The organism is Aggregatibacter aphrophilus ATCC 33389, assembly GCF_900636915.1.
Taxonomy (GTDB): domain Bacteria; phylum Pseudomonadota; class Gammaproteobacteria; order Enterobacterales; family Pasteurellaceae; genus Aggregatibacter; species Aggregatibacter aphrophilus.
The window spans coordinates 920482-978152 of sequence record NZ_LR134327.1 but is presented as its reverse complement, the minus strand read 5'-3'; the positions used below and the strand labels follow the sequence as shown (position 1 = coordinate 978152).

The following is a 57671-nucleotide window of genomic DNA, read 5'->3' as shown; positions in this document are numbered from 1 at the left end:
ACTGCGTGAGGTGATTCGTGAGGATCATACCAATATTGATGCATTAAGTTTGTTGGCTTTCAGCTATTTTGAAACAGAAGATTATAAAATGGCGGCAGTAACCTGGTCGATGATGTTAAAACTGTTACCGAAAGATGATCAACGTGTGCCAATCATTGAACGCAGTATTCGCTCAGCCCGCGATGCGTTAGAGGTGCAAGAGCAAGAAAAACATCAACAAATCACGCCGAATGAAGAAAAATAGCTATATGTCACATTTTTGAATGGTGTCATTTCGCTTTTTAAACTAAAGTGCGGTAGTTTTCTGCGTTAAAATTAATGTACCTTGTAAGCCAGTCTGTATCAGTGGATTGACAGGAAACAATTTACTTTCTTCAGCGATCCTGATAATTTACTGGTTGAGATTTATACAATTTTATTATTTTATTTTTTACTTGGGTCATTATGCTTTAAGAGGTCTTTGCTATGATTTTAAAAAAACTTACTTTAGGGCTGTCGTTTATCTTTTTTTCTCATGTTACTTTTGCGGAATCTTGGAGTATGCATATTTCGGAAGAGGGCATTACCAAAAAAGTTGCCGAGCAACCGAACCAATCAAGACAAGCGGGTACTTCAAAACAACATTTTTCTTTTTCTGATAGTAATGAAAAGGGAAAAACGACCTTTATTAATAAAACCGGTAATAAAAAATTTGATCCAAGTAATATGGCTGATGTGAATGAATTAGGCAAAAGTATCTCATTTGAAGTATTTGAAATTAAAGAAAATAAAGATTCACATTCGGTGTTCGAATCTGGTGCAGGAATTTGTTATGGCTTTAAATCTAATGATGGCGTGGTGTTTACTGATTCGACGACCTATTATGTGGATAAAAGCAAGCAGCAATATTATGCCAGCATTATCGGTGCAACAGTGTCTTCCAGTTTAGAACCGCAAAATGTGCAATATGCACCGGTATTTAATATTAAGGATCCGAATTTAGATCGTGAAGTTAAGTCAGAAGAACAGCGCAACGGTAAGGTCTTAGTAAATAAGAACTTGAAGAAAAATAAAGAAATTCTTTCCAATGTAGTATGTAAATAAGCAGAAGGTAATTATGCAAAAATTATTCTCTATTATAGGTGTCGCTTTAGTTTTGAGTGCATGCACTTCGCCTAAACAGGTAACAAATAATGCCCCTTTGGATATGCAGACGGTGAATGCTTATCAGGTAAAAGTTAACAGTGGAAATACGGTATCTGCGAAGTATAAGGTCGTGGACCCTAAGCCAACAGATAATGTTTTGGACGCCAGTGATTCTGTGCCAAAAATGAAAGTTTACTATGAACGCCGCCGCCCTAGCGTTATTGTGGAACCTAGTTTTGGTTATTACCGCGGTTGGCATTGATAATAAGAAACACTTTATTTTTTGACCGCACTTTTTGTGTGTTTTTCTAGTAGAAGACTAAATTTCAGTTGATGAAATTTAGTCTTTGTCATTTTTTCTTCCAGCCTTTTATGTTACATATTTGGGTGTTTATACCTAAAAATTGTTAATTGCAATTCACTCTTTTGGACTCAATCAAAATTACGCCAAACCTACTTATAAATGGGTATTTTGCAGTCTCTATTGTATTAACTCGCTTAACAAAAACATAACAAAATAATCAGTTAAATTTGAAAAATTGATCAAAAGCAAAAAAACGTTAAATACCTATAGAAAAAATATATTTATTTGGATATGTTACGACCGCTATTTAGACTTTTTGGTCTTATATCATATTGTTTTTAATGATAAAAGTTCTCATTATTAACCAAGTGGTGGCAGGCCTTTATAACCTTGTATTTTCAGAAAAATTTAACTTTACTGGAGTGATTATCGTGAACGCATTGAGAAAAAGCCTGATTGTGGCAGCTTCTTTCGCAGCTTTTGGCGTGTTTAATTCAGCCATGGCAGAATTGGTTTATAAACCGTTGGAACAGCCTGTAGAAGCCCCTAACCCTAATTTAAAAATCGAAGCAGTAAATGAAAAATTTGCTGCGAAATACCCTAAACAATTTGAGTCTTGGAAAGCCACTGAAAAAGGTGAAAAGATCGTTTATGCTGATGAGGAAAATCCGCGTCTTATCGTATTGTGGGGCGGTTATGCGTTTGCGAAAGAATATAATGCACCGCGCGGTCATATTTATGCCATCAAAGATGTGCGTGATATTTTACGTACAGGCGCACCGAAAACAGCTAACGACGGTCCTCAACCAATGGCTTGCTGGACTTGTAAAGGTCCGGATGTACCACGTTTAATCGCTGAGTGGGGTGAAGAAGGCTACTTCAGTGGTAAATGGGCGAAAGGTGGTGCCGAAGTAGTGAATGCTATTGGTTGTGCTGATTGTCACGATACTACCTCTAAAGACTTTGCCGTAGGCAAGCCAGCTCTACGCATTGCCCGTCCTCACGTGCTTCGTGCGTTAGATCACTTAAATAATGCACTTCAAGCGAAAGCTAAAGCAGAAGGTAAAACTCAACCTAATTTAAGTTTTGGCACAGCAGCGCGTACAGAACAACGTGCAGAAATTTGTGCGAACTGCCACGTTGAATACTATTTTGCAGGCGATTTGAAACAAGTGACTTTCCCGTGGGATAACGGTCAAACCGCTGATGATATCGAAAAATACTATGATGATATCGGTTTCACCGACTTTACTCACTCTTTATCTAAAGCGCCTATCTTAAAAGCGCAACACCCTGACTTTGAAATTTGGTCTTTAGGTATGCACGGTAAAAATGGCGTAACCTGTATCGACTGTCACATGCCTAAAGTACAAGGTGCAGACGGTAAAGTTTATACCGATCACCAAATTCAAAATCCATTCGATGCCTTTGATAGAACCTGTGCTAACTGTCACGATCAAAGCAAAGACAAGTTAAAAGACATTGTCGCTTCCCGTAAAAAAGAAGTGAAAGACATCATGGGTCGTTTAGAAGAACAAGTAGTTCGGGCTCACTTTGAAGCAAAAGCAGCTTGGGATGCTGGTGCTACTAAAGAAGAAATGGAACCTGCCTTAATGGATATCCGTCATGCGCAATGGCGTTGGGATTACTCTGCAGCCAGTCATGGTGGTCATATGCACGCACCAGACGTGATGCTTCGCGTGTTAGGTTCTGGTCTTGATAAAGCCGCTGATGCGCGTGCTAAACTTGCTGCAATCTTAACTAAACATGGCGTGAAAACTCCGGTTGAAGTACCTGATATTTCTACTGCAGAAAAAGCATGGAAAGTAATGGGTATCGATATCGAGAAAGAACGTAAAGCCAAAAAAGAATTCTTAGAAACTGTTGTACCTCAATGGGAAAAAGAAGCGAAAGCCTCTGGCAAATTAGCTGAAGATACCGTAACAAAACAATAGAAAAACGTACTGCACTTTTGTGCAATACATAAAAGTGCGGTCATTTTCAAAAGCAAATTTGAGGTAATCAGAATGAATTTAACTTACTTACTCCGCAAACCGGCAAAAGCTTTCACATTGCTTGCAATGTTGGCTGTTGTGCCGATGGTAGTACAAGCGGAAAGTCAGCCGACCACGATGGAACAGCTCACTTACGAACCGCAATTGGATAATCAACGCGATCCAAACCAGTACTGTGCAAAATGTCATAAATTTGACAAAGTCGATAAAAACCAAACCTTGGATCAATCCGGTGGTGAATTGCATTTTGGTAAATTTCATGGAGCGCACTTAAATCAGAAAAACCCGAATAACGGTAAACCGATTAATTGTGTGAACTGCCATGGCAATATTTCTGAAGATCACCGTCGTGGTGCAAAAGATGTTATGCGTTTTGACGGCGATATTTTTGGAGAGAAAAAACCAATGTATAGCGCACAAGAACAAAACCAAGTATGTTTCTCTTGCCACCAACCGGAAAAACTTCGTGAAAAACTTTGGGCGCATGATGTTCATGCGATGAAATTGCCTTGTGCAAGTTGTCACACATTACACCCGAAAGAAGAGCCGATGAAAGGTATTACACCGAAAAATCGCGTGAAACTTTGCGTGGATTGTCATGGTGAACAACAAAAACGCAAGGCACAAAAAGAACAAACTCAATCAACCGAACAAAAGGATAAACAATGACAGCCTGTTCACGCCGAAACTTTGTTTCCGGCATGGGGGCGTTAATCCTTATGACGGGAACATCAGTTTCCTCTTTAGCAAAAGAGGAAAAGGCGGATAAACCGAAACGCTATGCAATGGTACATGACGAAACGGCTTGTATCGGCTGTACCGCCTGTATGGATGCCTGTCGTGAAACCAACCAAGTACCTGAAGGTGTTTCACGGTTAGAAATCCTGCGTAGCGAACCTTATGGGGAATTCCCGAATCAAGAGTACGAGTTTTTCCGTCAATCTTGCCAACATTGTACTAATGCACCTTGTGTGGCCGTTTGTCCGACCGGTGCATCGTTCATTGATCCTGACACGGGAATCGTGGATGTACACAAAGATCTTTGCGTCGGTTGCCAATATTGTGTTGCAGTCTGTCCTTATCGCGTGCGTTTCATCCATCCTGTGCATCGAACCGCCGATAAATGTAACTTCTGTCGTGACACGAATTTGGCACAAGGTAAGCAACCGGCTTGTGTGGAAGCTTGTCCGACCAAAGCGTTAACCTTTGGTGACATGAACGATCCGACTAGCTCAGTAGCACGCAAAGTGAAACAAAGCCCAGTTTACCGCACGAAAGTGGAATTAGGTACGCAACCGAACCTTTACCATATTCCATTCCAACACGGAGAACCAAGAAGATGACATTAGATTATCCTGTTCCGTTTCACACACCAAATTTGGTGTGGGATTCAACAATTGCTATCTATCTGTTCTTGCTTGGTATTTCCTCCGGTGCAGTACAACTAGCAATCGCTTATAAACGTAGTCATAAACTTGAAAATCCAAGCAAAAACTGGATTATCCGTGCTGCTGCCGTATTGGGTAGCGTACCGACGCTAATCGGTTTAATCCTGTTAATTTTCCACTTGGCTCGTCCTTGGACGTTCTGGAAGTTGATGTTTAATTATCAATTTAATTCCGTAATGTCCATGGGGGTAATGTTATTCCAAGTGTATATGCTCTTCCTTGTGTTATGGTGCGCAGTGATTTTCAAAGAAGACATTGCTGCCTTTATCAACCGTTTCATGCCGAAGTTTGGTTTTTTAGTGAAATGGATTGGCGCTTTTGAACGCTTGGTAGGTGAATGTGAAGTTATCCTGTTCATTTTAGCCGCTGTATTAGGGGCTTATACAGGTTTCTTACTTTCCGCGTTAATTAGCTATCCGATGTTGAATAATCCAGTATTACCAGCGCTATTCTTAGCCTCTGGTACATCATCAGGTATCGCAGCTACCTTCTTATTTATCCTGATTGCAGGTAAATTAAGAGGTGATTCCCACGAATCTCACTTCATTCATAAATTTGAAGTGCCGATTATGGTGACCGAACTTGGTTTATTGGTATGTTTTTTTGTCGGGCTTTATTTTGGTGGCGGTCAAAAAGTTGTTGCGTTACAAAATGCTTTATCCGGCTTCTGGGGCGCAGTCTTCTGGATTGGGGTATTCTTTATTGGTATCGTCATCCCGCTCTTGGGGAACTTAGCCGCGAAAGATAGCTTAAAATACAACAAGAACTTTATCATTTTTGTGTCGATTTTCGACTTGATTGGGGTGTTGTGTTTGCGGTACTTTATTTTGTACGCAGGACAGCTTACAACCGCGTGATAAGGTTTTTATTTATATTGAAAGGCGTAGTAAAATACGCCTTTTTGTTTGTCGTTACTTTTCTTTGCTTTGCCAAAGAAAAGTAACCAAAAGAAAGGCAACCCTGCTTTGCCTTGTTTATTCGCAACTCAGCATAGCTGACTTGCTCACCCCTTCGGGGGCGTTGGCATAGCAAACACTCAAAATGCGTTGCATTTTGTCCTTTGTTCCATTGAATTTGCTTTACGGAAATTTTCGAACTCGCCACCTGAGTGGCTCAAACAAAGCGAAAATTTTCCTACAAATTCAACTCCACAAAGGCGGCAAAGAAGGGAACCTGATTTGTTCTTTCTACGAGTAAAGTGCGGTTAAAACTTTAAACGTTTTTATCTAACTTTCCCCTCTTTAGCAAAGAGGGGAAGGGGAGATTTGGCAGAAGTGATTTCAACCTTATAGGTTGTTCAATATCGTCAAAATCTCCTCCTAACCTCTTCTTTGTTAAAGAGGAGGTATAAAATGCAGGCGAAACCTGAAGTGATCATCCACCAAACCAACATGACAACCTAAAACACACGAGATTATTTTATGATCCCCGAACTTGGCTTTATCTCTCTTCTTCTTGCTATGATGAGCGCGCTTCTTCTCTCGGTCGTTCCACAACTCGGGCTTTGGTTACGTAAGCCCTCGCTTACCCAATTGGCTTGGGGATTAAGTTATTGCTTCGGCTTATTTACTTTAGCCGCCATTGCCATTTTGGCGTATTCCTTTGCGGCCGATGATTTTACGTTGGAATATGTCGCAGCCCATTCGAATTCTCAATTGCCGACTTTCTTTAAAATTGCGGCGACTTGGGGCGGGCATGAAGGTTCAATGTTGTTCTGGTTATTTTCACTTTCTGTTTGGGTTGTGCTGTTTGCATTATTTAATCGAAAAAATGACCGCACTTTTGTGGCGCAGAGTTTGGTGATTCTAGGTTTAATTTGTTTTAGCTTTGCTGTTTTTATCGTTTTTTTCTCTAATCCGTATGGACGCATATTTCCAGCACCATTGGAAGGCCGGGACTTGAATCCGATGTTACAGGATGTGGGGCTGATTTTTCATCCGCCATTGTTATATCTTGGCTATGTCGGCTTTGCCGTAAATTTTGCCTTGAGTATTACTGCATTGTTGCATCAACATCTAGAAAGCCAAATTGCCCGCGTGATGCGTGTTTGGGTATTGGTGTCTTGGTTGTTTTTAACCCTCGGTATCGTGCTTGGGGCGTGGTGGGCGTATTACGAACTTGGCTGGGGTGGTTGGTGGTTTTGGGACCCGGTAGAAAACGCTTCATTAATGCCTTGGTTATTAGGTTTGGCGCTGTTACATAGTTTAATTGTCAGTGAAAAACGAGGCATTTTTAATTATTGGACGACGCTTTTCTCGCTTTTAGCTTTCGCACTCAGTGTACTCGGCACTTTCATTGTGCGCTCAGGCGCATTGACTTCCGTACATGCTTTTGCGGTAGATAGTCAACGTGGTACGGCACTGTTTGTTATTTTCTTCTTGCTTACCGTCGGTGCGCTCGGTTTGTTTGCTTTCAAAGCGAATATGCAGCAACAAGCTGTTAAATTAAAGTTACTTTCCAAAGAAAGTGCGGTGCTTTTTTTGAATGTTTTATTAAGCATTGCCACCGTTAGCACGTTTCTCGGCACTTTCTATCCAATGTTATTCCAAGCTATGAATTGGGGTTCTATTTCTGTTGGTGCGCCTTACTTCAACAGTATTTTCCTTCCGCTGATTGCGTTGGTGTTAATTACCATGGTGATTTCGCTTGGATTGCATTGGGCGAAAGCGGATAAACGCATTTTATTAAAACGTGCTGGGTTATTGTTGCCGTCGTTGTTGCTTTCCTATTTGGCCATTCACCACTTTATGCAAAATGACAGCGCGTTACAGTTTAAATGGACAGCCTATTTTCTACTGACCTTAGCAATTTGGTTGTTATTGGCGACGTTGTGGCAAAACTGGTGTAAGCTAGGTCTTTCTCACTATGCGATGATTTTTGCACATAGCGGTGTTGCTATTGCAACGATGGGCGCCGTCATGAGCAGTTATTTCGGTAGTGAAATCGGTGTACGTTTATCGCTACAACAAAGCCAACAACTTGGTGCATTTAATTTTCACTATGAACGATTTTCCAATGAAATCGGCCCAAATTTTACGGCTGAAGTGGCGACGTTTAGCGTGACAGAAAATAGTAAGCCGTATGCCGAATTACAGCCGGAACGCCGTTATTATGATGTGCGTACCATGACCATGAGTGAAGTGGGACTGTCCGGCGGTTTTTGGGGCGATTTGTATATTGTTATGGGGGATCCGCTCGGTAAGGGAGAGTTTACGTTCCGCCTTCATTATAAACCGTTGATTCGTTGGTTGTGGTTCGGCGGTGTATTGATGGCATTTGGTGCATTGTGTTCTGTATTGACGATGAAGCGAAGAGGAAAACGTGATGAATAGAAAAATGATTTTCTTCCTGCCATTAGTATTGTTACTTGGTGTATGTGTTTTGTTGTTGGCGGGATTGAATCAAGACCCGAAAAAAATTGCCTCCGCTTTAATTGATAAGCCTGTACCTGAGTTTTATCAGGCGAGTTTATTGGATAATCGTCAAACACTCAGCCCGAAAGATTTTCCGAAACGCCCATTTTTGATCAATATTTGGGGAAGCTGGTGCGGTTATTGTCAGCAAGAACACCCATTATTGCTTGAGTTAGCAAAAGAGATTCCTATCGTGGGCGTGGACTATCGTGACAAACCGCAAAATGGCATTGCGATGCTGCAACATATGGGCAATCCCTACACCTTAGTCATTGATGACAGCCGTGGTGAATTGGCGTTAAAACTTGGCGTGGACGGCGCGCCGGAAACCTATTTAGTGGATGCCAACGGCATTATTCGTTATCGTCATTCCGGCTTATTAGATCGGGAAATTTGGCAAAAAACTTTCGTGCCTCAACTTAACCAGCTATTACAACCATGAAACGATTTTTCGCGTTAATTTTTTTATTGATCAGTCTCAATGCCATTGCTGAAATGGTGGATACCTTTGAATTTCATAACCAGGCGGATCGTACCCGCGCCGTGGAATTGGCGAAATCTTTACGTTGCCCACAATGTCAAAATCAGAATTTAGTCGAGTCTAATTCACCTATTGCCTACGATTTGCGCATCGAGGTGTATAACATGGTGAATGAAGGTAAAACCAATCAGCAAATTATTGATTCCATGACCGCGCGTTTCGGTAATTTCGTCAATTATAAGCCACCGTTTCAATGGAACACGGCATTGCTTTGGTTACTGCCGGCAGGATTGTTGTTGGTGGCATTTGGGTTGATTTGGTATTCCAGTCGCAGCTCATCACCGCTTGAACCAGAAAAACAGGTGGAAAATCGACCGCACTTTCACTCCCTACAAGAGAAAAGTGCGGTCAAATTTGAGCTTAAATCGACGCTCCTGGTTTTTGCTTTATTGCTTGCCATTCCTTTCGCGTATTATTTTTCTCTGGAACGCTTTTCTCGTGCACAGCAAGGTGAGCAGGAACAAATTGCACAACATAATCAGCAACTCGAAACGCCGGAAGAAAATAAAACCGAGGCGATTATCGGCAAAATTCAGGATAAATTGCGCCAAGATCCGAATAGCGCGGAAAACTGGATTAAGCTGGGTGACGCGTATATGCAGAATAACGATTTTGATAGCGCCCTTGTTTGTTATGACAATGCTGAAAGAATTAGTGGCCGTCAGCCGACCACGCAAGGCTTGATGGCGATGGCATTATATCTTCAGGCAAATCAACAGATTACGCCACAGGTGCAACAATTCTTGAATGAAGCGTTGGCACAAGATCCGAAAGAAGTCTCCGCGTTATCTTTGTTGGCGGCAGAAGCCTTAAAAACACGCGATTATTCCACTGCACTTGATTATTGGCAGCAAATTTTAGATTCAGGCAACTCCGCGGTGGATCGTCGTGCCACCATTCAGAAAATGAAAATGGTCGATTTCATGCAGAAGGGAGAGTTGCAGTGAGCCAGCATGCCATTGAAACGCTGATTATCGGCGCGGGGGCGGCAGGCTTGTTTTGTGCGGCGCAATTGGCAAAGTGCGGTGGCAAAGTCAGAATTTTAGATAACGGCAAGAAAGCAGGTCGAAAAATTTTAATGTCCGGTGGAGGCTTTTGTAATTTCACCAACATGGAACTCTCTTCAGAACGTTATCTCAGCCAAAATCCCCATTTTGTGAAATCTGCCTTAAAACGCTTTACCCAATGGGATTTTATCGGTTTAGTGGCAGAGTACGGCATTCCTTATCACGAAAAAGAGCTCGGTCAGCTGTTTTGCGATAACGGGGCAGAAGATATCGTCAATATGCTACTGACGGAATGTCAAAAATATGGTGTGGAGATTGCCTTACGGCAAAGTATTTCTGCTGTGGCAAAAACGGAAAATGGATTTTCTGTCGTGACAAACGGTGAGACATTGTATTGTACTCATTTAGTCGTTGCTACCGGCGGTTTGTCTATGCCGGGTTTAGGGGCGACACCTTTCGGTTATCAAATCGCCGAACAATTTGGCATTCATGTCATTGCGCCACGAGCGAGTTTGGTGCCTTTTACTTGGCGCGAATGCGACAAGTTTTATGCCGCGTTATCCGGCATTTCCTTAGATGTGGCGGCGACTAATCAGCACAAAACCTTTACCCACCAAATGCTTTTTACCCATCGTGGTTTATCCGGGCCGGCCATTCTGCAAATTTCCAACTATTGGCAACCGGGCGAAAGCATTCATCTTGATTTATTGCCTTATAACGATATTCGTCATCATTTAAACGAACTGCGCCAATCTTCACCGAAATTACAGTTAAAAACCGTATTAAGCCGTTTATTACCCAAAAAATTGGTGGAATTATGGCTTGCTCAAGGTTTTATACAAGACGAAGCCATTGCCCAATTAAGCAAAGTGCGGTTAGAAAATGTGGTGAATTTAATCCACCACTGGCAGTTTGTACCGAATGGCACAGAAGGCTATCGCACTGCAGAAGTGACCATGGGTGGCGTGGATACTCATGAAATTTCCTCCAAAACCATGGAAAGCAATCACGTGCAAGGCTTGTATTTTATCGGCGAAGTATTAGATGTTGCCGGTTGGCTTGGCGGTTACAACTTTCAGTGGGCGTGGAGCTCTGCCTATGCCTGTGCGCAGGCGATTGGCTTGAAAAGAGAAGAAATGCCGTCATAATTGACGGCATTGCTGTATTTAAGGTTATTCGGCAAGCTCCGTTTGCTGATGAGACATCAATTCTTGTCCCACATCGGCTAATAAACTCAAATAGCGTTCATATTGTTTCAAAATATCAGCAATCAATTCTTGGCTATTCATATATTGCACGTCATAGCCGATTCGCCCGTCAAAGAAGTAGGTGTAAGGCTCGTAGGTCATGTTATGTTGAATATGTGGTAGGTGATCGTCGTTAATTAATTGTTCGGACACTTCACGACCCACCGATTTAATGCCATACATAAAATCACGCAGCGATTCTTTCTGAATAATGAACTCTACGGCAGGTTCGGTTTGTTCAAAATAGGTGTTGATATGTACGCTTAACCCATATTTACCAATCAGTTCCTGACGCAATTCACGCATTGCCGGGAGTGCAGTACGTTTAAGAAATTTCAAAATATCCTGTTCTTGGGTTTGATTAAGAATCTGTTCCAATCGTTCTTGCCAATTCTCACCGTTCCAATACACACTGGTCGGCGTCACTTTGGTGGTGAAGTATTTTTGATCGGCATTCAAACCTTTCCATAAGCTCACGCACATGATGAGCATTAATAACATGAAAGGTAGCGCCACAATGAGCGTCATGGTTTGCAATATCGGAAGTCCGCCTGAGCGCATCAATACAATGGCCACAATGGACATTAATAAACCCCACATAATGGCTTGCCAGCGGGGTGCCGATAAACTTTTATCCCGTGAGGCGATATTGTTTAACACATAGATGCCCGAATCTGCCGAAGTAATGAAAAACAGCGAGATAACCAACAGACTAAGTAAGCCGGTGAGAGTGGGGAGCGGTAAGTAATTCAGGAATTTAAATAATAGTTTTTCCGGTACGTTAATTAATTCGCTTAATGCACCATTAGCCAAACGTTCGTTAATCCAAATAGCGGTATCACCGAAAATAGTGAACCAAATCACACAAAAAAGAGACAGAACAGCCAACACGCCGAAGATAAATTCACGAATAGTACGACCACGTGAAATACGGGCGATAAATAACCCGACAAATGGTGCCCAAGAACACCACCATGCCCAGTATAAAACCGTCCAACCGCTAAACCATTCGGTGTTGTTCTGTTCATACACATAGGTTTTAAAGCTAAGTTGGAGTAAATTACTTAAGTAAGTACCGAGGTTGTCATTAAAGGCGGAAAGTAAGTACAGTGTTGGGCCACTAAGCAACACAAATATCATTAAGAGCAGTGCTAGACTGAGGTTTATTTCACTCAATGTTTTTACGCCTTTGCCTACGCCTGAAATGGCTGAGGTCACGGCCATCGCCATGACGACAAAAATAATTGCAATTTGAATGGGGAAGCTATTTTCTGTAATCCAGCCTAATTGTTCTAAACCTGCGCCCAATTGCGCCGCACCGAAACCAAGGGTTGTGATAATTCCAAAGAGTGTTGCGATTAAGGCTAAAATATCAATAATATCGCCCATTTTTCCGTTAATGCGATCTTTTAACAGTGGGTAAAAACAAGAACGTAAGGCCAAAGGTAATTTATAGCGGAAAGCAAAATAGGCTAGCGCTAAGGCAATCACCGCATACACTGCCCATGCGTGAATCCCCCAATGGAATACTGTATGCAACAGGGCTTCCTGCTGTTTATGTTCGCTTGCGCCTGTAGTGATAGAAGATAAATAATGCGTGAGTGGTTCTGCCACCCCAAAGAACATCAGGCCCACGCCCATCCCCGCGGCAAATAGCATTGCAAGCCATGCCCAAAAACCAAATTCCGCCTCTTCCTCATTCATGCCTAATTTGATATTACCAAAACTGCTGATGGATAAGGTCAACAAAAAGAATAAGAAAATTGAAAAACCGAGGATATAAAACCAACTGAAATTCTTAAAAATACTGCTTTTTGCCGCATTCAGCAACGCATTGGCTTGCTCCGGCATTACCAAGGTGATACTGACTACCAATAAAACAAAGAATAACGTTACGCAAATCACTAAGGGATTAAAAGAGGATTTTCGTTGTAAAAATCGGGACAAAGGCAAAACTATTCTCTCCTATAAAAAATCAAAATAACAAAGATGAAAGATTAAAATTGGTATAAAAAATAAGCTAAAAATGATGAATGGATGGCCTATGAATCAGCACTATTTAATAGAAATAATTTGTAGAAATATAAGACATTGTTTCTTTTTATTGGTGTAATTATAGCAAAAAATATTGATTATTTCAAATTTGGAAAGTTGATGTGTAAGAAACATGCTGGTGAACAGGTAAAAGCGAGTTTTAGCGTATTAAAGTGCGGTCGGATTTCCAAGTGTTTTTCTGTTTAAAAATAATCCCTAAAACACGTTGAGCTTGTGGAGGATTTTCATTAGTATAGCGTTCATCCACTTCTGTGGTGCAATGTTAAGTTTAACTTTAATTTCGACTAAGGAGTCTTCAGGATGAAGCATCTTATCGCCACTGCGGTACTTTCCGCGTGTTCAATGGCTTATGCCAATACCCACATTTCAAATTACAACACCGATTCCCATCTGTATGAATTTACCCAAACCTACGATTTAATTGCGCCGAAAGGTTCGCTAGGTCAGGCTAATTTGTGGGTGCCGTTGCCGTTTAACGGGGAATATCAACAAGTTAAATCTATTCGCTTTGAAGGCAATTATTTGGATGCCTATGTGACGGAAAACAACAAATACGGCGCAAAAACCTTGTTTGTGACTTGGGATAAAGAGACGCAAAAAGGTGATTTAAAAGTCACTATGGTGATTGAAACCAAAGATCGCGAGCCGATGGCAAAAGGTGCTTTGGATAATTACAAGCCACCGAAAGACATTCAGTATTCTGTGGATGTGCAGGAATATTTGAAACCGACGCAACACATTAAAACCGATGGCATTGTGAAACAATTCGCCGATAAGATTGTGGGCGCAGAAACGAATCCGTTGAAAAAAGCTGAGCTGATTCACCAATGGATTGTGGGTAACATGGAACGGGATAATTCCGTTTTAGGCTGTGGTGATGGCGATGTGGAAAAAATCTTAACCACCGGTGTATTAAAAGGCAAATGTACCGACATTAACTCCGTTTTTGTGGCACTTGCCCGTGCAGCAGGGATTCCTGCCCGTGAAATTTTCGGTATTCGCTTAGGTGCGGCGGAGAAAATGGGGAAATATTCTAAAAGCGCATTCGGTAGCGCAGATGAACATGGTGTGGCGAATGTGAGTGGCGGTCAACACTGCCGCGCAGAATTCTATCTGGCCGGCTTCGGTTGGGTGCCGGTGGATTCTGCCGACGTGGCAAAAATGCGTTTGGCAGAGAAAAAATCCGTGGAAGATAAAGACACTCAAGCCGTGGCGAAATATTTATTCGGTAACTGGGAAAATAACTGGGTAGGCTTTAACCACGCACGCGACTTCGAGTTGTATCCACAACCGGAATTGGCGCCAATCAACAACTTTGGTTATCCGTATGCCGAAGTGGGTGGCGATCCACTCAATTCCTTTGACCCGAAAGCATTTAAATATGACTACGTCTCTAAAAAGCTCCAATAAATCCTTTTGGATTGCCATTGCCACCGCGCTGAGTGCTGCGGTGGCTTCCACCTTGTGTTGCATTGCACCTTTGATTTATTTGCTCTTTGGTGTGTCATCTACATGGTTGATTGGTTTTGGCGAGTATGATTATTTACGCATGCCGATGCTCATTGTGTCATTGTGTGCTTTTGCTTACGGTTTTTGGTTACTGATGTTTTCCAAAAGAATTATTTGCAGCAAATACATTTCCCGTAAAAAGCTCATTGTTTTATATTGGGTCGTATTTATCGTGATGTTATTTTTCTTAACCTTGTTGCCGTGGATATTAGAATTAACTGATTAGGAACGAAAAAATGAAAAAGTTATGCACCGCACTTTTGTTTTCTTTGTTTGCCCTGTCTTTTGCGTATGCCGAAGAGGCACCTGTACAAGCAGAAAAGAAAATTGTCTTGAAAGTGAAAGAAATGAATTGCCAGCTTTGTGCTTATTTGGTGAACAAAGAATTGCGTAATATTGACGGCGTGATTTCAACTAAAGCTTCCATTAAAGATGGTACGGTTACTGTGGTGGAAGACCCTAAAGTGCCTGATGAACAGTTGATTAATGCGATTCATAAATTGAATTACACGGCGGAAGTGGTGAAGTAAATCCTTTGAAAATAAAAGTGCGGTTAAAATTCTCAACGTTTTTTAACCGCACTTTTTTATTTCTAACAATCAGCTTATTTAATCACACCACACGCCATACGTGCACCGCCACCGCCAAGTGGAGCAGGGTGGTCAGAATGGTTGTCGCCACCAACGTGGATCATGATGGAATGACCACGAACTTCATCAAGGTGTTTTATACGTGGTGCAAGAACCGGATTGGTGGCTGTGCCATCGTGTAATACAGTTAATGCGGGTAAATCGCCTAAGTGCGCATCATCTTGCCATGGGAAACCGTGTTTTTTGGTTTCTTTCGGATCCCAGTGACCGCCGGCGCCTAAGCCTGCAGTAAGTTTACCGTCTTTTTCTTTTGGCTCGCAGCTCGGGTTTTGGTGGATGTGGAAACCATGTAAGCCCGCTTCTAATCCGCTTAAGTTTGGTGTAAATACCAAGCCGTAGTTGGATTCGGTAATTGTTACAGTACCCACATCTTTATTACCGTTAACCGGGTCAAGTTGTTGCACTTTCACTTCAATGGAAGCACCGGTAGGTGCCATATGGTCATGTTTGTGTTCATACGCATTGACCATTCCTGCAGCACAGATTGCACTGACACTGATAGCTAAGAGAGTTTTTAATTTCATTTATTGACTCCTTTTGTGTTAAAAAAACCTCCTATATTCTAACCTAACTAGGGAATAAATCGAGTATTTTTAGTATGTTATTAGCTATCAAAGTCATTTAAATTTTTTATCTTTTTCCTTTAATCGAAATAATATTTATTTATAATAGTAATTGTTACTATTTTATTAAGGAGAAATCAGATGGGTAAAGAAGAGATTGGCCATAATTTCTTGGCTCGTTTAGGCAAAACCCGCTTGCGTCCGGGTGGTCGTAAAGCCACCGATTGGTTAATTGCGAGCGGTGATTTTAGTAAAGATAAAAAAGTACTCGAAGTGGCTTGTAATATGTGTACCACAGCTATCGGTTTGGCTAAGGAATATGGTTGCCAGATTGAAGGTGTCGATTTAGATGAGAATGCATTAGAAAAAGCTAAGGCCAATATTGCAGCGAATAACTTGCAGGACAAAATTCATGTGCAACGCGCCAATGCGATGAAATTACCTTTTGAAGATAATACGTTCGATATTGTGATTAATGAGGCCATGCTTACCATGCTGCCTGTTGAAGCCAAAATGAAGGCGGTTGCCGAATATTTCCGTGTGCTAAAACCGAATGGCTTTTTGCTGACCCACGATGTGATGTTAGTGGGGGATGACCATAAAACTATTTTGGAAAATATGCGTAATGCCATCAATGTGACGGTAACGCCATTAACCAAAGACGGTTGGAAACAGGTGTTTTTAGACAGTGGTTTTCGTAATATCGAAACCTTTTCCGGTGAGATGACACTGCTATCGCCAAAAGGAATGATTTATGACGAAGGCGTGTTAGGGACACTGAAAATCATTAAAAATGCTATGAAAGCAGAAAATCGTGATCAGTTTAAGAAAATGTTTAGAACCTTTAATGACCCTGAACGTAAATTGCATTTTATTGCGGTTTGTAGTCAAAAATAACCGATTTTCTTATGATTAGCCTCCAAATTGGAGGCTAATTTCTTTTATAATGATTCAATTTTGCCTGACTCGATCTTAAAAGTGCGGTGCTTTTTCGGTTGCATTTCGTTGAGCTGATTTTGTGTAATGGCGGTGACAAAAACTTGTGAGCCGCTGTTTTGTAGGCGTTCGGCGAGAAGACTACGTTTAGTTTGATCCAACTCGGAGGCAAAGTCATCAATGAGGAAAATACAATGGCGCTGTTTTTTTTGCATCAAATGTTCGCCTTGAGCTAAACGCAGTGCGCACATTAATAATTTCAACTGACCGCGCGATAAAATATCTTCCACCGGCAATCCGTTAGCTTTAAAGCGAAAATCGGCTTTTTGTGGACCGGAAACCGTATAGCCTAATGCGCGATCCCGTTCAAAATTACGCGCCAATAATTCGGCATAATTTTGCTCTTTTTCCCACCCTTGATGAAAGCTCACGCTAATGTCTAGTTCCGGCAGGAATAAACGGTAGGTTTGTTCAATTTCCGGTTGTAAGGCTTGCGCATATTCGGCTCTTAGCAGGCTTACTTGCTCGGCAAGTTTCACCAATTCCACGTCCCAAATTTTCATCTGTTGATAGCTGGAAACTTGCTGTAAGGCGGCATTTCGTTGTTTGAGTAAACGATTTAAACTCGCCCACTGATTATAAAAACTCACGTGATGATGAAATAAGCCCCAATCCAGAAAGGCGCGACGATAGCTTGGGCCGCCATTGAGCAAATTTAAACCTTCCGGCGTAATAATTTGCATGGGCAACAGGTGTGCGAGGTCGGAAATTTTATTGCCGTCTTCGCCGTTGATTTTCACGAGTGTGTTGCCTTGGCGTAGTTTTTGCAAGCCTACTGACCATTGATGTTGCTGTTCTTGAATTTGCCCGAAGAGGGTAAAGTGCGGGTGATCGTAAGAAATAATCCGATTACTGACCGCACTTTTAAAAGAGCGTCCGTGACCTAAATAGAAAATGGCTTCCAGCAAGCTGGTTTTGCCGCTGCCGTTGTTGCCAACCAAAAAGTTAAAGCCGTGATCCAATTCCAGATCCACGGCTTGTAAATTACGAAAATTTTCAACGGTTAAACGTGAAATCGCCATAGATTATAAGCGCATCGGCATAATCACATATTCTGCGCTAGCGTCTTCACAATCTTCAATTAAGCAGCTAGAAGAGGCATCAGTTAAGCGCATACGCACTTGGTTACATTTCAACGCATTCAACACGTCTAGAATATAGCTGACATTGAAGCCCACTTCCATTTCTTCTCCGCTGTAAGAGACATCGATAATTTCTTCCGCAACTTCTTGTTCCGGGTTGGTGGCGGTGATTTTAAGTTGGTTTTCACTGAGTTGTAAGCGTACGCTACGGAAACGTTCGTTAGATAAAATTGCCGCACGTACAAAGGCTTGTTTTAAGGTTTCCCAACCTGCCTCAACGATGCGGGTCGCATTGCGTGGCAACACACGACGGTAATCAGGGAAACGACCGTCAATGAGTTTTGACGTGAATGTGATGTTATTTAATTGGATGCGCAAGTTGTTCGTACCAATTTGCAAACGCGCCGGTTGATCGCTTGGTTCCAACAAACGTGCCAGTTCTAACACGCCTTTACGCGGTAAAATCACTGAATGGGTTTGTAAATCTTGTTCTAATGGAATGGTACAAACCGCTAAACGATGACCATCGGTTGCAACGGTGCGTAATAAATTGCCTTCCGTTTCAAATTTCATACCATTTAAGAAATAGCGCGCGTCTTGATTTGCCATGGAAAATTGCGTGGCTTCAATTAAAAGGCGTAGCGTCGCTTGCTCAAGGGTGAAATCCACTTCTGATTGCCAATCCGTGAGGTTCGGATAATCTTCTGCCGGCAACGTGGATAAATTAAATTTACTGCGATCAGAACGTACAATAGCACGATCTTCTTCAAATGTGACGGTAATTTCCGCATTTTCCGGCAAACTACGACAAATATCTAAGAATTTTTTTGCCGGAATCGTGAATTTGCCGTCTTGTTCTGCATGAAGCAATGGCGTTTTGGTGGAAAGCTCCACTTCTAAATCTGTGCCGGTAATGTTTAATTGATTATTTTCAATTTGCAGTAAGACGTTATTTAACACAGGAATATTCGGGCGACTATTTAATACGCCACACACTTGCTGTAATGGCTTTAATAAATTTTCTCTAGAAATAATAAATTGCATCGCATGACTCCTATACGGATAAAATTCGAATTAAATTAGCCCAATCTTCTTGGATATCCGGCTCGGTTTCCCGCAATTCCACAACTTTGCGACAAGCGTGTAATACCGTGGTGTGATCGCGATCGCCGAAGGATTTACCAATTTCCGGTAAGCTACGGTTGGTCAATTCTTTGGCTAATGCCATAGAAACTTGACGTGGGCGTGCGATAGAGCGTGAGCGGTTTTTGGATTTTAAATCGGATACTTTAATGCGGTAATATTCAGCAACCACTTTTTGAATATTATCTACGGTCACTAACTTATCTTGTAGCGCTAACATGTCTTTGAGTGTTTCGCGCACAAAATCAATCGTGATTGGTTCGCCTTTAAACTCCTGCATGGCTTTTACCCGGTTTAATGCACCCTCTAATTCACGCACATTAGTACGTAATTTCTGACCGATAAAAAACGCAACATCGTGTGGCAATTCAATGTTATTTTCATCCGCTTTTTTCATCAAAATAGCAACGCGAGTCTCTAAATCAGGCGGTTCAATAGCCGTAGTTAATCCCCAGCCGAAACGGGATTTTAAACGTTCTTCAATTTTTTCAATTTCACGTGGATAACGGTCAGAAGTCAGAATGATTTGGCGTCCGCGCTCAAATAAGGTATTGAAAATATGGAAGAACTCTTCTTGGGTTTTTTCTTTGTCGCTAAAAAATTGAATGTCATCGACTAACAAGGCGTCTAAAGAGCGGTAGAATTTTTTGAATTCTTCCATTTTATTGTCTCGTATGTAAGTAACGACTTGTTGTACGAAGCGTTCGGAGTGAATATACACCACTCGAGCATTAGGGTTATTCGCTATGATGCCGTTGCCTATGGCGTGTAACAAGTGGGTTTTACCTAAGCCGGTGCCGCCGTATAAAAATAACGGGTTGGCCGTTTGTTCGCCAGGGTTATCCGCCACTTTTTGTGCTACTGCGCGGGCAAGTTGGTTAGATTTCCCTTCTACGAAATTATCAAACACTAATTTGGTGTTAAGATTTGAGTTGTAGGTGGATTTATTCGAACCTTTTTCTTCAGTTGGCGTACTCGTCGTTTTGGATTTTGTGACTGCTTTCGGTGCGGCGGGTTTAATACCTTCAATAATCGATACGGTCAGGTTAGGATTAGCACTGGTTTGTTGGGCAATATCGGTAATTAACGGCAGATAATTATCGATCACCCATTTTTGCACAAAAGCATTTGACGCATAAAGTAAGATACTATTTGCCGTCACATCAGCCTGTAATGGATAAAGCCAAATTTTGAAATCGTCAGCAGGAATTTTGTCTTGAATTTGCAGCAGGCAATTTTGCCAGAGAGAATTAGGCTGGTTTTCCACTTTACGTATCCCTTGTATATTGGTTTATGATTTTCCGTAGGTTACTTGCCAACCAGCTATGTCTTTGTTTTTATATAACTTAAATCGTAGCAGAAGATCATAAACATTGGATCTTTGACTAAAAGTGCGGTTGGAAGGACGATCATTTTACAATAAAGGAAAAAAAAGATCTCCAACCTGTGTTCAAAAAAAGCAAAAAAGGTTGCTTGCCATTTTTAACCAAAAACGTATAATTCCGTCGCTTTCAAACGCGGTAGATGAGGAAAATTTAACCAGACTCCCAAGTTTTTTCCTTATCTCATTTGACGAACGATGAATTTATGATTACAATTCCGTTCCTTATTTTCTGATAATCCTTGTTTTTTTGAACGTTTTAGAAAACGTTTAAAATAGAAACAGTTAGTTAACTATTTTCTTAGGTACACTATAATGAAACGCACATTTCAACCTTCTGTATTAAAACGTAGCCGTACTCACGGTTTCCGTGCTCGTATGGCGACTAAAAATGGCCGTCAAGTTTTAGCCCGTCGTCGTGCTAAAGGTCGTAAAAGTTTATCTGCCTAATCGCATATTAATGTGGTTAAGCTAAACTTTCCTAGGGAGTTACGTTTGTTAACTCCCGAACATTTTAAATACGTCTTCCAACAGCCGTTCCGCGCTAGTTCACCTGAAATTACAATTCTTGCCCGTAAAAATAATCTTGAGCATCCACGCTTAGGTTTAACTGTCGCTAAAAAGCACTTAAAACGAGCGAATGCGCGTAATCGTATTAAACGTTTATGCCGTGAGTCTTTTCGTTTGAGCCAACATAGTTTACCGTCTTATGATTTTGTCATTGTCGCGAAACAAGGAATCGGTCGTTTAGACAACCGCACTTTATGGCAAACCCTTGATAAATTATGGCTACGTCACATTCACTTGGCGCAAAAATTCTCATCGGATTAATTCGCGTTTATCAAGTTGTTATTAGTCCGTTAATCGCCCCTCGCTGTCGTTTTACACCAACATGTTCCTGCTATGGTATTGAGGCGTTAAAAACACACGGCCTGCTAAAAGGTGGTTGGCTTACGATAAAACGTATATTAAAATGTCATCCTTTAAGTGAGGGTGGATACGATCCCGTTCCACCAAAGATCAATAATAACAAAACAGAGAATAAATAATGGATTCAAGACGCGGCCTGTTGGTCATCGCATTACTCTTCATGTCTTTTATTGTTTATCAGCAATGGCAGCTTGATTATCACACACCAAAACCGGTTGTTACCGAACAAGCAAAAACAGCCGTTTCTGATGTTCCGTCTTCTGCAAATTCTAATGCCAACGCAGTAGTCAACGAAACTCAAACCAAAGGTAATGTTATTACTTTAGAAAATGATGTATTTCGTTTGCAAATCAATACTGTCGGTGGTGATGTTGTTGGTTCCGAATTGTTAAAATATGACGCCGAATTGGATTCCAAAACACCATTCGTGTTATTACAAAACACACCACAACATACTTATGTCGCACAAAGCGGTTTAATCGGCAAAGACGGTATTGACACCAAATCCGCTCGTGCCGTGTATCAAGTGGAAGGGTCTTCTTTCAAATTAGCGGAAGGCCAAAATGAATTGGTTGTTCCTTTCACTTTCCAACGCGATGGTGTGACTTATCGTAAAGTGTTCGTTTTAAAACGTGGTCAATATGATGTTGCGGTTAACTATGAAATTAATAACCAAAGCGATAAAGCCATTGAAGTTGAGCCTTATGGCCAATTAAGACACTCTTTAGTGGATAGCTCCGGTAGTGTGGCGATGCCAACTTATACCGGTGGTGCTTATTCTTCTTCTGAAACTAATTACAAAAAATACAGTTTCAGTGATATGGAAAACGCAAATTTATCTATCAACACAAAAGCGGGTTGGGTAGCGATTTTACAACACTATTTCGTGTCTGCTTGGATCCCGAATCAAGATGCGGATAACCAACTTTATACATTAACCGACAAAGCCAATAATACTGGCTCTATTGGTTATCGTGGTCCGGTTACCGTTATTCAACCAAATAGCACTGAAACCTTGACCAGCAAGTTATGGACCGGTCCAAAACTGCAAAATGAAATGGGTGAAGTGGCAAATCATTTAGATTTAACCGTTGACTATGGATGGGCTTGGTTTATTGCAAAACCGCTTTTCTGGTTGCTTACTTTCATTCAAAAATTAGTACACAACTGGGGCTTGGCGATCATTTGTGTGACTTTAGTGGTAAAAGCGATTTTATATCCACTGACCAAAGCACAATATACTTCCATGGCCAAAATGCGTATGTTGCAACCGAAATTGCAAGAGATGCGTGAACGCTTCGGTGAAGACCGTCAACGCATGAGCCAAGAAATGATGAAGTTGTATAAAGACGAAAAAGTAAACCCATTAGGCGGTTGCTTGCCGTTGTTATTACAAATGCCGATTTTCATTGCCTTGTATTGGACGTTTATGGAAGCCGTTGAATTACGTCACGCACCATTCTTTGGTTGGATTCAAGACTTGTCTGCGCAAGATCCGTATTACATCCTGCCGATTTTAATGGGCGCCTCCATGTTCTTGTTACAAAAAATGTCACCAACACCGGTTGCTGATCCAATGCAACAAAAGATCATGAACTTCATGCCGTTAATCTTCATGGTGTTCTTCCTTTGGTTCCCGGCAGGATTGGTACTTTACTGGTTGGTGTCCAACTTAATCACGATTATTCAGCAACAATTGATTTATCGTGGTTTAGAGAAAAAAGGGTTACATACCCGTTATAAAAAATAGCGAAATCTAGAGAATTAAAAGGCACGCATTGTGCCTTTTATTTTAGTTAAAAAATGCATGAAAAAATGACCGCACTTTTGCGTCATAAAGTGCGGTCACAAAACGCAACGCTTTTTGAACGTTGGCTCTGCCAACGGTACCGTAAGGGATGAACAAGCGAGCTTGTGAAGAAAAAAATCAAACGTTTTGAGAGCAGACTTATGAAAGAAACAATCGTAGCTCAAGCCACAGCCCCGGGTCGAGGTGGTATTGGCATTTTACGTGTATCAGGCCCCAAAGCTATTGACGTAGCGCAAGCGGTGTTAGGGAAATGTCCAAAACCGAGAATGGCAGATTATTTGCCGTTTAAAGATGAAGACGGCACTCTGCTCGATCAGGGTATTGCACTGTATTTCAAAAGCCCGAATTCTTTTACCGGTGAAGATGTGCTTGAACTCCAAGGGCACGGCGGACAGGTGGTATTGGATTTGCTGCTAAAACGGATTTTGCGTATCGATGGCATTCGTTTGGCACGGCCGGGCGAGTTTTCCGAACAGGCCTTTTTAAACGATAAATTAGATTTGGCGCAAGCGGAAGCTATTGCCGATTTAATCGATGCCAGCTCCGAACAGGCGGCGCGTTCCGCACTGAAATCTTTGCAGGGCGAGTTTTCCAATAAAGTGAATCAGTTAGTAGATTCTGTTATTTATTTGCGCACTTATGTGGAAGCCGCGATTGATTTCCCTGATGAAGAAATTGATTTTTTGGCCGATGGCAAAATTGAAAGCTATTTGAACGACATTATTGCGCAACTGGATGGTGTTCGAGCCGAAGCAAAACAAGGTTCCATTTTGCGGGAAGGCATGAAAGTGGTTATTGCAGGCCGTCCAAATGCGGGCAAGTCCAGTTTGTTGAATGCCCTTGCCGGACGTGAGGCTGCCATCGTGACAGACATTGCGGGTACGACGAGAGATGTATTGCGTGAACACATTCACTTAGATGGCATGCCCTTACACATTATCGACACCGCAGGTTTGCGTGAAGCCACTGATGAAGTAGAACGCATAGGGATTTCCCGTGCGTGGAATGAAATCGAGCAGGCAGATCGTATTTTATTGATGCTCGATGGTAGTGATACGGAGCAAGACTTAAGCAAAGTGCGGTCGGAATTTTTAGCAAAATTACCAAACCATATTCCTGTCACGATTATTCGTAATAAAGCAGACTTAACCGGTGAGCAAGAGGGACTGTATGAGGAGCAGGGATATACTGTGGTGAGTTTGTCGGCAAAAACGCAACGTGGTGTGGAAATATTACGCGATCACTTAAAACAATCCATGGGCTATCAAACCGGTATGGAAGGCGGTTTCTTGGCCCGTCGTCGTCATTTGGAAGCCTTGGAACAGGCGGCACAGCATTTGCAAATTGGCCACGTGCAACTCACGGAATTCCATGCCGGTGAATTGTTGGCGGAAGAACTCCGTTTAGTGCAAAGTGCTTTAAGCGAAATTACCGGGCAATTTACTTCCGATGATTTATTGACGAATATCTTCAGTTCGTTTTGTATCGGTAAGTAATTTACTACATCAAGTGCGGTCGAAAATATGGTTATTTTTCACCGCACTTTCGAAAATAAAAACACCGCAGGAGACTACTCTGTGGTGTTTTTCTATCTATATAGAAACTATGTAAATTCCACAATACTATTGAAATAGCTGTATTTAAATTTTAAACCGTTGAATGAGATCCTGTGTTTGATTGTGAGCAAATCGGCTTGGGTTGACTTGTTTAAAGCGATGTATCACTTGATTAGCTGAACCACGCCAAACCAAGCTGGGATCTGCCTGTTCTTGAATAAACTTGCCATCAATTAACACATCAATATAAGGCAACATTTGACATTGATATTCATCCAGCTCCTCTAATTTGTAGCCAGTCCAGACCCAAATATCTTTGTCGGGACATTCCCGTTTTACCCGTTGAACCAAAGGAAGCAGTGCTTCTACGTTTCTCGGATGCAAAGGGTCACCACCGGAGAGGGTCAAACCTTGGCGTTTAATACGGGTGTCTTTGAGATCGTTGAGAATTTGTTCTTCCATTTCACTACCAAACGGCACACCGGCGCTAAACGACCAGCTTTTTTGGTTATAACAACCCTTACAGCCGTGAGTACAGCCGCTGACAAAAAGCGTACAACGCGTGCCTTCGCCGTTGACGATGTCAACGGGATAGTATTGGAGGTAGTTCATATTGATTTATCTTCGTTATTGTTTCGTCAAAGAAAAATAATCAAAAGAAAAACGCCCTGCTTTGCCCTGTTTTCTAAAAATTCAGTTGAATAAAGACGGTAAAGAAGGTAATTCATTTATGATTTTTAAAGCACGGTGAAATTTTCATGTATTTTTATTGAAAAACACTTAAAAAAATAACTGCACTTTTCTGGAATAATGCTCAAATAAATTAGAGCCCCGTATAAGACGCCTGAGCGACTTACAAGTTTTAGGAAATTTTCGCTTTGTTTGAGCGTAGCGAGTTCGAAAATTTCCGTGAAGAAACTTGTAATCAAGCGAAGAATAGCGGCTTATTCGGGGTGTGTTCTTTGCTACTTTCTTGCACAAGCAAGAAAGTAGGAATTACTACATGTGCTTAACCCGACGCTTAACCTCTTCCTGTTTCCCTGCATTAAACGGACGGGCATCCGGGCTGCCTAGGTAGCCGCAGACGCGGCGGGTGACGGAAACTTTTTCGCTGTCGTGGTTGCCACATTTCGGACAGGTGAAACCTTTGCTGGTGCATTCAAATTCACCAGTGAAACCACATTCGTAGCATTCGTCGATTGGCGTGTTGGTGCCGTAGTAAGGCACGCGGTCGTAGCTGTAATTCCACACGTCTTCCAATGCCTTCAAGTTATGTTGAATGTTCGGGTATTCGCCGTAGCAAATAAAACCACCGTTAGCCAATGGTGGGTAAACCATTTCAAAGTCTAACTTGTCGTATGGATTGACTTTTTTCTCTACGTCCAAGTGATAGCTGTTGGTATAGTAGCCTTTGTTGGTCACGCCGTCGATAACGCCGAACTGTTTGGTGTCAAGGCGGCAGAAACGGTCGCACAGGTTTTCACTCGGGGTGGAGTATAAGCTGAAGGCATAGCCTGTTTCGGCGCGCCATTGTTTAACCGCGTTGCTTAAATGTTCCACGATGGCACGGCCTTTTTCACGTAGCATTTCGTCATCGTAAATATGCCCTTGGTGATACAACGCATTGATAGTTTCATGAATACCGATATAGCCTAGAGAAATGGATGCACGGCCATTTTTGAAGATTTGTGCCACGTTATCATCTGCTTTCAAACGCACGCCACAGGCGCCTTCCATGTAGAGAATCGGGGCTACGCGGGCTTTGGTGTGTTCCAAACGAGCAATGCGGGTCATTAAGGCTTTTTTCGCCAAAGCCAAGCGTTGATCCAATATTTCATAGAATCGTTTTTCATCGCCTTTAGCTTCAATGGCGATACGTGGCAAATTGAGGCTCACTACGCCAAGGTTGTTACGTCCGTCATGGATTTGTTCACCATTTTCTTCGTAAGCACCCAAGAAACTGCGACAACCCATTGGTGCTTTAAAGGAACCGGTAACTTTGATGACTTGGTCGTAATTTAAAATATCCGGATACATCCGTTTGCTGGCACATTCTAACGCAAGTTGTTTGATGTCATAATTCGGGTCGTTTGACTCTAAATTAACCCCTTTACGTTGAGTAAAGACCAGTTTCGGGAATACCGGTGTTTTGTGGTTTTTGCCCAAACCGCGAATTCGATTTTGTAAAATCGATTTTTGAATTAAACGTGCTTGCCATGTTGTGCCGAGGCCGAAACCAAAGGTGACAAACGGTGTTTGTCCATTGGCGGTGTGTAAGGTATTCACTTCATATTCAAGGGACTGGAATGCATCGAAACATTCTTTTTTAATTAATGCTTGCGCATATCCTTGCGCATCCGGAATATGCCATTGTTCCGCGTTTTTCAGGTGTTTTTCATAGCTTAACTGCACATAAGGCGCAAGCACTTCGTCAATTCGGTTAATGGTGGTACCGCCGTAAATATGGCTAGCCACTTGGGCAATGATTTGAGCCGTGACGGCAGTAGCAGTGCCGATAGATTTTGGTGGTTCGATTTCTGCGTTGCCCATTTTAAAGCCTTGGGTCAACATGCCTTTTAAATCGACTAACATACAGTTAAACATCGGGAAAAATGGTGAATAATCCAAATCGTGATAGTGGATTTCACCTTTTTCGTGTGCTTCGACTACGTCACGTGGCAAAATGTAACGCTTTGCATAATGTTTCGCCACGATGCCTGCCAATAGATCCCGTTGAGTTGGGATCACTTTGGCGTCTTTATTCGCATTTTCATTGAGTAATTCTACGTTACTTTGTTCAATCAACCCCTCAATTTCTTTCGTCAATAGACTACGTTTTTCACGCGCCATATCACGTTCGTGACGATATTCAATATAAGCGCGTGCAATTTGCGGATATCGGCTTGCCATCAGGTGATTTTCTACAATTTTTTGAATGTGACTAATGTCAATTTCTTGCTGATGATGGGCAAAAATGTCATTACTGACTTTTTGTGCAATGTCATGACAAAAGCGCTCATCCTGAATACCCACTGCTTGAGCCGCCTTTTTAATGGCATTAATAATGCGTTGAATCTCAAACCCAATACGTGAACCATCACGTTTAATGACGAAAAATGTACCCATGTTAGTTGCCTATATTTAGTATGTTTTTAAAATGGGTAATACTATATATAGATATTTTGATAAATTCAATACACAACATATAGTGTATTCTGATTTTTGAACACTAGAAATACGATGAGGTAAGTTAGTAACTGGTTTTACTGAATATTTGCAGGAAAAGAAAAAATAAAGAATTTTATTATTTTGTGATTTTGATCACATAGAACATTTTATGGTTCATAGAAAAAAGTGCGGTCAAAATTCATTATAAATCTTGACCACACTTGCATTAGTTAAGTTAATAGGTTAGTAAATTACCAGAAATATCCGGCACCAGCAGTACCACCGACTTCGCCTCGGGAGTTGGTGCTGAAGGAGACTTTCACACCATATTTCCCATTGTCGGAAATACGTGAGTAACCTACAGCTACTGCGGTTTCGTCTTGATACTGACCAACCGCGGCAACTAATGCGGATTGTCCGTCTCTATGTGGCTGCATGAGACCGGCCGTTGCAAGAGCTGAGGCTGTACCTGCTTTGCGTCGTTTATCCATTTTATTAACACGATTATCGATATTATCAATTCGGTTATTAATAGCATTGCCGACTTCATGTAATTGGCTCATATTGACTGCATCATTTGGTGCTTTCCCACGAGCAACATTGCTAATGCGTTTGCCACCGGCATTAATGCCTGACTGGGTCATGCTTGGACCACCTTTAATTGCAATGCCATCGTTATTAACAGTCGTATTTCCTACAGTGAGGCTACCATCCGGTCCAAGATTGACATCTTTCGCCATTTGAACGGTCATTGTGCCATTTTTATCCGCAACTACCCCAATGTTGTTTTGAGTGAGTTTCTTCGGATTTGCACCACCACGAATATTGAGCTGATCACCTAATTTACGATTAACAGTAACTTCTTGGTTATCTCCTTGGAAATTGAGCCCTTTATTTACTGTTGTCGTCAAATTGTTTACATTTTGGTTGGTTTGATGTAATTGGCTACCATTTACCGCATCTTTACTCGTTGCTGAAATATCACCGTCTTTTACACCGGTAATTTTCTTGTCACTAGCATTTATGCCATCCTTGGTAACACTTGGACCACCAGTAATACTTATACCATTGTTGTCCATAGTGGTATCACCGCTTTTTACGCTGGTAAACTCAACATCATCTTTGGTTTCAACGGTGTATGTTGTACTTCCATCTGCGTTCTTTTGAGGTGTAACGGTAATGTTTTTACCCGCATTAACATTGGATTTGGCTTGAGCAATACTTTTATCCAGCTGTGATTTGTTTACAGCATCTTTGTCATCTACACCGTCGGCAACGTTAGTTATACGGCCATCTTCTTTGAAAGAAACCCCGTCTTTACCATCTTTACCTTTGATTGTTATGGCATCTTTGCCCTTAGCATCGCGGCCTCCCACAAGCGACATTCCGTCTTTACCGTCTTTAGCAAAGGTTACCGAAGCATCTTTGCCATCTTTACCGTTAACGACTACACCAGAAAATTCAGGACGCTCTTTCATGACCATTTCCAAACCGCCTTGTTTTTTGTAACGAACACCAATGTTATTACCAGAAACTTGCTGATTATCTGCTAAAACAGCTTGGTCGTTGATACCACCAGTAATGGACAGTGTATCATTTAATTTACGGGTAACCACTTTTCCATCATTGCCGACAAATTTCATACCATCATTAAGGGTTGCAACTTGTTCTGAGTTTTTGGAACCGTCAGGATTAGTTGTTTCATAGGTAATACGAGTTTTACTTTCACCGTCTTTACCATCAACACCGGCTTTTCCTTGCGCCACAGTAATGGATGCATTAGCTCCATCTTTACCATTTAGCCCAATAGAGCCCTCTTTACCATTAATGGAAACCCCGTTTTTGCCGTTTTCGCCTTTAACGGTAATTGTTCCCGGATTGGTGTTGTCACCAACCGTAACATCTTTAGCTAAGCCAACTTGTAGTGCCGGTTTACCATTATCGTTGACAACTCTGGTTGTGATGCTACCGTCACCCTTAACTTTTACTGTTTCACCTAAGTTAGCTTTAGCTGTTGTGCCCTTCTCATCTGCTAAACCGAAGCCACCATTTTTGTTTACATCAGTAATGTCGTTGATAGATTTTTGTAAATCACCGACATTCACTGCGTTTTTTAAGGTATTGCCTGAAGCATCTTTTAAGGCAACTGTTGAACCATTAGCTTGTTTTAAGCCACTATCAATATTGACGATTTGATTACCACCATTATTCAGTCCCTTATCTGTTACGCTGACTGCTTTTGCAGGATCTTTAGGAGTAATAGTCATACCTTTACCATTAATAACGGTTGTATTATCACCATCCTTAAATTGTGCACTGGTTAAGTTATTTAACTCTTTGGCTAATTTCACTTCCAATTTACCATTATTCGCATTTACGCCAATATTGTTATCAGATAGCTTGGTTTTATCAGCACCGCCAACAATTTCTAGTTTTTGGTTTAACTTTTTATTGATGACTTTATCAGTTCCATTATCACCAGCAAATTGTAATCCGTCTTCAAGTGTAGCGACGGATTCATTATTCACTGTTAAACGATCTTTAGGAGTGGTTCCATTTAAGCCGGCAGGACCTTGGGTAGTTTTGAGACTAACCGGATTTGCGCCATCTTTGCCGTTTAACGTAATGGAGCCGTCTTTACCATTAATCGCGACAGAAGAGCCATCTTTACCATTAACTTTAATGGATGAATCTTTCCCAGTCACGCCATTGGCATCTTTTTGACCTAGTTCTAAGTTATCTTTTAGATCGACTTTAAATGGATTTGCTGCTGAACCATCTCCATCAAGGACTGTGTTTTTACCAGGAGCCATCACTGTTTTTTCCGGTTTTGGAATATTAGCTTTGATTTTGTAGGTTTTTTGACCTGTCACATTATTGGTTTCGTTTGTCACCGTAATTGTGTTGTCAGCCGCTTCTACAATAGAGCCTAAACCGGTAATGGCTTTTTTACCGTCATTGGTAATATTGGACAGATTTTTATCTGCTGCATTGTCGATCTTATCTTTAGTTGCTTGTGCAAGATCTACGGTTACATCATCACTGGAAGCTGTCGTTGTCACGTATTTTTGGCTGTCTCCACCTTTGATATTAAATTTGATACCACCGGTGTTGGATAATGCTTTTTCTGTGGTACTACCGTTATCGCCACCTAAAGATACTTTATTGTCGAATTTTTTATCGACTACAGATAATTGATCTTCTGTCGCTGCGCGACCGCTTGTTGGTGTTCCCGTCCAATCCTTATTGGTTAAGCCGGTGATATGACCATCATTACCATTGATTGTAATTGGATGACCACTTTCTTTTGGTCCAACAGTTAAGCTGGGTTTTAACGCTACTTTATAATTTGTATGTCCGTCAGTCGCAGTTTCAGGCGTGATTTGAATATTCTCATCACCTTTATCTACGGTTGTTTTAGCTTTGGCTGTTTCAGCAAATAATTGACCGCCATTCACTGCATCTTTACTGCCTGCTGCAACATTACCATCTGCTACATCAGTAATTTTCTTATTACCGGCGTCTATACCTGCTTGTGTAAGTTTAGGGCCGTTAGTAATTTCTACACCGTTAGTGGTTAATTTGGTATTCCCTGTAGTAACAGAGGTAAATTCAACATCATCTTTTGTTGCAAAGGAGAATTTCTTGTCGTTTTGTGTGATTTTGATGTTTTTACCGGCATCGTATGTCACCGTATCGCCATTTTTAACTTCTTTAGACGCATTCCCAGCAACTTCACCTTCTGATTTAGACGCGGCGACTGTCCATGCAGCCTTATTTAAGGCATCTACCACATTTTGAACTGTTGCTACGCCATCTTTACCATCAGTACCGTTTGCGCCGTTAACTGGTGTTCCTGCTACTGCTGCTTTGCCGTTTTCTACTTTAATTGTAGATAAATTAACGTCATATTTCACAACCCCGTCATTTGCAACGGAAGCAGTTGTCATTGTGCCATCAGTAAAGTTTAATCCTTTGTTCAACATAACGGTTTTGTCATTATTACCATTGGCTTTATAGGTTAATGGAATAGACTTAGCTGCTTCCGTACCGTTAAAGCTAACTGCATAGTCATCTACACCATTATCGGTCGTTTTATTGACAGTAATTGGTGAGGTACCGCTGACTTTAATCGCATCTTGAGCTGCTTTTTGTACTGCTTTTTTGGACACGGATACTTCGTATTTAGCACCCATATCGCCGGCATTTTTACCGTCTGCTACAGTAATATCTGCAAGGTTTTCGTCGCCGGCTTGAGCGGCTTTTTTCTCAACGATTTCAGTTGACACGGCACCGCCAAGCACATTTTTTAATTGTTTAAAGTTAACGGCGTCGTTATCCTCCGTACCCTCGGCAACACCAGTGATTTTTTTATTACCTGCATTAATTCCTGCGCTGGTAATAGTCGGGCCGTTGGTAATAGCTAAGCCATTATTATTAAGGAGGGTGTCACCAATCTTGATACTGCCGCTACTGCCTAGATCCAGCGTATTATTTAGATTAATTTTTACCTCACCATTGCTGACAGAGGTTTTAATATTACTGTTAGCGCCAACGACTTTAACATTTTGTCCTAATTTTTTATTAACGCTACCGCCTTCTTCAGCTTCCAAACCAAAGCCTTGTTCAATACGACTGGCAACAGAGAATAGTTGGGAACCATTGATAGCATCTGTTGAATCTGCAGCCACATGGCCTGCAGCCACATTTTTAATTTGGCGTTCTGTGCCTTTTGAACCGACACTTACAAAATGTCCGGCGTCTTTTACTGCGCCGGCAAAGCCGTTATAGGTATGTCCGTTAACAGTAGCGCTGTTGACACTAGCAGTTGGATGAGAGCCTTCAGTTGAAGAAGAATCTCCTAAAACGACAGAACCACTGGTTGTTGCGGTAATTCCCGCACCAATAGCAACCGTATTACTTCCGGTCACACTAGTATTCAAACCAATAGCAATAGAATTGGTCGCTGTCGCACCAGTGGAAGTTGTGTCACCCAATGCAATAGAACCTGCAGCTTTCGCGCCTTTATTGTCATAATTACTGTCGCTTGCCTTATTTGAGCTATTAACACTGACATAGTTTGTTTGTGCTGCTTCAACAGCTGCTTTGACATTGTTGTATTGAGCATTTTTGATATTGAATACCGGTGCTTGATAGGTGTGTCCATCAGCATCGCTATAACCGGTATAATTGTCCCCGCCAATAGATTTTGCTAGATTTTTATTTACATATTGTAATTGGGCAACATTAACGGCATCGGTATCGTTGCGTCCTGCAGCCAAATTGATAATACGGCGCTCTTTACCTACATTGGCAATAGAAATTACACCATTTTCAACATCGTAATTTTGTGAGGTAAACTTAGATTGTCCACCATCGACATGATTCACGACAGTGCCTGTACCTAATGCTAATGAATTCTTAAATGTAGATTGCGCGCCTTGACCGATAGCCATTGAGCCTGATTCTGTCGCTGTAGCACCTTGACCTATTGCTACCACATTATCTTTAGCAGCTTTTGCATTAGCCCCAATTGAGATTGCGTTAACCCCTAATGAGCTTGCTTCATAACCAAATGCAATAGATGATTCTTTTTGAGCAAGAGCGCGTGTGCCGACAGCAATAGCTTTATTGGCTTTTTTTGACTGTTCTGGGGATGTAACATTCTCTTTAAGGTAATTGTCGTGTTCAATTTTAAATTCACCAGTATGGGCTTTATAACCAATTGCAAATGAGTCATCACCGTTGGTTTTAGCTGCTGTGCCCAACGCCATGGAACGATCACCATTAGTTTGTGTATTGTCTAATCCATTATATTTTGTAATTGGTACGCCGGAACCACTAGGAGACACTTTTTGTTCTAAGCTACCGATAGCAATAGACTGGTTGCCTTTTGCTGTGGCAGAAGCACCTAATGCAAAGCTTGATTTGCCAGCCGCCCAAGCAACAGAGCCAATGGCAGTAGAATAATCACCAGTTGCTGCAGACTGACGCATCATTGCTAGAGAATTAATTCCTGCTGATCTAGAGGCAGTCCCAATAGCAACTCCTCCATTTTTTTCAGCTTTTGCAAACGAACCTAAAGCCATGGCAAGCCCCCCGGTAGCTTTAGAATGATCACCTAAAGCGATACCATTTGAATCTCGACGAGAGTCACGCACATCAGTATTTTTACCGATGGCGATACCATATGCGTCATCTTCACTGTATCTTCTATCAGTATTATTAGGCTTATCTTTGTCATCATATGATTTGCTACCAGGATTATAATAATTTAATACTTGGCTTCCACTGTTATTTTTTCTTGGGGCAGCCTCTGCTCCATCAGATTTTATGGTGTTTTTTTCTACTGAACCAATAGCAATATATGCATTAACATTAAAGGAGAACAATAATGGAATTGATGCAATGAATATTTTAGTTTTATTAGAGCTGTTTAGAGACTTTTTAGGAGTTTCTGTAGTTGTAGAAAGAGAGAAAGCTTTAGATAATTCAGATACTGCAATCCATGTTTGAGAAGCCTTACACCATATTACTTTAAAGACTTTATTCATCTTTTATTTTCCTTTACGTTTTTAGAGAGAGATTACCGTTAATAATTAACCGATCAATTTTATTAGTAATTAAAAATTTGAAGAGTTTCAGCCATATAACGAGTATAGAAGAAAACATTTAGATTTCATTTTACTTGGCTAAAATTTATTCAAACTAATTTGAGGAGTGCATATCTTAAGCATATAAGTTTTAAATGCAACTAGATTTTCAATACATTTACAAAAATTAAATCTTTTAAATAACGGTTAATCTGTATTGAATGGTTTTAAAAAAAATAAAGAGAATAACCATGAAGAGGTAAATCAACAAAGAAGTTAGCTATACATCGCCTCAATCTGCTCCTTATAACGTTGCAAAATGACTTTTCGGCGTAATTTTAGGGTAGGCGTGATTTCTTCTAACTGTGTGCTGAATGCTTGGGGTAACAGTGTGAAACGTTTGATTTGTTCCCAACCGGCTAATTCTTTTTGGAGATCATTAATTCGACGCTCCAACATTTGAATAATTTCAGAATTTTTTAACAATTCTAAGCGATCCTGATATTTGATATTGACTTGTTTGGCATATTCTTCCAAAGCTGTGTAGCAAGGCACAATAAGGGCGGAAACGTATTTTTTCGCATCAGCGATGACGGCGATTTGTTCGATGAATTTATCTTTGCCGATTTTGCTTTCCAACACTTGCGGTGCGATGTATTTGCCGTTGGACGTTTTCATCAACTCTTTAATACGATCGGTGATGTACAAATTGCCGTTGGCGTCAAATTCACCTGCATCACCGGTTTTTAAAAAACCGTCGGCGGTGAAGGCCTCGGCGGTTTCTTGCGGTTTTTTGTAATAGCCTTTCATGACCATACCGCCGCGTACGAGGATTTCGTTATTTTCGCCGATTTTGACTTCTGCGCCCGGCATTAAGCTGCCGATGGAATTGGCGTTAAAGTTGACGTCGTCCCAGCAGGACACGGTCGCGGTGGTTTCCGTCATGCCATAGCCCAGTTTAATGTTCAATCCAATGCTGTGGAAAAACAAGCCGATAGTCGGTTCCAATTTGGCGCCGCCACATGGCATCATGCGAATGCGCCCACCGAGTAGAGCGCGCAATTTGCCAAGTACCAGTTTGTTGGCGAGGGCATATTGTTGTTTTAATAGAAACCCAATTTTTTGTCCTTTTGAAAGAATATCAAAATGTTGACGACCGATAGCCATTGCCCAATGGAAAATCCATTGGCGTAATTGGGGTGCGTTGTGCACTTTGTCTAAAATTGCCGTATAAATTTTTTCGTAAAAACGTGGCACGGCACACATTAATGTCGGGCGAATCTCCGTCAAAGCCGACCGCACTTGATTGGTGTCTTCAATATAACAGTTGGTGGCACCGCGATGGAGCACATAGGCCACCCAAGCGCGCTCAAAAATATGAGATAACGGCAAGAAGGAAAGGGACACATCGCTATCATCCACTTTCAGCGCCTGATCGTGCGCTTTCAGTTGATGGGCCAAATTCGCGTAATCCAACATCACGCCTTTCGGCTCGCCGGTGGTACCGGAGGTGTAAATTAATGTGAACAAATCCTCCAAGCATTTGCCATCCAAGCGTTGTTGTAATTCCGTCTGATATTGCTCGCCCGCCATATCAATGAATTCTTGCCAGTGGCAGGCTTTGGTGTGTTCATGCAAATGAATGGTGTTTTTCATTGCCACGATTTTCTGCAATTTCGGGCATTCATCGGCAATCTCAATGACTTGATCATATTGCTCTTGATCCCCCACAAAAATGATCTTCATATCCGCATTATTAATAATAAATTGCGCTTGTTTTGCCGTGTTGGTGGCGTAAATCGGCACGGTGACGGCACGCACTTGCAATGTACCGATGTCGGTAATCGTCCAACGCGGCATATTGTGCGCGAAAATACCAATTTTATCTTGAATATCAATATGATTAGCTAAAAGTGCGAGAGAGATTTTATCGATTTGTTGTTGCAGTTCCGCCCAGGAAATATCTAGCCAGTTATTGTCTTTGAAATAGCGAAGTGCGGTGCGATTTGCCAACGTTTTTGCTTGGCTACGAATGCGGTGAATAAAATGAAAATTGAGGTCCATGGTTAAAAATCCAAAATCAGCTAACAGTTGTGCGCTAATATAGCCGATTGAAGATCAAAACTCTAGCAATAAAACCGTGTTTTGTGGGGATTTATTGTACGTTTGGCCAGTCTGATAAACAGCGGCAAATTATCTCTACAATTCCCCTAAAAATACCGTTAAAATTATGCGTCATCGCTAAAGCGATAATTTATGGCTTCGCCACTGTTAGTAGAGCCAACGTTCAAAATCCTTTGGATTTTGTGACCGCACTTTTTTGTTATTTTAAGGATGTTTATGTCGCAGCCACGTTTTGTTCATTTGCAGGTTCATAGTGATTTTTCCATGATTGACGGTATCGCCAAGGTGAAACCGTTGGTGAAAGCCTGTGTAGAAAACAACATGGTAGCGATGGCGTTGACGGATTTCACCAACTTTTGCGGTTTGGTGCGGTTTTACGGCGAAGCGCTGTCTTCGGGCGTGAAGCCGATTATCGGTGCCGATGTGTTGGTGAAAAGCGAACTATGTGGTGATGAGCCTTTCCATTTAACCTTGTTGGCAAAAAATAACGAAGGCTATAAAAACATCACATTATTACTTTCCCGTGCGTATGAGCGGGGCTATTCCGATTTGCCATACATCGATCAACAATGGTTGGTGGAGCACAAAGATGGCATCATTATTTTATCCGGCGGTGTTCGTGGGGATGTGGGCAGAAAACTGTTAAGAAATAATGCCGACGAACTGAAAAGTGCGGTGGATTTTTACCGTGAATTTTTCCCCGATCATTTTTATCTTACCCTCACCCGTACCGGTCGTCCTGATGAAGAACGTTATATTCAAGCCGCGTTAGAACTGGCTGAACGGGAGCAGTTGCCGGTGGTGGCAACAAATGATGTGTGCTTTTTACAGGCTGACGATTTTGAAGCCCATGAAATTCGTGTGGCTATTCATGATGGTTTCACGTTAGACGATCCGAAACGTCCAAAACTTTATACGCATCAACAATATTTTCGCTCCGAGCAGGAAATGTGCGAGCTATTTGCCGACGTGCCAAGCGCTTTGGAGAATACGCTGTTAATTGCCCAACGTTGTAACGTGACCATTCGATTGGGCGAATATTTCTTACCGCAATTTCCTACCGGTGATTTAAGCACCGAAGATTACCTTGTGAAACGCGCCAAAGAGGGCTTGGAAGAGCGCCTCAAAGTGTTGTTCCCTGATGAAAAAGTGCGTACTGAGCGCCGTCCGGAATATGATGAACGCTTGCAGGTGGAATTGGATGTGATCAACCAAATGGGCTTCCCGGGGTACTTTTTGATCGTGATGGAATTTATCCAATGGTCAAAAGATAACAATATTCCGGTGGGCCCGGGGCGGGGTTCTGGCGCAGGTTCTTTGGTGGCGTATGCGTTAAAAATTACCGATTTGGATCCGTTGGAATTCGATTTGCTTTTTGAGCGTTTCCTTAATCCGGAACGGGTTTCCATGCCTGACTTTGACGTGGATTTCTGTATGGACGGACGCGACTGCGTGATTGAACACGTCGCCGAAATGTATGGACGCGGTGCGGTGTCGCAAATTATTACGTTCGGTACCATGGCGGCAAAAGCGGTAATTCGCGATGTGGGGCGGGTGCTGGGACAACCTTATGGCTTTGTGGATCGTATTTCTAAACTAGTACCACCTGATCCTGGCATGACGCTCGCCAAAGCGTTTGAAGCAGAGCCAAAATTGCAGGAAATTTACGATGCCGATGAAGAAGTACGAGCCATTATTGACATGGCATGTAAGCTGGAAGGCGTCACACGAAATGCCGGTAAGCATGCCGGTGGTGTGGTGATTTCGCCGACACTAATTACGGATTTCTCGCCGCTGTATTGCGATTCGGAAGGTAAACATCCGGTCACCCACTTCGATAAAAATGACGTGGAATATGCTGGTTTGGTGAAGTTTGACTTCTTAGGCTTACGTACCTTAACCATCATCAAATGGGCGCTGGATATGATTAACGCGCGCATGGAAAAAGAAGGCAAACCGTTGGTGGATATCAACACTATCCCATTGGATGATCACCAATCTTTTGAAGTGTTGCTCAATGCCGAAACCACGGCGGTATTCCAGTTGGAATCGCGCGGCATGAAAGATTTGATTAAGCGCCTCAAGCCGGACTGCTTTGAAGATATTATCGCGTTGGTAGCCTTGTTCCGACCAGGCCCATTGCAATCAGGCATGGTGGATAACTTTATCGACCGTAAACACGGGCGCGAAGAAGTGTCTTACCCTGATGCCAACTATCAACATGAATCCCTTAAACCAATTTTAGAGCCAACCTACGGCATTATTTTGTATCAAGAGCAGGTCATGCAAATTGCCCAAGTGTTGGCAGGTTACACACTGGGCGGTGCGGACTTATTGCGCCGTGCGATGGGTAAGAAAAAACCGGAAGAAATGGCGAAACAGCGTTCCGTATTTGAAGAGGGGGCAATCAAAAACGGCGTGGACGGCGATCTTTCCATGAAAATCTTTGATTTGGTGGAAAAATTTGCGGGCTATGGCTTTAACAAATCGCACTCTGCCGCCTATGCTTTGGTTTCTTATCAAACCCTGTGGCTGAAGGCGCACTACCCGGCCGAATTCATGGCGGCGGTAATGACTTCGGAAATGGATAATACCGACAAAATCGTTGGCTTGTATGACGAATGTATGCGCATGGGCTTGAAGGTCGTTCCACCTGACATTAACACCGGGAAACATCATTTTAGCGTGAATGAAAACGGCGAAATTGTGTATGGTATCGGTGCCATTAAAGGCGTGGGCGAAGGGCCGATTGCTGCGTTGGTGGAAGCCCGTGAGAAAGACGGTATTTTCAAAAATCTGTTTGATTTATGTGCCCGCGTGGATTTAAAGAAAATCAATCGACGCACGTTTGAAAGCCTGATTAAATCTGGTGCTTTCGATAAACTCGGTCCGCATCGTGCCGCCTTGCAGCGAAATCTGGAGGATGCGCTACGTGCCTCCGATCAACACGCTAAAGACGAAGCCTTGGGGCAAACGGATATGTTCGGCGTGTTGACGGAAACCAATGAGGAAGTGGAACATTCCTATGCCAATATTGTCCCTTGGACGGAAAAGACCATCTTGGACGGTGAACGGGAAACTCTTGGACTGTATCTCAGCAGCCATCCGGTGAGTCGTTATTTAAAAGAATTGTCCCATTACAGCCCGGTTCGCCTGAAAGAATTAACACCGAATTATCGCGGACAAATGAGCACCGCTAGCGGTTTGGTAGTGAATACGCGTATTGCTGTGACCAAAAAAGGTAACCACATTGGCATTGCTACCATTGATGATCGCTCCGGTCGTTTGGATTTGACCTTGTTCGGCGAAACGCTGGATAAATTCGGTGAGAAATTGCAAAAAGACACCGTGATCGTGGTGTCGGGACAGGTAAGTTTTGATGATTTCTCGCAAGGCTTGCGAATGTCTGTGCGGGATTTGATGACGATTGACGAAGCCCGTGCCCGTTATGCCAAGAGCTTGGCGATTTGTCTGAATCAAGAGCAAATTAACACGACATTTATTAAACAGTTCAAGGCCATTTTAGCGCCTTACAGCGGCAACACACTTCCCGTCCACATTTACTATCTCAGCCCGCAAGGCCGCGCTTTAGTAAAAATGGGCGTGCAATGGTCGGTCAATCCTACCGATGAACTCCTCGGCGAGTTGGTCGAGTTTTTAGGTGAAAGTGCGGTGGAATTGGAGTTTGAATAAATGATAAATAGGAAGAAAAAGTGCGGTGAAATTTCACCGCACTTTTTATTTGTGTCATTTTATGTATTGATTAACCGAGACTTAAGCCGCTTTACTTTCACCCAGTGTGCCGTCATCAATGACGTCCGTTCTCGGCGTGCCGATGATTTACCAAACTTTGGCGCCGTTTTTGAAAAAGACGAAACCGCCGTTTTCCATTTTTGTCCACACTTCGTCTTTGGTGAGCGGCGCTGTGGTAATGATGGTGACTTTGTCGCCGTCTTTAGCGTAATTACTAAAATCAATCACGCCGTCGTCATCAATGCGTTGCGCCTTGCCGAAAGGCGCTTGGCGGGTGATGTAATGTAAATTGGTAGAACAACGGGCGATCATCCATTCGCCGTTGGATAAAATAAAATTAAATGTGCCGTGTTCCGCCAGTTGATTAGTGATTTCTTGGATTGTGGCGAAAATTTGTTCTTCGCTTGTTTTTTTACGAAAGCGACTTTTTAATTGTTCCGCAATATAGCAAAAGGCGGTTTCGGAATCGGTGGTGCCGATTGGTTAGCAGATGGATTCGCTCATATCGGGCAATTCGGTTAAGTTGCCATTGTGTGCGAACACCCAGTTCTCGCCCCAAATTTCGCGAATAAACGGATGGGTGTTTTCGATATTCACATCACCTTGGGTCGCCTTGCGAATATGGGCAATGACATTGAGGGATTTGATGTTGTATTGTTTGACACAATCGGCGATAGGAGAAATATAACCCGGTTTGTTGTCGCGAAAAACGCGTATGCCTTTGCCTTCAAAAAAAGTAATCCCAAAACCGTCGGAATGGGTGTTGGTTAAACCAGCACGATGGCGGAAGCCTTCAAAGGAAAAAACGATATCTGTCGGGACGTTACAGTTCATTCCTAATAATTGGCACATGATTTTTTACCTGATATTTATAACCTTAGATTTAGTGACGATTTAACACGATAATCGAACAAAATTCAATATGGAAGCGCCTGCATTTTTAGAACAAAATGTTTGGTGTAATAACGAATTTTACTGAAAAAAATAACCGCACTTTCATCTTGATTCGACAGAAAGTGCGGTGGGATTTTATGATGTTTTTTCTATACGATTTTAGTATACACCTTGCGCCAACATGGCATCGGCAACTTTCACGAAACCGGCTACGTTTGCACCGACCACATAGTTGATATTGCCTTTGCCGTCAGAACCGTATTTTTTACAGTTCTCGTGAATGGCCAGCATGATGTGGTGCAGTTTGGTATCCACTTTTTCACGGCTCCAGCTTAAACGTTGGGCATTTTGTGACATTTCCAAACCGGATGTTGCTACACCACCTGCGTTGGCGGCTTTGCCCGGGCCGAATAACACGCCAGCTTCAATAAAGGCGCTGGTCGCTTCAATGGTGGTTGGCATATTCGCACCTTCCGCCACCACTTGTACGCCATTGGCGATAAGGGTTTGGGCATCGGCTAATTCTAATTCGTTCTGGGTGGCGCATGGCAGGGCAATGTCCACTTTCAAATACCACGGGCGTTTGCCTGCAACATACTGCAAACCGAATTTATCTGCATAGTCTTTCACTCGACCACGTTGTGCATTTTTGATGTCCATTAATGCAGCTAATTTTTCCGGCGTGAAACCCTCTTCATCAACTACTGTACCGTTGGAGTCGGAACAGCTAATCACTTTTGCGCCAAGCGCCATCGCTTTTTCAATGGCATACTGTGCTACGTTGCCGGAGCCGGAAACTGCCACCGTTTTGCCTTTTAGATCCCGGCCTTTTTCTGCCAACATGGCTTGTACAAAATACACTAAGCCGTAGCCGGTGGCTTCGGGGCGAATTAAGCTACCGCCAAAGCTCAACCCTTTGCCGGTAAACACACAGCCGGTTTGATTGGAGAGTTTTTTCATCATGCCGGTTAAATAACCCACTTCACGCGCGCCCACGCCGATATCGCCTGCCGGCACGTCGGTATCCGGACCGATGTGGCGATAAAGTTCGGTCATTAAGGCTTGGCAGAAGCGCATGACTTCCGCATCACTTTTGCCTTTCGGATCGAAGTCGGAACCGCCTTTGGCGCCGCCCATTGGCAATGTGGTTAAGGCATTTTTGAAGATTTGCTCGAAGCCTAAGAATTTTAAAATGGATTGGTTGACGGACGGGTGGAAACGCATACCACCCTTGAAGGGACCAATAGCGCTGTTAAATTGAATACGGAAAGCACGGTTGACTTGCACTTGGTCTTGGTCATCAGTCCATGCTACACGGAATTGGATGGCGCGTTCAGGTTCAACTAAGCGTTCTAATAAGGCTTCGGAGCAGTATTTCGGGTTTTTCTCAAGGAATGGCCAGATGGAAGTTAACACTTCTCGTACGGCTTGTAAAAATTCCGGTTGGTTACCGTCACGTTGTTCGATTTTTGCTAAGAATTCTTCAAGGGAGGCAACTGTGTTCGACATAAGAATATCTCCTGTTGGTAGTGTGTTTGTATCTGCATTATTTATTTGCGCTTGGCTATATTGCTAAGTCAGAATTACTATGCAACAGGAAATCATACGGTTTCAAATATTTTTACAAAAAAATAATGAAATTTTTTCTTGTTTTTGTTCTGTTTTATATTTTTTCTAAAAAAATGCTTTTTTTAGTTATATGAAATTTATTTTATTTGGTTTTTTGAAAGAAAAGTGTTAGGCGAATCTTATTTTTGCTTCTGCAATGGCTTCCGCGATACATAACGGAGATACCCCGCCTTTGGCGGCGCGTTTATCTAAGCAAGATTGTAAGGAAAGAATGTCGTATACATCGTCCGACACTTTTTCACAGAATTGACGAAATTCAGGAATCGTCAATTCTTCTAAGGCTTTGTGTTGCTTAATAGCATATACCACGGTTTCGCCCACAATATGATGGGAATCGCGGAATGGAACGCCTTTGGCAACCAAATAATCGGCCAGTTCGGTGGCGTTGGAGTAGCCTTTGAGAGCAGATTCACGGGTGCGTTCCACGTTCACTTTGATATCATCAAGCACCAGGGTTGCCATGTCCACGCAATCCTGCCAAGTGTCCAATGCATCGAAAATGCCTTCTTTGTCTTCCTGCATATCTTTGTTATAGGCTAACGGTAAACCTTTTAAGGTCATTAACATACCATTTAACGCACCGATAACACGTCCCGCTTTACCACGAATTAATTCGCAAGCATCAGGGTTTTTCTTTTGCGGCATGAGGGAGGAGCCGGAAGTCACGCGATCGGAGAGTTCCACAAAGTTAGATTCGCCGCTGTTGAAAATAATCATATCTTCGGCGAAACGGGACAAATGCACCATGCTCAGCGAGGCAGCAGAGAGTAGTTCAACGATATGATCGCGGTCGGATACGCTGTCCAAACTGTTACGGGTAGCAAAGGCGAAATCGAGATCTTTGGCGAGCTGTTCGCGATCGATAGGATACGCCGTGCCGGCAAGGGCACCACTGCCTAGCGGACAGCTGTTCATGCGGCGGTAAGCATCGGCTAAACGGGAATAATCGCGATCCAACATTTCCACATAGGCCATACACCAATGAGCGAAAGTGATCGGTTGGGCACGTTGCAGGTGGGTGTAGCCCGGCATCACGGCATCTTGGTTATTTTCTGCGGTGAGCACTAATTTGCGTTGTAATTCGCGAAGGGAATGTTGCAATTCGGCCACCCGCTCTTTACACCACATTTTGATGTCGAGCGCCACTTGGTCATTACGGCTACGACCGGTGTGCAGTTTTTTACCTAAATTGCCAACTTTATCAATGAGTTTACTTTCCACCCAACTATGAATGTCTTCGGCATCATCTTGCAAAATCGCTTGCGGATTCGACCGCACTTCGATTAATAATTCGTTTAATGCTTGTTCTAATTGTTGCTGTTCCTGTGCCGTTAAAATATTGACAGAAACTAAGGCTTTTGACCAACCGATAGAGCCTTCAATGTCTTGCTCTGCAAGGCGATAGTCAAAACGTAATGAGTCGTTAAAATTTTTAAAACGCTTGTCCGCCGCTTGCGTAAAGCGTCCACCCCAAAGTGCCATACTATCCTCTGATTAAAATTACAAAAAATTGGTGAAAAATATATCACATAACGAAAAAATGCGATCAACAAAAATTCATTTTGCGATCGCATTTTTTGTTTAATTGACGACTATTTCAATAAATCTTCGTTTTTGGCATGAATCCATTTGCCGCGTTTTTTATCCATATATTGGAAATATTCATTGGCAAAGGTCCCTTGGGCGCAAGTGAGTTTGTCGCGGCGGGTATTTACCTCTTTGTTTTCTAAGGCTCTATTTAACGTGTCTGGGCCGGTGAGAACAAACACGCCACCATCAATGCGACGATTCTCAATGTTATCTACAATAATATCTAGGGTTTCCTTTAAAAATGGATTGCCTTTGCGACTGGCTAAAAAGAAGTTGGTGTAACGCCCGCGACGGGTGATGAGGACTTCGTCATCTTCCGGGTCGATCATATTATCCAAACAACCCACGAGATGTCCGTCAATATCCATATAAATGCCGCCGTCTTGATAAAGTGTGAATAAGCGCCAAAAATCCGCTTGTGCAGCGCCATCCGTGAGTTGGCTATAGGCAGCAAAAGTACGTGGGTCGGCATATTTTTCAATATAGTCGCTACGCGCTTCAGTGCTGACATAGCGGTAATCGTAACTTAACGAAAATAGGCGGTTGACTAAATAGTTGCAGTAAATCGGCAAAGTCACTTTATTGCTGTAGTTGGTTTGCCAAATGACACGATTAATTTTGCTTGGTTTGCTAGGTTGGCGTTTAGCCGGGCTGAATTCAGGAATCGTAAAGCGCTTTTTCGGAAAAAGTGCATGGAAAGGATAGCTTAAGATTTTGACAATGTTCCCGGTTAAACGTAATAGGCCGTTTGAAATTAAAAGTGCGGTCTGATTTTTTATTGTTTTTTGCATTAAATGAATCCATTTATTCTGTTGAAAAACTGGCTGTACTTTATCACTTTACGCCAAAAGAATAAACGTCAGGAAGGCTTTGAAAGAGAAAACATTACATGGAAAGTAGAGTGGTGGGCGATACCGGTCTCGAACCAGTGACCCCCTCCTTGTAAGGGAGGTGCTCTCCCAACTGAGCTAATCGCCCGACGAATCGGTATTTTAAGATTTTAAGTGGTGGGCGATACCGGTCTCGAACCAGTGACCCCCTCCTTGTAAGGGAGGTGCTCTCCCAACTGAGCTAATCGCCCACGTTAGAATCTTAAAATAGGGAAGTATGCAAAGAAGTGGTGGGCGATACCGGTCTCGAACCAGTGACCCCCTCCTTGTAAGGGAGGTGCTCTCCCAACTGAGCTAATCGCCCACGTCGTTACATTGACAACATTGAGAAACCTTAAAAGTGGTGGGCGATACCGGTCTCGAACCAGTGACCCCCTCCTTGTAAGGGAGGTGCTCTCCCAACTGAGCTAATCGCCCTCAATGTTGTGAGCGAGCATTATAATTGCTCAATGATTTCAGTCAACAAATTTTTGCCAAAAATCCGTTGGTTGTTTTAAAAATAGGCATAAAAACAGATTTTTCCTTATGAATTCAAACAACTCGTAGTACAATGTCGCACAATTATTTGCACAGAAAAAGGTTATAAAATGAAATTAGAAGCATTGTTTAATTTAGATCCAAGCGTGAAAGTGCGCACCCGTTTTGCACCGAGTCCAACTGGTTATTTGCACGTTGGCGGTGCGCGCACTGCACTTTATTCCTGGTTATACGCTAAACACAACCAAGGTGAATTTGTGTTGCGTATTGAAGATACCGATTTGGAGCGTTCCACACCGGAAGCCACACAGGCCATTTTAGAAGCGATGGAATGGTTAGATTTGGCTTGGGGGTACGGCCCATACTATCAAACCAAGCGCTTTGATCGTTATAACCAAGTTATTGATCAAATGATTGAGCAAGGTTTGGCATACCGTTGTTACTGCACCAAAGAACGTTTGGAAACATTACGTCATACACAAGAACAAAATAAAGAAAAACCGCGTTATGACCGTCATTGTTTGCACGAACACAATCATTCTGCTGATGAACCACATGTGGTGCGTTTTAAAAATCCAACTGAGGGTTCTGTGGTATTTGATGACGCGGTACGTGGACGCATTGAAATCAGTAATAGCGAATTGGATGACTTGATTATTCGTCGTACCGACGGCTCACCGACCTATAACTTCTGCGTGGTGGTGGACGACTGGGATATGGGTATTACTCACGTTGTACGCGGTGAAGACCATATTAATAACACCCCGCGTCAAATTAACATTTTGAAAGCTCTTGGTGCGCCGATTCCGGTGTATGCGCACGTTTCCATGATTAACGGGGATGATGGGCAAAAACTTTCCAAACGTCACGGCGCAGTCAGCGTTATGCAATATCGTGACGAAGGTTATTTGCCGGAAGCGCTTATCAACTATTTGGTGCGTTTGGGCTGGGGACACGGCGATCAGGAAATTTTCACCCGCCAAGAAATGATTGATTTATTTGATTTACACTCAGTGAGTAAATCTGCCAGTGCCTTTAACACCGAAAAATTATTGTGGTTGAACCATCATTACATTCGTGAATTGCCAGCAGACTATGTCGCGAAACATTTAGCATGGCAATATCAGGATTTAGGCATTGACACTTCCAACGGGCCGGCATTAACGGAAATCATCACCATGCTTGCGGATCGTTGTAAAACCTTACGTGAAATGGCGCTTGCCAGTCGTTATTTCTTTGAAGAGTTTGAAGCTTTCGATGAAGCTGCTGTGAAAAAACATTTCAAAGCGGGTGCGGTAGAAGCGCTTGAAAAAGTAAAAGAAAAACTGACCGCACTTTCCACTTGGGATTTGCATTCTACTCACGAAGCCATTGAACAAACCGCTGCCGAATTAGAGGCTGGCATGGGGAAAGTCGGTATGCCGTTACGTGTTGCGGTGACCGGTGCAGGGCAGTCGCCTTCCATGGATGTAACCTTAGTGGGAATCGGACGTGAGCGCGTATTAAGCCGAATTCAACGCGCTATTGATTTTATTAACGGGCAAAATGCTTAATATTTAATCTGATAGCGACGAATTGAAAATTTAATATTGACAGACAAAGGGGCGGAATTTATCATAGCCGCCACTTACGGGGATATAGCTCAGTTGGGAGAGCGCTTGAATGGCATTCAAGAGGTCGTCGGTTCGATCCCGATTATCTCCACCAAATTCCAAAATCCTATCAATGCAAATTGATGGGATTTTTCCTTTTGGGCGCATATAGTTATATAACCCGCTGATCGGACAAGAGACGATATTTCCTAAAATAGGTTGTTTTCCTTGGCCGAGCGTGTTCTAATGCGCACCAAGCTAGACAATCACTTCAGTAAGTTAGTTATTTCGGTTCTTCCTCATTCAAGTTTTAAATTTGTACTTCGAAGATTCTATATATATCCATCTCTGTTTAAGTTAAATCGCTAGTGTTTCGTGCTTGTTGAAAGCACATAATTTCATTATTTAAGAAGAAGGAAGACAACATGTCTAAATTAAACGGCACCGTAAAATGGTTTAACTCAACCAAAGGTTTTGGTTTTATCGCTCCGGCAGACGGCACTAAAGATGTTTTCGTGCATTTTTCCGGTATTGTAGGTAACAATTTCCGCACCTTAAATGAGGGTGACCGTGTGGCGTATAACGTGCAGGACTCTCAACGCGGTCCGACAGCGGTTGAAGTTGAAGTGATTTAATCAATCTTTTCCCAATGAAATAGGCCCTTTAGTTAAAGGGCTTATTTTTTATCTACGGTTTTTTAATATGAAAAACGCAGCGAAAAAGTACCGCACTTTTATCCTTGTTTTTCCAAGAAATCTAACGTTTCCGCACGATTTGGAATAGACGGTTGCGCACCGGCACGGGTGACGCTAATGGCTGCTGCGGCATGGGCAAAACGGATTGCGTCCGTGAGGCTTTTGCCTTCTAATAAACTCACCACTAATGCACCGTTGAATGTATCGCCTGCCGCCGTAGTGTCTTTGGCGGTTACACGAAAGCCTTCGATAATTTGTCCTTGATTGTTTTCACTGACATAAACGCCTTTAGCGCCAAGGGTAATGAACACAATTTGTACTCCCCAATGATGCAATTTCTCTGCTGCCCGTGCTGCACCGGCTTCATCTTCCACTTTAATTCCCGTCAGGATTTCCGCTTCTGTCTCATTTGGGGTAATCATGTATAAATTAGCAAGTAACGTTTGCGGTAACGTGTTTGCCGGGGCTGGATTTAGAATCACTTTAGTGTGATGTTGTTTAGCAATGTCGGCAGCGTAACAAATCGCGGCGAGCGGTGTTTCCAGTTGCATTAATAAAGCATCTGCCTGCCGAATATTTTCAGCTTGTTCTTCCACCAACGACTCATCTAAATAAGCATTGGCGCCGGCGGCAATAACAATGCTATTTTCCCCGCTCTCTGCCACTTGGATCATGGCTATCCCGCTCATTTCATTTTCAATTTGGCGAATAGGCGTTACATTGATGCCGTCTTGCGCAAAGGCATTTTTCATGGCCCTACCAATATCATCATGGCCAATGCAAGCAATAAAATCTACCTGCGTGTTTTGCGCTTTTAAGCGCGCCGCAACCACCGCCTGATTCGCCCCTTTCCCGCCATAAGCAATGCGATAATGGGAACCGCTTAAGGTTTCACCGGCTTTTACGAAGCGCGGTACTTGAATAACATGATCGACGTTAATGCTGCCGAGAACAACGAGTTTGGCGCACATATTTCCTCCTGAGCAAAAGGAACGCATTTAGCGTTCCTTAAAAACGTTTGCAAAATTATTCGCAAGTTCTCCGGTTCACTTGTTCAGCCCCAACGAGGTTGTCGCTAGAGCCGATATTCAAAATCCATTGGATTTTATGACCGCACTTTTGTGCGGAAAGCATTACTCGCTAATCACTTTCAAATCAACCGGAATTTTGGCCTCGACTTTTTCGCCTTTTACGAGCTTGTGGGCAGTGATTACGCCAAGTTCACCAAGATAGCGTGTCTATTCAGTGTGATTACTGTGTATTGAGATTATTGGCAATGTGATTATTGAACCGTTCGATGAGTAAAAACAGTGTAGAAGAAAACGTTATAAAGGGGAAAGAAATAAAGTCAGTTTTGTGAAGCGGATCAACAAATCACTCTTTTGCTTTAAAGGTATTAAGCAGAATAAAGTTGTGCTAAGGAGCAGTTTATGAAACAATTTGCCGTTATTTAGCATGAAAAAATGAGACAGATTAAGGGATACGATAGTGATCGATTTCGATGGCTACCGTCCGAATGTAGGCATTGTCATTTGTAACGACAAAGGGCAAGTGCTGTGGGCGAAGAGATACGGACAGAATTCTTGGCAATTTCCGCAAGGGGGAATTAATGATAACGAAACACCCGAGCAGGCCATGTTTAGAGAATTATTTGAAGAAGTGGGGCTGACGCGTAAAGATGTGCGTGTGCTATATGCGTCTAAACACTGGTTACGTTATAAATTACCAAAGCGCTTATTGCGCCATGATTCTAAACCGATGTGTATCGGACAGAAACAACGTTGGTTTTTATTGCAACTGGTTGGCGATGCCAAGAATATCAATATGCAATGCAGCAAAACGCCGGAGTTTGACGGATGGCGTTGGGTGAGTTTTTGGTATCCGGTGCGTCAAGTGGTGTCTTTTAAAAAAGAGGTTTATCGTAAAGCCATGAAAGAGTTTGCTGCAGTGTTATTTGATGAAAATAATAAAACGTTGTTGCATAGCGAAAAAGAGACTTACGACGAAAAGAAATCTACCTTCTCATCTCATAAACAACATTATTCCAAACAGCCGAAACGCGCGCCGCACAAATACAAAGGATAATTATGTTAACCTTCTTTCTTTTCTGCTTGCTTGCTGGTTGTGCTGCCGGTTTCTTAGCCGGATTATTCGGCATTGGTGGCGGCATGGTGATTGTGCCGATGATGGTTTATCTACTGCCGATTGTGGGCGTGCCGGATTCATTGCTCATGTTCACCGCACTTGGCACGTCTTTCGCCACCATCGTGATTACCGCATTTTCTTCCGCACAACGACACCACAAACTCGGCAATGTGGTTTGGTCAACATTGAAATATTTTGCTCCTGCCTTAATGATTAGTGCATTTATTTCCGGGCAATACATCAGTAAATTACCCCCTGAAATTTCCGGTAAGTTATTTGCCTGCCTGGTCGTTTATTTAGCGGCTAAAATGATTTTGTCTATTAAGCCGAAAAACATCGATCCGAACAAAAAAATTACACCGTTGTCATCTATTATTGGCGGTTCTTTAATCGGTATGATATCAAGCGTTGCCGGTATTGGCGGCGGCGGATTTATCGTGCCGTTTTTAAATTCACGCAATGTGGACATTAAAAAGGCCATCGGTACCTCCGCATTTTGTGGAATGTTAATGGGCATCGCCGGTATGTTGAGCTTTATGGTGAGCGGTTGGGGGACGCCGGGAATGCCGAATTATTCCATTGGTTTTGTATATCTTCCTGCCGTGTTAGGCATTACCATCACCTCATTTTTTACCTCCAAACTCGGCGCCAATATGACTAACCGATTACCGGTGTCGACCTTGAAGAAAGGATTTGCCGCCTTTTTAATTGTAGTGGCGATTAATATGTTATTGAAATAAGGAAAATTATGAATTTAGATTATTTGGTTTTACCACACTTTGATCCGGCAATCTTTGAATTTGGCCCCATCGGTTTGCGCTGGTACGGCTTAATGTATTTACTTGGTTTTATTTTTGCCCGTTGGCTCGGCGTACGTCGTGCTAAGCAACCAAACAGCGGTTGGGCGGTGGAACAAGTAGATTCCTTATTGTTTAACGGCTTTATGGGCGTCTTTTTAGGTGGTCGAATTGGTGATGTTTTCTTTTATAATCTTGATCGTTTTTTACAGGATCCGCTGTATTTATTCCGCGTTTGGGAAGGTGGAATGTCTTTTCACGGCGGTTTAATCGGTGTGATTATCGCCATGATCATCACATCGAAGATGCAAAAACGTAATTTCTGGGCGACAGCAGACTTTGTTGCACCGTTAATTCCGTTTGGTTTGGGTATGGGACGTATTGGAAATTTCATTAACCTTGAGTTATGGGGGCGTCAAACCGATGTGCCTTGGGCGATGATTTTCCCAACGGATCCTCTGCTATTGCCACGCCATCCGTCTCAATTATATGAAGCGGTATTGGAAGGTTTAGTGTTATTCCTCATTCTCAATTGGTTTATTCGTAAACCACGTCCAATGGGGGCCGTGTCAGGCTTGTTCCTAATGGGTTACGGCATTTTCCGTTTTATGATTGAATATGTGCGCGAACCTGATGTGGAGCTTTTCCTTGATGTCATAACGCGCGGTCAATTACTTTGCTTGCCAATGATTCTCGGCGGTATTTTTATTATGCTTTGGGCATACAATAAAAGTGCGGTGAAAAAATGAAACAATATTTAGACTTGTGCCAACGCATTGTTGATGAAGGCGTTTGGATAGAAAATGAACGCACCGGAAAGCGTTGCTTAACGGTGATTAATGCGAGTTTAACCTACGATGTGGCAAACAACCAATTCCCGTTGATTACCACCCGTAAAAGCTATTGGAAAGCCGCTATTGCGGAATTTCTAGGCTATATTCGCGGTTATGACAATGCCGCAGACTTCCGCAAGTTAGGTACGAAAACCTGGGATGCCAATGCCAACGAAAATCAGGCCTGGCTCAACAATCCGCACCGTAAAGGCGCCGATGACATGGGGCGCGTATATGGCGTGCAGGGCAGACGTTGGCGAAAACCGAATGGAAAACATCTCGATCAGCTACGTAAAATCGTGAATAACCTCAGCAAAGGCATCGATGATCGTGGTGAGATTCTGACGTTCTATAATCCGGGCGAATTTGATTTGGGTTGTTTGCGCCCTTGTATGCACACGCATACTTTCTCGTTGTTAGGCGACACCCTCTATCTCACCAGTTATCAACGTTCCTGCGATGTACCGCTTGGCTTGAATTTTAATCAAATCCAAGTATTTACGTTTTTGGCGTTAATGGCGCAAATCACCGGTAAGAAAGCCGGGCAAGCGTTTCATCACATTGTGAATGCGCATATTTATGAAGACCAGTTGGAACTCATGCGCGACGTACAATTAAAACGTGAACCGTTCCCGTCACCGCAGTTAGAAATTAACCCGGACATTAAATCCTTGGAAGACCTGGAAACTTGGGTCACGATGGATGATTTTAAAGTAACGGGTTACCAATGCCACGAACCGATTAAATATCCGTTTTCCGTATAACAAAAGTGCGGTCGTTTTTGGGACTGTTTATTTTCTTTCCTTCCCCTGCTTGCGGGGGAAGGTGCCCGAAGGGCGGAAGGGGGCAAAATTCCCCTCTCCTACTTTTTGTCGTTCGTCTTCTAAACGGAGACAGAAAGGCTTTATACAATGAAAATATTTCAAAAAATAACCGCACTTTAACCTCAAACCAAACCATGACCGAATCCCAAAACATCTTCGATGAAAAATTCATGCACCACGCCTTAATGTTGGCGGACAAAGCCGAAGCCTTGGGCGAAATTCCTGTTGGCGCGGTGTTGGTGAGTGCTGAAGGCGAAATCATTGGCGAAGGCTGGAATTTATCTATCATTGATTCTGATCCCACGGCGCACGCCGAAATTGTTGCTTTGCGTCAAGGCGGGCAACGCTTGCAAAATTATCGTCTATTGAACGCGACGTTATATGTCACCCTTGAGCCTTGTACTATGTGCGCCGGCGCGATTTTGCATAGTCGCATTAAGCGCTTGGTGTTTGGCGCGGCCGATTATAAAACCGGCGCAGTGGGTTCCCGTTTTCATTTTTTTGATGATTACAAAATGAACCATGTTGTTGAAATTACCGGTGGAGTGCTACAACAAGAATGCAGCGAAAAACTCAGTGCCTTTTTTCAAAAACGCCGCGCTCAGCAGAAAGAAGCAAAATTGGCGTCATCCTCTATTCAGGAGCAACCTGAGACATAAAAAGTGCGGTTGTTTTTGTGAACGTTTTTAATACTTCTCGTTAAATCCCTTGCAGAGTGGTACAATCGCCGGTCAATTTGATTCATCACAAGAGATAAGTTATGTCCCGTCAGAAAAAGACCCGTCGTATGACGGATATTATGCCGACCCGTAAAACCGATAAAAAACCGTCACCACCGCGTTCAGGCCGTCAGGCAACCCGTTATGAACTCGATGCTAAAGCGCGTGAAGAGAAGAAAAAACGTAAACACAAAGGGTTAGCTTCAGGCTCTCGCCACAGTGCGGTGGATGCCAAAACCGAAAACCAAGCGTTGGATGTAAAAGATCCGCGTATTGGTAGCCGTAAAAAAGTGCCGTTAATGGTGGAATTTGTCAATAAACCGGAAAAAGGTCAAACTATTCCGGTCCCGCAAACCGAATCAAAAGCTAAATTGGATCCGATGGTGGAATTGGAACAATTGGAAAATAACGAATGTTTGAATCAATTATTGGATCAGTTGGATGAAGGCAAAAAATTATCTGCCGAAGATCAACAATTTGTTGATGAGTGCTTGGCGCGTGTTGAACAATTGATGACCGAATTGGGTATTGCGGAAGAGGACGAAAACGACGAAGATTTATACCGCACTTTCGAGAAAATCGACATCAATCAATTCAAATAAACACCTTATTTATCTATGTGGAAGACAATTTTATTCATTGCGGCAGTTTGTATCATTGTGGGGATGGTCGGCTATGCCGCATATTTATTGCTTGCCTTGCAAAAGCAAAAGAAGGCTTTGCAACAGGCCCGTCGAAATCGAATTAATCGCATTAAGGAAAGTATAGAAATCATTGCAAAAGCCATGTTGAACGGCGATTGCAATCTTTCCGAAGGCGTGTTGCGTCTGAAAATGTTGTTAGAGCCGGTGGAGATGAGCATTAAAAACTACGTTACCATGCTGCAGTTGTATGAAGTGGTGGAAGACATGCCTACCCATGAAGCGCGTAAATCATTAAAAAAGAACGAACGTATGCGTTTGGATTTGCGCCGTGAAAGTGCCGAAGCGGGACTTGAAAAAAGTATTAAGTTGGAGTTACATCAGCTGTTGGCTGATATTGAAAAGTTATAAAAATATTTGGGGGAAGTTGAATGTCCGAGATTATTTGGGATTTGGCATTAATTCAGAAATATAATCAATCCGGCCCGCGCTATACGTCTTATCCGACCGCGTTGGAATTTAATGAAAATTATACAAACGACGATTTTATCGCCGCCACGCAACGTTATCCCGCCCGCCCGTTGTCTTTATATGTTCACATTCCGTTCTGTCACAAACTTTGTTATTTCTGTGGCTGTAATAAAGTGATCACCCGTCATCAGCACAAGGCGGATATCTATTTGGATTTTCTTGAAAAAGAAATCAAAGAGCGGTCGAAATTATTTACAAATCGTGTAGCGACCCAAGTGCATTGGGGCGGTGGCACACCGACCTATTTAACGGAAGAACAATCTGCCCGTTTAATGAATATGCTGCGTGAACACTTCAATATCGCCGAAAATGCAGAAGTGAGTATCGAAATGGATCCGCGTGAAATCGAGCTTTCCATGTTGGAACATTTGCGCAACATTGGTTTTAACCGTATTAGCATGGGGGTGCAAGATTTCAATAAAGACGTGCAAAAAGCGGTAAATCGCGAACAAGATGAAGCATTCGTCAATGCCTTATTGATACGCGCCCGTGAATTGGGTTTCCAATCGACCAATCTGGATTTAATTTACGGTCTTCCGTTGCAAACCGTAGAGAGCTTTATGTTCACGTTGCAAAAAGTGATTGAGCTTAATCCCGATCGTTTAAGTATTTTTAACTATGCTCACCTGCCAAGCCGCTTTGCCGGACAGGCGAAAATCAAAGACTGGCAATTACCAAAACCGGAAACTAAGTTAGACATTCTGCAAAAAACCATCCAAACCTTGGGAAATGCAGGTTACAAATTTATCGGTATGGATCACTTCGCCAAACCGGATGATGAACTTGCCATTGCCCAGCAAAAAGGCATTTTGCATCGTAATTTCCAAGGCTACACTACGCAGGAAGAATGCGATCTATTAGGGTTGGGCGTGTCTGCCATCAGCTTGCTAGGGGACACTTACGCACAAAATCAAAAAGATCTGAAAACCTATTATGCTAATGTGGATGAAACCGGTATTGCTTTACACAAAGGCTTGGCCATGACGGAAGAAGATTGTCTGCGCCGTGATGTGATCAAACAATTGATTTGTAACTTTAAATTAGCGTATGCCCCATTAGAAAAACAATATCACATTGATTTTAAACAACACTTTGCAGAAGATTTAGCATTGTTAGCGCCTTTGGCAGCCGACGGTTTATTAGAGATTGGCGACGAGCAAATTGTTGTTTCCGCTAAAGGTCGTTTGTTGATTCGTAATATTTGTTTGTGTTTCGACACGTATTCCCGCGCACAAGCAAAACAACAGCAATTTTCACGGATTATTTAATTTAAAATTTTTTGTAGGGCAGGCTTTATGTTCGCCCTACGCCTGTTTCCTAAAATAAAAGTACGGTTGAAATTCGCAATAAATTTCAACCGCACTTTTTCATTCTTATTAACCAGCCAAATTCAATTCAAACACCGATTTCTTCGGATTTAATTTAAAGCCTTCATTTTCCAACAAGTGGTGTCGTTGAATGTCCTGTTCCACGGTTAAGCGGGTAGATTGCGTGTAGCTGACGAATTCTTTGGCTTTGGATATAAGCGCCGTATAAACGTCATTTTTGTGGTTGATATTACGCACGAAAATATCCGTTAATTGCCAGTAGCGTTGCAGTTGCAATGAGGAAAGGCGAGGGTAGAGCTGAATGAAACCAACGGCTTTTTTGTCTTCATCTAATGCTAAGAAAAAAATACTTTCACTAAAACGGATTCGGTTGGTTAGGAAGGTTAAAGTGCGCTCGGGATTTTCCACCATGCCGTGAGCGAGGCGATATTCTTCAAATAACGGCAGGAGAATGTCTAAATTCCATTGTTCTGCTTTAAAAATCTTTATCATGAGGCAATCGGTTATTTTTTGTTAAATTTATACAGTAGATTGTATCTTTTTACCCCAAAATAATCATCTGTTGCAAAGAAAATTTTTACAACCGATGATTTTTTACCGAAAAAGAGTGATTTTTTTGTTATAGTAATAGCAATTTTTATTCAATCATATTAAGGAGAAACAAAATGGCTCGTCGTCCTTTAGTTATGGGTAACTGGAAATTAAACGGTAGTAAAGCCTTCACTCGTGAATTAATCACCGGCTTAAAAGAAGAATTGCACGGTGTGACCGGCTGTGATGTGGCAATTGCCCCACCGGTAATGTATTTGGCGGAAGCAGAAAAATTATTATCCAACTGCGGTTGCAGCTGTGGCGGTGAAAATATCATCCAATTAGGTGCACAAAACGTGGATGTGAACGTGAAAGGCGCCTTCACCGGTGACATTTCCACTGAAATGCTAAAAGATTTTGGTGCGAAATACATTATTATCGGTCACTCCGAGCGTCGTACTTATCACAAAGAAAGCGATGAATTCGTGGCGAAAAAATTCGGTGCGTTAAAAGAAGCGGGCTTAGTCCCTGTATTATGTATCGGTGAATCCGAAGCGGAAAATGAAGCAGGCAAAACCGAAGAAGTTTGCGCGCGTCAAATTGATGCTGTAATCAACCTATTGGGCGTAGAAGCCTTCAACGGTGCGGTTATCGCTTATGAACCAATTTGGGCAATCGGTACCGGAAAATCTGCGACTCCTGCACAAGCGCAAGCCGTACACGCATTCATTCGTGGTCACATTGCGAAAAAATCCCAAGCGGTTGCTGATCAAGTGATCATTCAATACGGCGGTTCTGTTAACGATGCTAACGCGGCAGAATTGTTCACCCAACCGGATATTGACGGTGCATTAGTGGGTGGCGCGTCCTTAAAAGCCCCTGCCTTTGCGGTGATCGTGAAAGCAGCGGCAAAAGCGAAAAACTAATTTCATTTTGTCTTTGAGGGTCGGTGAATACCGACCCTTTTCGTTTTCAGATTTCAGAAACTTCCGCTATAATGACCGCACTTTTTTAACCTTAAATTAAAGGAATTTCTCATGCAAAATCCAAAAGATGATGTTTTATATGCGCCGGTTGAGTGGGTTGATCACAGTGCGGGTTACACCGACATTCGTTATCACAAATCCACCGATGGCATTGCC

The 57671-nt window shown here is 42.5% G+C and carries 47 protein-coding genes, 5 tRNA genes and 2 pseudogenes (2 of these 54 only partly in view); 34 read left to right on the top strand and 20 right to left on the bottom strand.

The window, feature by feature from the left end:
- The 11 genes from ccmI to EL144_RS04675 all read left to right on the top strand — a co-directional run.
- Window positions 1-244, top strand: the 3' end of a protein-coding gene (ccmI, locus tag EL144_RS04725; protein WP_005703437.1) for a c-type cytochrome biogenesis protein CcmI. Its footprint begins 677 nt before the window's first position; only the last 244 of its 921 coding nucleotides appear in the window; its start codon lies off the left edge, out of view; its stop codon occupies window positions 242-244.
- A gap of 221 nt (window positions 245-465) precedes the next feature.
- Window positions 466-1083 (top strand): hypothetical protein, encoded by a 618-nt coding sequence (locus EL144_RS04720; protein WP_005703436.1) that lies wholly within the window; start codon window positions 466-468, stop codon window positions 1081-1083.
- Window positions 1084-1096: 13 nt separating this feature from the next.
- Window positions 1097-1387: a lipoprotein gene (locus tag EL144_RS04715; RefSeq protein WP_032994979.1), complete on the top strand. Its 291-nt coding sequence runs from the start codon at window positions 1097-1099 to the stop codon at window positions 1385-1387.
- A 473-nt stretch (window positions 1388-1860) separates the two neighbouring features.
- On the top strand, window positions 1861-3384 hold the full coding sequence (gene nrfA, locus EL144_RS04710) for an ammonia-forming nitrite reductase cytochrome c552 subunit (protein ID WP_197718135.1): 1524 nt from the start codon (window positions 1861-1863) through the stop codon (window positions 3382-3384).
- 72 nt (window positions 3385-3456) lie between these two features.
- On the top strand, window positions 3457-4113 hold the full coding sequence (nrfB, locus tag EL144_RS04705) for a cytochrome c nitrite reductase pentaheme subunit (protein ID WP_005701609.1): 657 nt from the start codon (window positions 3457-3459) through the stop codon (window positions 4111-4113).
- Window positions 4110-4787, top strand: coding sequence for a cytochrome c nitrite reductase Fe-S protein (nrfC, locus tag EL144_RS04700; protein ID WP_005703433.1), 678 nt, complete (start codon window positions 4110-4112; stop codon window positions 4785-4787). The genes nrfB and nrfC overlap by 4 nt, the downstream gene beginning before the upstream one ends.
- The gene (gene nrfD / locus EL144_RS04695) at window positions 4784-5749 is read left to right on the top strand and encodes a cytochrome c nitrite reductase subunit NrfD (protein WP_005703432.1); all 966 of its coding nucleotides are present in this window, start codon (window positions 4784-4786) and stop codon (window positions 5747-5749) included. Before nrfC ends, nrfD begins: the two co-directional genes overlap by 4 nt.
- A gap of 564 nt (window positions 5750-6313) precedes the next feature.
- Window positions 6314-8224, top strand: a complete 1911-nt coding sequence (gene nrfE, locus EL144_RS04690) for a heme lyase NrfEFG subunit NrfE (protein ID WP_032994977.1) — start codon at window positions 6314-6316, stop codon at window positions 8222-8224.
- Window positions 8217-8747 (top strand): DsbE family thiol:disulfide interchange protein, encoded by a 531-nt coding sequence (locus EL144_RS04685; protein WP_032994975.1) that lies wholly within the window; start codon window positions 8217-8219, stop codon window positions 8745-8747. Before nrfE ends, EL144_RS04685 begins: the two co-directional genes overlap by 8 nt.
- The gene (gene nrfF / locus EL144_RS04680; RefSeq protein ID WP_005703428.1) at window positions 8744-9793 is read left to right on the top strand and encodes a heme lyase NrfEFG subunit NrfF; all 1050 of its coding nucleotides are present in this window, start codon (window positions 8744-8746) and stop codon (window positions 9791-9793) included. The genes EL144_RS04685 and nrfF overlap by 4 nt, the downstream gene beginning before the upstream one ends.
- The gene (locus tag EL144_RS04675; protein ID WP_050332714.1) at window positions 9790-11001 is read left to right on the top strand and encodes a BaiN/RdsA family NAD(P)/FAD-dependent oxidoreductase; all 1212 of its coding nucleotides are present in this window, start codon (window positions 9790-9792) and stop codon (window positions 10999-11001) included. The genes nrfF and EL144_RS04675 overlap by 4 nt, the downstream gene beginning before the upstream one ends.
- A 24-nt stretch (window positions 11002-11025) precedes the next feature.
- Here the strand turns inward: EL144_RS04675 and EL144_RS04670 are convergent, their stop codons facing one another.
- Window positions 11026-13053 carry a BCCT family transporter gene (locus tag EL144_RS04670; RefSeq protein WP_032994973.1) on the bottom strand — a complete coding sequence of 676 codons (2028 nt, stop codon included), beginning with the start codon at window positions 13051-13053 and terminating at the stop codon, window positions 11026-11028.
- Between the two features lie 402 nt (window positions 13054-13455).
- Here EL144_RS04670 and EL144_RS04665 point away from each other — a divergent pair, with 402 nt between their 5' ends.
- Genes EL144_RS04665 through EL144_RS04655 form a run of 3 tightly spaced genes read left to right on the top strand, consistent with a single transcriptional unit; the run spans window position 13456 to window position 15194 of the window.
- A complete protein-coding gene (locus tag EL144_RS04665; RefSeq protein WP_005703424.1) occupies window positions 13456-14565 on the top strand; it encodes a transglutaminase-like domain-containing protein in 1110 nt (369 codons plus the stop codon).
- Window positions 14537-14890 (top strand): hypothetical protein, encoded by a 354-nt coding sequence (locus tag EL144_RS04660; RefSeq protein WP_005703423.1) that lies wholly within the window; start codon window positions 14537-14539, stop codon window positions 14888-14890. The genes EL144_RS04665 and EL144_RS04660 overlap by 29 nt, the downstream gene beginning before the upstream one ends.
- Window positions 14891-14900: 10 nt before the next feature.
- Entirely contained in the window at window positions 14901-15194 is a 294-nt protein-coding gene (locus tag EL144_RS04655) for a heavy-metal-associated domain-containing protein (RefSeq protein WP_005703422.1), read from the top strand.
- A 74-nt stretch (window positions 15195-15268) separates the two neighbouring features.
- On the opposite strand, the gene sodC is transcribed toward EL144_RS04655, so the two are convergent.
- Window positions 15269-15838, bottom strand: a complete 570-nt coding sequence (sodC, locus tag EL144_RS04650) for a superoxide dismutase family protein (protein WP_005703421.1) — start codon at window positions 15836-15838, stop codon at window positions 15269-15271.
- A gap of 180 nt (window positions 15839-16018) precedes the next feature.
- Here sodC and EL144_RS04645 point away from each other — a divergent pair, with 180 nt between their 5' ends.
- Window positions 16019-16774 carry a class I SAM-dependent methyltransferase gene (locus EL144_RS04645; protein WP_005703420.1) on the top strand — a complete coding sequence of 252 codons (756 nt, stop codon included), beginning with the start codon at window positions 16019-16021 and terminating at the stop codon, window positions 16772-16774.
- A 44-nt stretch (window positions 16775-16818) separates the two neighbouring features.
- Here the strand turns inward: EL144_RS04645 and recF are convergent, their stop codons facing one another.
- From recF to dnaA, 3 genes are read right to left on the bottom strand one after another with little or no spacing between them, the layout of a single operon-like run.
- Entirely contained in the window at window positions 16819-17895 is a 1077-nt protein-coding gene (recF, locus tag EL144_RS04640; protein WP_005703419.1) for a DNA replication/repair protein RecF, read from the bottom strand.
- A gap of 3 nt (window positions 17896-17898) precedes the next feature.
- Complete coding sequence (dnaN, locus tag EL144_RS04635; RefSeq protein ID WP_005703417.1) at window positions 17899-18999, bottom strand: DNA polymerase III subunit beta; 1101 nt, start codon at window positions 18997-18999, stop codon at window positions 17899-17901.
- A 10-nt stretch (window positions 19000-19009) separates the two neighbouring features.
- The gene (dnaA, locus tag EL144_RS04630; RefSeq protein ID WP_005703416.1) at window positions 19010-20365 is read right to left on the bottom strand and encodes a chromosomal replication initiator protein DnaA; all 1356 of its coding nucleotides are present in this window, start codon (window positions 20363-20365) and stop codon (window positions 19010-19012) included.
- A 429-nt stretch (window positions 20366-20794) separates the two neighbouring features.
- On the opposite strand from dnaA, the gene rpmH reads away from it, so the two are divergent.
- The 5 genes from rpmH to mnmE all read left to right on the top strand — a co-directional run bounded on the left by rpmH (window position 20795) and on the right by mnmE (window position 24715).
- Window positions 20795-20929: a 50S ribosomal protein L34 gene (gene rpmH / locus EL144_RS04625; protein ID WP_005539760.1), complete on the top strand. Its 135-nt coding sequence runs from the start codon at window positions 20795-20797 to the stop codon at window positions 20927-20929.
- A gap of 12 nt (window positions 20930-20941) precedes the next feature.
- A complete protein-coding gene (gene rnpA, locus EL144_RS04620; RefSeq protein ID WP_012771168.1) occupies window positions 20942-21310 on the top strand; it encodes a ribonuclease P protein component in 369 nt (122 codons plus the stop codon).
- Window positions 21265-21528: a membrane protein insertion efficiency factor YidD gene (gene yidD / locus EL144_RS04615; protein WP_080987859.1), complete on the top strand. Its 264-nt coding sequence runs from the start codon at window positions 21265-21267 to the stop codon at window positions 21526-21528. The genes rnpA and yidD overlap by 46 nt, the downstream gene beginning before the upstream one ends.
- A complete protein-coding gene (gene yidC / locus EL144_RS04610) occupies window positions 21528-23159 on the top strand; it encodes a membrane protein insertase YidC (RefSeq protein ID WP_032994971.1) in 1632 nt (543 codons plus the stop codon). Before yidD ends, yidC begins: the two co-directional genes overlap by 1 nt.
- Window positions 23160-23359: 200 nt before the next feature.
- Window positions 23360-24715, top strand: a complete 1356-nt coding sequence (mnmE, locus tag EL144_RS04605) for a tRNA uridine-5-carboxymethylaminomethyl(34) synthesis GTPase MnmE (protein ID WP_005703413.1) — start codon at window positions 23360-23362, stop codon at window positions 24713-24715.
- 144 nt (window positions 24716-24859) lie between these two features.
- Here mnmE and nrdG read toward each other — a convergent pair whose 3' ends face one another.
- The 4 genes from nrdG to EL144_RS04585 form a co-directional block, all read right to left on the bottom strand.
- Entirely contained in the window at window positions 24860-25387 is a 528-nt protein-coding gene (gene nrdG, locus EL144_RS04600) for an anaerobic ribonucleoside-triphosphate reductase-activating protein (protein WP_005703412.1), read from the bottom strand.
- A gap of 387 nt (window positions 25388-25774) precedes the next feature.
- On the bottom strand, window positions 25775-27901 hold the full coding sequence (gene nrdD / locus EL144_RS04595; protein ID WP_005703411.1) for an anaerobic ribonucleoside-triphosphate reductase: 2127 nt from the start codon (window positions 27899-27901) through the stop codon (window positions 25775-25777).
- Window positions 27902-28194: 293 nt separating this feature from the next.
- Entirely contained in the window at window positions 28195-34497 is a 6303-nt protein-coding gene (gene emaA / locus EL144_RS04590) for a collagen-binding adhesin autotransporter EmaA (RefSeq protein ID WP_065336528.1), read from the bottom strand.
- Window positions 34498-34812: 315 nt separating this feature from the next.
- Window positions 34813-36600 carry an AMP-dependent synthetase/ligase gene (locus EL144_RS04585; RefSeq protein WP_050332877.1) on the bottom strand — a complete coding sequence of 596 codons (1788 nt, stop codon included), beginning with the start codon at window positions 36598-36600 and terminating at the stop codon, window positions 34813-34815.
- 276 nt (window positions 36601-36876) lie between these two features.
- Here EL144_RS04585 and dnaE point away from each other — a divergent pair, with 276 nt between their 5' ends.
- Entirely contained in the window at window positions 36877-40353 is a 3477-nt protein-coding gene (dnaE, locus tag EL144_RS04580) for a DNA polymerase III subunit alpha (protein WP_032995283.1), read from the top strand.
- Window positions 40354-40434: 81 nt separating this feature from the next.
- Here the strand turns inward: dnaE and EL144_RS04575 are convergent.
- The 8 genes and pseudogenes from EL144_RS04575 to EL144_RS04540 all read right to left on the bottom strand — a co-directional run bounded on the left by EL144_RS04575 (window position 40435) and on the right by EL144_RS04540 (window position 45833).
- Window positions 40435-41265 (bottom strand): annotated as a pseudogene (locus EL144_RS04575) (class II glutamine amidotransferase).
- A gap of 201 nt (window positions 41266-41466) precedes the next feature.
- The gene (gene gdhA, locus EL144_RS04570) at window positions 41467-42816 is read right to left on the bottom strand and encodes an NADP-specific glutamate dehydrogenase (RefSeq protein ID WP_005704378.1); all 1350 of its coding nucleotides are present in this window, start codon (window positions 42814-42816) and stop codon (window positions 41467-41469) included.
- Between the two features lie 228 nt (window positions 42817-43044).
- Window positions 43045-44418, bottom strand: a complete 1374-nt coding sequence (gene argH, locus EL144_RS04565; protein WP_005704377.1) for an argininosuccinate lyase — start codon at window positions 44416-44418, stop codon at window positions 43045-43047.
- A 110-nt stretch (window positions 44419-44528) separates the two neighbouring features.
- A complete protein-coding gene (locus EL144_RS04560; RefSeq protein WP_005704376.1) occupies window positions 44529-45317 on the bottom strand; it encodes a glycosyltransferase family 32 protein in 789 nt (262 codons plus the stop codon).
- A gap of 111 nt (window positions 45318-45428) precedes the next feature.
- Window positions 45429-45504: transfer RNA gene (locus tag EL144_RS04555), tRNA-Val, on the bottom strand.
- Between the two features lie 27 nt (window positions 45505-45531).
- Window positions 45532-45607, bottom strand: a tRNA-Val gene (locus tag EL144_RS04550).
- A 37-nt stretch (window positions 45608-45644) separates the two neighbouring features.
- Window positions 45645-45720 (bottom strand) — tRNA-Val (locus EL144_RS04545).
- A gap of 37 nt (window positions 45721-45757) precedes the next feature.
- A tRNA-Val gene (locus EL144_RS04540) sits at window positions 45758-45833 on the bottom strand.
- 170 nt (window positions 45834-46003) lie between these two features.
- On the opposite strand from EL144_RS04540, the gene gltX reads away from it, so the two are divergent.
- From gltX to cspE, 3 genes are all read left to right on the top strand, one after another.
- Window positions 46004-47446, top strand: coding sequence for a glutamate--tRNA ligase (gene gltX, locus EL144_RS04535; protein WP_005704374.1), 1443 nt, complete (start codon window positions 46004-46006; stop codon window positions 47444-47446).
- Window positions 47447-47524: 78 nt separating this feature from the next.
- Window positions 47525-47600: transfer RNA gene (locus EL144_RS04530), tRNA-Ala, on the top strand.
- A gap of 310 nt (window positions 47601-47910) precedes the next feature.
- On the top strand, window positions 47911-48120 hold the full coding sequence (gene cspE / locus EL144_RS04525; RefSeq protein WP_005701571.1) for a transcription antiterminator/RNA stability regulator CspE: 210 nt from the start codon (window positions 47911-47913) through the stop codon (window positions 48118-48120).
- Window positions 48121-48218: 98 nt separating this feature from the next.
- Here the strand turns inward: cspE and rbsK are convergent, their stop codons facing one another.
- Both rbsK and EL144_RS04515 read right to left on the bottom strand, forming a co-directional pair.
- Window positions 48219-49151, bottom strand: coding sequence for a ribokinase (rbsK, locus tag EL144_RS04520; RefSeq protein WP_005704373.1), 933 nt, complete (start codon window positions 49149-49151; stop codon window positions 48219-48221).
- Between the two features lie 162 nt (window positions 49152-49313).
- Window positions 49314-49409 (bottom strand): annotated as a pseudogene (locus tag EL144_RS04515) (D-ribose ABC transporter substrate-binding protein); the annotation flags it as partial.
- A 259-nt stretch (window positions 49410-49668) separates the two neighbouring features.
- Between EL144_RS04515 and rppH the strand changes: the two are divergent.
- The 8 genes from rppH (at window position 49669) to hemN (ending at window position 55938) form a co-directional block, all read left to right on the top strand.
- On the top strand, window positions 49669-50265 hold the full coding sequence (gene rppH / locus EL144_RS04510; RefSeq protein ID WP_005704372.1) for an RNA pyrophosphohydrolase: 597 nt from the start codon (window positions 49669-49671) through the stop codon (window positions 50263-50265).
- A 2-nt stretch (window positions 50266-50267) separates the two neighbouring features.
- The gene (locus EL144_RS04505; RefSeq protein ID WP_050332875.1) at window positions 50268-51065 is read left to right on the top strand and encodes a sulfite exporter TauE/SafE family protein; all 798 of its coding nucleotides are present in this window, start codon (window positions 50268-50270) and stop codon (window positions 51063-51065) included.
- Between the two features lie 8 nt (window positions 51066-51073).
- On the top strand, window positions 51074-51871 hold the full coding sequence (lgt, locus tag EL144_RS04500; RefSeq protein ID WP_005701565.1) for a prolipoprotein diacylglyceryl transferase: 798 nt from the start codon (window positions 51074-51076) through the stop codon (window positions 51869-51871).
- On the top strand, window positions 51868-52719 hold the full coding sequence (locus tag EL144_RS04495) for a thymidylate synthase (protein WP_005704369.1): 852 nt from the start codon (window positions 51868-51870) through the stop codon (window positions 52717-52719). The genes lgt and EL144_RS04495 overlap by 4 nt, the downstream gene beginning before the upstream one ends.
- A gap of 194 nt (window positions 52720-52913) precedes the next feature.
- A complete protein-coding gene (gene tadA / locus EL144_RS04490; protein WP_005704368.1) occupies window positions 52914-53438 on the top strand; it encodes a tRNA adenosine(34) deaminase TadA in 525 nt (174 codons plus the stop codon).
- 101 nt (window positions 53439-53539) lie between these two features.
- Window positions 53540-54100, top strand: a complete 561-nt coding sequence (gene yihI / locus EL144_RS04485) for a Der GTPase-activating protein YihI (protein ID WP_005704367.1) — start codon at window positions 53540-53542, stop codon at window positions 54098-54100.
- Between the two features lie 15 nt (window positions 54101-54115).
- Window positions 54116-54550, top strand: a complete 435-nt coding sequence (locus tag EL144_RS04480; protein ID WP_005704366.1) for a DUF2489 domain-containing protein — start codon at window positions 54116-54118, stop codon at window positions 54548-54550.
- A gap of 20 nt (window positions 54551-54570) precedes the next feature.
- Window positions 54571-55938 (top strand): oxygen-independent coproporphyrinogen III oxidase, encoded by a 1368-nt coding sequence (hemN, locus tag EL144_RS04475; protein ID WP_005704365.1) that lies wholly within the window; start codon window positions 54571-54573, stop codon window positions 55936-55938.
- Window positions 55939-56046: 108 nt separating this feature from the next.
- Here the strand turns inward: hemN and EL144_RS04470 are convergent, their stop codons facing one another.
- Window positions 56047-56490, bottom strand: a complete 444-nt coding sequence (locus EL144_RS04470) for a hypothetical protein (RefSeq protein ID WP_005704364.1) — start codon at window positions 56488-56490, stop codon at window positions 56047-56049.
- 173 nt (window positions 56491-56663) lie between these two features.
- On the opposite strand from EL144_RS04470, the gene tpiA reads away from it, so the two are divergent.
- Both tpiA and menB read left to right on the top strand, forming a co-directional pair.
- Entirely contained in the window at window positions 56664-57455 is a 792-nt protein-coding gene (tpiA, locus tag EL144_RS04465; RefSeq protein WP_005704363.1) for a triose-phosphate isomerase, read from the top strand.
- 111 nt (window positions 57456-57566) lie between these two features.
- Window positions 57567-57671, top strand: partial view of a 1,4-dihydroxy-2-naphthoyl-CoA synthase gene (gene menB, locus EL144_RS04460; RefSeq protein WP_005701557.1) — the beginning only. 753 nt of this gene lie beyond the right edge of the window; only the first 105 of its 858 coding nucleotides appear in the window; its start codon is at window positions 57567-57569; its stop codon lies beyond the right edge, outside the window.

Coding starts and splice junctions, on each gene's coding strand:
- EL144_RS04720 (WP_005703436.1), top strand. CDS start 466: ATGATTTTAAAAAAACTTACTTTAGGGCTGTCGTTTATCTTTTTTTCT.
- EL144_RS04715 (WP_032994979.1), top strand. CDS start 1,097: ATGCAAAAATTATTCTCTATTATAGGTGTCGCTTTAGTTTTGAGTGCA.
- nrfB (WP_005701609.1), top strand. CDS start 3,457: ATGAATTTAACTTACTTACTCCGCAAACCGGCAAAAGCTTTCACATTG.
- nrfC (WP_005703433.1), top strand. CDS start 4,110: ATGACAGCCTGTTCACGCCGAAACTTTGTTTCCGGCATGGGGGCGTTA.
- nrfD (WP_005703432.1), top strand. CDS start 4,784: ATGACATTAGATTATCCTGTTCCGTTTCACACACCAAATTTGGTGTGG.
- nrfE (WP_032994977.1), top strand. CDS start 6,314: ATGATCCCCGAACTTGGCTTTATCTCTCTTCTTCTTGCTATGATGAGC.
- EL144_RS04685 (WP_032994975.1), top strand. CDS start 8,217: ATGAATAGAAAAATGATTTTCTTCCTGCCATTAGTATTGTTACTTGGT.
- nrfF (WP_005703428.1), top strand. CDS start 8,744: ATGAAACGATTTTTCGCGTTAATTTTTTTATTGATCAGTCTCAATGCC.
- EL144_RS04665 (WP_005703424.1), top strand. CDS start 13,456: ATGAAGCATCTTATCGCCACTGCGGTACTTTCCGCGTGTTCAATGGCT.
- EL144_RS04660 (WP_005703423.1), top strand. CDS start 14,537: ATGACTACGTCTCTAAAAAGCTCCAATAAATCCTTTTGGATTGCCATT.
- EL144_RS04655 (WP_005703422.1), top strand. CDS start 14,901: ATGAAAAAGTTATGCACCGCACTTTTGTTTTCTTTGTTTGCCCTGTCT.
- sodC (WP_005703421.1), bottom strand. CDS start 15,838: ATGAAATTAAAAACTCTCTTAGCTATCAGTGTCAGTGCAATCTGTGCT.
- EL144_RS04645 (WP_005703420.1), top strand. CDS start 16,019: ATGGGTAAAGAAGAGATTGGCCATAATTTCTTGGCTCGTTTAGGCAAA.
- recF (WP_005703419.1), bottom strand. CDS start 17,895: ATGGCGATTTCACGTTTAACCGTTGAAAATTTTCGTAATTTACAAGCC.
- dnaN (WP_005703417.1), bottom strand. CDS start 18,999: ATGCAATTTATTATTTCTAGAGAAAATTTATTAAAGCCATTACAGCAA.
- rpmH (WP_005539760.1), top strand. CDS start 20,795: ATGAAACGCACATTTCAACCTTCTGTATTAAAACGTAGCCGTACTCAC.
- yidD (WP_080987859.1), top strand. CDS start 21,265: ATGGCTACGTCACATTCACTTGGCGCAAAAATTCTCATCGGATTAATT.
- yidC (WP_032994971.1), top strand. CDS start 21,528: ATGGATTCAAGACGCGGCCTGTTGGTCATCGCATTACTCTTCATGTCT.
- mnmE (WP_005703413.1), top strand. CDS start 23,360: ATGAAAGAAACAATCGTAGCTCAAGCCACAGCCCCGGGTCGAGGTGGT.
- nrdG (WP_005703412.1), bottom strand. CDS start 25,387: ATGAACTACCTCCAATACTATCCCGTTGACATCGTCAACGGCGAAGGC.
- nrdD (WP_005703411.1), bottom strand. CDS start 27,901: ATGGGTACATTTTTCGTCATTAAACGTGATGGTTCACGTATTGGGTTT.
- emaA (WP_065336528.1), bottom strand. CDS start 34,497: ATGAATAAAGTCTTTAAAGTAATATGGTGTAAGGCTTCTCAAACATGG.
- EL144_RS04585 (WP_050332877.1), bottom strand. CDS start 36,600: ATGGACCTCAATTTTCATTTTATTCACCGCATTCGTAGCCAAGCAAAA.
- dnaE (WP_032995283.1), top strand. CDS start 36,877: ATGTCGCAGCCACGTTTTGTTCATTTGCAGGTTCATAGTGATTTTTCC.
- gdhA (WP_005704378.1), bottom strand. CDS start 42,816: ATGTCGAACACAGTTGCCTCCCTTGAAGAATTCTTAGCAAAAATCGAA.
- argH (WP_005704377.1), bottom strand. CDS start 44,418: ATGGCACTTTGGGGTGGACGCTTTACGCAAGCGGCGGACAAGCGTTTT.
- EL144_RS04560 (WP_005704376.1), bottom strand. CDS start 45,317: ATGCAAAAAACAATAAAAAATCAGACCGCACTTTTAATTTCAAACGGC.
- gltX (WP_005704374.1), top strand. CDS start 46,004: ATGAAATTAGAAGCATTGTTTAATTTAGATCCAAGCGTGAAAGTGCGC.
- cspE (WP_005701571.1), top strand. CDS start 47,911: ATGTCTAAATTAAACGGCACCGTAAAATGGTTTAACTCAACCAAAGGT.
- rbsK (WP_005704373.1), bottom strand. CDS start 49,151: ATGTGCGCCAAACTCGTTGTTCTCGGCAGCATTAACGTCGATCATGTT.
- EL144_RS04505 (WP_050332875.1), top strand. CDS start 50,268: ATGTTAACCTTCTTTCTTTTCTGCTTGCTTGCTGGTTGTGCTGCCGGT.
- lgt (WP_005701565.1), top strand. CDS start 51,074: ATGAATTTAGATTATTTGGTTTTACCACACTTTGATCCGGCAATCTTT.
- EL144_RS04495 (WP_005704369.1), top strand. CDS start 51,868: ATGAAACAATATTTAGACTTGTGCCAACGCATTGTTGATGAAGGCGTT.
- tadA (WP_005704368.1), top strand. CDS start 52,914: ATGACCGAATCCCAAAACATCTTCGATGAAAAATTCATGCACCACGCC.
- yihI (WP_005704367.1), top strand. CDS start 53,540: ATGTCCCGTCAGAAAAAGACCCGTCGTATGACGGATATTATGCCGACC.
- EL144_RS04480 (WP_005704366.1), top strand. CDS start 54,116: ATGTGGAAGACAATTTTATTCATTGCGGCAGTTTGTATCATTGTGGGG.
- hemN (WP_005704365.1), top strand. CDS start 54,571: ATGTCCGAGATTATTTGGGATTTGGCATTAATTCAGAAATATAATCAA.
- EL144_RS04470 (WP_005704364.1), bottom strand. CDS start 56,490: ATGATAAAGATTTTTAAAGCAGAACAATGGAATTTAGACATTCTCCTG.
- tpiA (WP_005704363.1), top strand. CDS start 56,664: ATGGCTCGTCGTCCTTTAGTTATGGGTAACTGGAAATTAAACGGTAGT.